Here is a 57671-nt window from a genome sequence, read left to right as displayed (position 1 = left end):
ATTAAATTTGATGTTCTCAACTTTACGGAAACGTTTATCCATTTGTGCATTACGGTTTAATGCTGATTCAGACGGTTTACCTGTTTCATCATGTTCTACACCTGTTACGTGGTGAATTCCACCCTTTACCCCAGGAATTACACGAGGAGAGATACCATCTTCAGTCACTTCGTAACGTTTAAAGTAATCTTTAGAATCTGATTCTGGTAGTTCAGTTACAAGTTTTCCGCGTCGAATTTCTACCTTACTAAAGTCTAAAGGCTCAACTGTTTGCTTTCCTAAAGAAAGTTGAAGGTCAGATAAGACGATAACAGGTACTTGGTACTCTTCAGCAAGGTTAAATGCCTCAGCTGTATCGTAGAACGCTTCTTGTACAGTACTTGGAGCCATTACGATCTTTGGAATTTCTCCGTGAGTACCATAGATCATGGCCATTAAATCAGATTGTTCTTGCTTGGTTGGTAGACCGGTAGACGGACCACCACGCTGTGTATCGACAATTACAATTGGTGTTTCGGTAATTCCTGAAAGACCGATTGCTTCCATCTTCAACGATAATCCCGGACCAGCTGATGCAGTGATCGCACGAACGCCTGCATAGTTTGCACCGATCGCCATTGTACATGCCGCAATTTCATCTTCAGTTTGAATTACTGTTCCACCAAGAGCAGGTAGTTTTTTAATTAGATACTCCATGATTTCAGAAGCAGGAGTAATTGGATAAGCTGCCATAAAGCGACATCCGCCAGCTAAGGCCCCTAGCGCAATCGCATCGTTACCAATCATGAACAACCGTTGTTTTCCATCTGCCTTTGCTAATACCATGGTAGCGGCTTCTTGAGCTTGTTCTTTCATTGCTGTATAACCAGCTTGGATCGCTTCCATGTTCTTATCAACCACAGACTGTCCTTTACGCCCAAAAATCTCTTGAACTACCGTCTCAAAAACGTTAATATCTAAATCTAGTACTGCACAAGTAGCCCCAACTGCCACCATGTTTTTCATTAATGATGTACCTAATTCAGTTGCAATATCTGTAAATGGAACCGCATACAAAGTTGCATTTGTATCCGTAGGTTTCACAGGATTAAACTTCGCATCTGCAATCATCACACCATTGTCATGTAGTTCTTTGTAATTTAAGTCAAGCGTTTCCTGATCAAATGCCACTAAGATGTCTAAGTCGTCTGAAATAGAGCGAACCTGTGACGTGCTTACACGGATTTTGTTATTAGTGTGTCCACCTTTAATACGAGATGAAAAGTGGCGGTACCCATATAAATAGTAACCTAATCGATTCAAAGCAATAGAGAAAATCTCCCCAGTACTTTCAATCCCTTCCCCTTGCTGCCCGCCAACTTTCCAAGAAAGTTGATTGATCATGTCTTACACCCCTTTGGATACGTTAAGAAATATGTAAAAACGTTTATTTTACCAATAGTGTAGCACTTTTCCGATTGTAACACGAAGATTTTGACTCTAATATTCATAGAGTAAAAATGTGAGAAATGGAAGGGTACTAAACGCTTTCAATTCTAGACCTATGTGAAAAAAAAAGCAACCCTTTACGCCCAAATAATGGCGAAAATATGAATATTTTTTTATTTTTGCGAAAATAATAGTTTTATCTGTCTTTTTTCAACCTGTTTAGTCTAAATAAAAATGAAAACGCTTTATTCACTCTTCTTTATTTCGGAAATCTTTTCGCCATATTTTTGTACAAAAACTTCTCAACCTGTATACTGGAATAATATTTTCCTAGTTCATTTACAAGATTGCTATAATTTTCTACCCGCTCAAGCCCTGTAACACAATGTTCGGTTCCATCAAAATCAGAACCAAATCCAACAAAATCCTCACCTCCAAGAGAGCAAATATGGTCAAGATGACGAAGTACGTCAGTAATAGTTGCTGTTGTTTTCCCAGAGAGGAATTGCGTAACAAAGGTTAACCCCATGACTGTTTCTCTTTCTATTAATGCCACAATCTGTTCATCTCGTAAGTTCCTCGGATGTGGACAAAGAGAATACGCATTAGAGTGTGAAGCAAAGGGATAATCTCCAAGCTCCAGCACATCCCAAAACCCGCTTTCTGATAGATGCGATACATCACACCATACCCTCTCCTTATTAAGAGTTGATACGACTCTTTTCCCGAACCTGGATAGACCCGCGCCCCGCTCTTCAAGTGCCCCATCAGAAACTGCATTAGAAAAATTCCACGTTAAACCAACAGATGTAACCCCAAGACGAAGCAGCGTTTTTAACTTCAGCAAATCGGAACCGATACAATCACACCCCTCAAGTGTAAGAATCGCTCCGAATTCACCATCTTTAAGATTAGCTAAATCACTTTGACTTGTAATCAACTTAATTTCTTTATATGGTTTGATAATTTTTTCATAGAAAAGGTCTATCATATGCAAAGCAGCATGGAAGGAAAGATCAGGGTGAATATTCTCTGGTACATAGATGGCAAAGCATTGTACTTTAACGCCACTTTTCTTCATACCCGCGAGCGTAACTTGAAGCTCCTTTGAATCTAAAAAGCTTGAAAGCTTCGGATTCATAAACATTTTGTATAATACATCACAATGCCCATCAAAAATTTTCATGATTTATACCCCTTCCATAGTCGTTGTATATAAAGCATAGACCAAAACTGACAAAAAAAGAACCTGTTTGCAATAAGAATGCAAACAGGAAAAAGATACTCCCTCATCTTGGCTCAATGATTAATTTGATCGCTGTGCGCTCTTCCCCATCAATTAATATGTCTGTGAATGCTGGGATACAAATCAAATCGACTCCGCTAGGTGCTACAAATCCTCGTGCAATGGCTACTGCCTTTACCGCTTGATTTAATGCACCCGCACCTATGGCCTGAATTTCTGCAGCACCTCTTTCGCGCAGAACTCCTGCGAGCGCACCAGCTACAGAATTGGGATTAGATTTTGCTGAAACTTTTAATATTTCCATTCCTAGCTCCTCCTTGTTTAATCCCCCCTGATGTTCTTGTTATTGAACAACTCAGGTATATATGATTCCATTGCTACTATATTCGCAAAAGCTTTAACATATTCCGGCTTGGACAAAAAAGTAAGATTAAAAGAAAAGTGTATATGTTTTCACCTGCAATCAAGCTTACATAAAAAAACACCTGCGTCTATTTTGCAGGTGCTAGTCGGCTATATGGTTTACAATTCTAGGAGAAAAATGGATGATCGTCATTGATGAGAATACGATCGATTTTTTTGGCTTTTCCCGTCTTTTTATCCAGTTCAATATGTACGGCACCAAGCTGTGTTTTATCTGTATCTGGAACTTCAAATCTTGCTGGTAAGTTGGATAGGAATCGTCTAATAACAATTTCTCTGTCCATTCCCAGTATCCCGTCATATGGACCTGTCATTCCAACATCCGAAATATAGGCTGTTCCTTGGGGCAATATTCGATTGTCAGCTGTTTGTACATGTGTATGAGTACCAACTACCGCTGTTACTCTTCCATCTAAATACCAGCCCATAGCGAGCTTCTCACTTGTTGCCTCAGCATGGAAATCAACAAAGATAATAGGTGTTCGTTTCCTTGCTTCTTCGATCAGTTCATCCGCTTTTCGGAAGGGACAATTATTCGGTTGCATAAAGGTACGCCCCTGCAGACTGATGATTGCTATTTCATCTTGATTCATTTTTAAATACACAATTCCCTTACCAGGGTTATCTTCAGGAAAGTTTGCTGGTCTAACCATGTATTTTGCATCATCGATAAATTCAAAAATATCACGGTTATCCCATGTGTGGTTTCCTAATGTAACAGCCTGCGCACCGACCTCTAAAAAACCTCTATAGATTTTTTCTGTAATCCCTTTTCCTCCTGCAGCATTTTCACCATTTATAATGGTAATGTGTGGACGATATTTTTCCTTTAATCTTGGGACGTATTCCTTCACCATATCTCTTCCTGGTGAACCAACGACATCTCCAACAAATAATATGTTCATCAATTAAACCCTTCTTTTTCCGTATTTCTTTTCATTTTATCATATGTAATGAGCAAAAATAAAAGCGGTGCTAAAGCACCGCTTTATTTTGCGTATTCAACTGCTCTCGTTTCCCTAATTACCGTGACCTTTATATGGCCTGGATAATCAAGTTCCTCTTCGATTTTTTTACGAATATCGCGAGCTAAACGATGAGCCTCTAAGTCGTCAATTTGCTCTGGCTTCACTAGGATACGAACTTCACGTCCAGCCTGGATGGCAAATGACTTTTCCACTCCATCATACGATTCTGAGATTTCCTCAAGCTTTTCTAAACGTCGAATATAGTTTTCAAGCGTCTCACGTCTTGCACCAGGTCTTGCTGCGGATAGTGCATCTGCCGCTGCAACAAGAACAGCAATAACGGAAGTAGGCTCGGAATCGCCATGGTGAGAAGCAATCGAGTTAATAACCACCGGATGCTCCTTATATTTAGTAGCCAGTTCGACACCGATTTCTACGTGGCTTCCTTCAACTTCATGGTCAATTGCCTTACCAATATCGTGTAGTAGGCCTGCACGACGAGCAAGTGTTTCATCTTCTCCAAGTTCTGCAGCTAGCAATCCAGCTAATTGAGAAACTTCAGTAGAGTGCTTCAACACATTTTGACCATAGCTAGTTCGGAATTTCAATCGACCGAGAATTTTAATTAAATCTGGGTGCAGTCCATGTACTCCAACCTCAAAAGTTGTTTGCTCACCAATTTCACGAATATGTTCATCCACTTCACGGCGTGCCTTATCAACCATTTCTTCGATTCGAGCAGGATGGATACGACCATCTTGAACAAGCTTTTCAAGCGCTAAGCGGGCTGTTTCTCTTCGAATCGGATCAAACCCAGATAAAATAACTGCTTCTGGAGTATCATCAATAATGAGATCAATTCCAGTAAGAGTTTCAAGTGTACGGATGTTTCGTCCTTCACGACCAATGATTCGACCTTTCATCTCATCATTTGGAAGAGTGACTACCGAAACGGTCGTTTCTGCTACGTGATCAGCCGCACAACGTTGAATAGCTAACGACAAAATTTCCTTTGCTTTTTTGTCTGCTTCCTCTTTTGCTCTATTTTCACTCTCTTTTATCATTAAAGCGATGTCATGGGATAACTCCTGTTCCATACGCTCTAAAATGATGGATTTCGCCTCATCACGAGTTAAGCCCGAGATGCGTTCAAGCTCTGCCTGTTGCATTTTTACGATCTCGTCCACTTTGCTTTCCATCTCTTCAATATGCTGTTGTTTTTTGTTAAGAGAATCGTCCCTCTTCTCTAAAAGTGCTTCACGTTTGTCTAACGATTCGTCTTTTCGATCAAGATTTTCCTCTTTTTGAAGTAAGCGGTTTTCCTGCTTTTGCAGCTCGCTTCTACGATCACGAACTTCACGTTCTGCTTCTGTACGAAGCTTATGAATCTCATCCTTTGCTTCAAGCAGCGACTCCTTTTTTAAAGCTTCTGCTTCACGTTTTGCATCTTCTAGAATTTGCTCTGCAGCACCTCTAGCTCCAGCAATTTTTGCTTCAGAAAAAGATTTACGAACAAAATAGCCAACAACTGCACCGACGGGTAAAGCAAGCAAAATGGAGATGATCATTGTAAAAAGATCCATCATTTCACCTCCTCTTGCTATTAACTTGTGTTACGTTTTCTAAAATGTCGGCATGTACATTGTTTTGTCAATATACAGCACAAAGGCTTTTACACGTCTTCATTCATCATTAAAAAACATAAAATATACATATTAATTGTAAATGTGTGAATTTTTATTGTCAAGGGTTTGTCCGGCTTGGTTGTAATATTTCGTTTATATTGGTAGATAATGGTGAACTTTGTCAAACCCAGTGTTGTTAAAGCATTCATAAATCGAGTTCACTTTTCAAATTTCGAACCGTCAATTTGACTAATAATATAAAAAACAGCAGACCAAATAGTAGTCTGCTGTTTAATCTGTATTAATCTACTAAATCAAATTGTTCTTGATCTTCTTCATGGTCTTCCGGAAGAGTCTTCACTCCATCTAAACCGTAGTGTTCACGAATCTTATTTTGGATCTCTGCTAATAAATCTTTATTTTCCTTCAAGAACAACTTCGCATTCTCACGACCTTGCCCAAGACGCTCATCATTATAAGAATACCAAGATCCACTCTTTTGTACGATATCAAGTTCTGATCCCATATCAAGAGCTTCTCCCTCTTTCGAAATTCCTTCTCCGTACATAATATCTACTTCAGCCGTACGGAATGGAGGAGCTACTTTATTCTTCACGACTTTAATTTTCGTTTTGTTACCAACCATATCATTGCCTTGCTTCAACGTTTCTGCACGGCGAACCTCTAAACGAACAGAAGAATAGAATTTAAGCGCACGTCCACCAGGAGTTGTCTCCGGGTTACCAAACATAACTCCTACCTTCTCACGAATCTGGTTAATAAAGATAGCAATTGTTTTAGACTTATTGATCGCACCAGAAAGTTTACGAAGAGCCTGTGACATTAGACGCGCTTGTAGTCCAACGTGAGAGTCTCCCATTTCTCCTTCGATCTCTGCCTTTGGAACAAGGGCAGCAACTGAGTCGATGACTAGAATATCAACTGCTCCACTTCGTACCAATGCTTCTGCAATTTCAAGGGCTTGTTCACCAGTGTCTGGCTGTGATAACAGCAACTCATCAATGTTCACACCAAGTTTTTGTGCATAATCAGGGTCAAGTGCATGCTCGGCATCAATAAATGCTGCTTGTCCACCTGCTGCTTGTACCTCAGCAATTGCATGAAGGGCAACTGTTGTTTTACCCGAGCTTTCAGGACCATAGATTTCAATGATACGGCCTTTTGGATATCCACCTATTCCTAATGCTGTATCAAGAGCTAAAGATCCACTTTTCGAAGTAGAAATTTGACGATCTGTTTGCTCTCCTAACTTCATGATAGAGCCTTTACCAAATTGTTTTTCTATTTGTTTTAATGCCATTTCAAGGGCTGCTTGACGATCATTTGCCACTACTATTTCCTCCTTATTTAAAACGAATATATCTATCTATCATTCGTTGCATGTTCATTTCACTATCTTTACTATACTCGTTTTATTTCTGTTTGTCGAGCAAAAAATCGAACATTCATTCGATTTTTTTCACTACCAAATATAGTTGTAAAATTCTATTTTCCTCTTAACAAAATAGGTTTTTCGTCGATGTTCATAGCAGAAAAATATTATTTTAAATCAATTTCTAAATTTGGTAAAGAGAAAAAAAACAGAGCAAAATGATATGCTCTGTTAATCTTTCAAGCTATTGATTAGTGAGAAACAGCCGTACTTCACACTTCTCACTCGATTGCCTTCTCTTGTACCAGCAAAAAGAAATTTTTCGACTTTTACTGGAGATCCTTTTTTTGAAATTCCAATATACACCGTTCCTACCGGTTTCTCCTCAACAGCACCAGGCCCTGCTACACCAGTAAAGCTAATTCCAATATCAGCGTTAAGTAATGAAGCCACATTTTCAGCTAATTCCCTTGCACACTCTTCACTTACTGCTCCATATTTTTCCAGAGTTTCCTTTTTAACACCAAGGACCTTTTCCTTAACGTCATTCGTATAGCAAACGACCCCGCCTTTTACTACCGCACTAGAACCTGGAATAGCTGTCAGCTCCTGCTGAAACATCCCTCCAGTTAAGCTCTCTGCACAAGCAATGGTTAAATCGTTCTTTTGTAGCAGGGTAAATAACTCATTCATTAACGAGGTTTCATTATACCCGTAGAAGAACTCACCAACACGTGTACGTATCTTCTCTTCCGTTTCATTAATGAGTTCATTTGCAACGTCGGTTTGTTGGTGTTTAGCAGTAAGCCTCAACGTCACTTCCCCGTCGCTAGCAAGGGGCGCAATCGTAGGATTCGATTGCGCATCAATTAAATCCTCAATCTTTGTTTCTAATGCAGCCTCTCCTATCCCAAAGAAACGCAACACTCGTGAAACAATCGTCTCAGAGACGTCTGGTTCTTTTTGTAATAGTGGGAGTGCATAATGTAAAAACATGGGTTCCATTTCCTTCGGTGGCCCTGGTAAAAGCATATAACGGTGAGTATTAGTAGTTAAAAGCATGCCAGGAGCCATTCCGTTATCATTTGGCAAAACAGTAGAATCAGCAAGAACCAATGCTTGCTTCTTATTATTCTCTGTCATGACACGGTTTGTACGAATAAAGTACTGAGAGATAGAGTCAAGAGCAGCTTGATCAAATTCAAGCTCCTTACCGAGGTGTTTGGCAATTGTTTCCTTTGTCAAATCATCCTTTGTCGGACCTAATCCACCTGTAAAGATAATTAAGTTTGAACGACCTTCTGCCACAGCAATCGCTTGTTGCAAACGGGTCGGATTATCACCAACTACCGTATGATAAAACACATTGGTTCCAATACTAGCTAGTTGTTTGGAAATGAAACGAGCGTTTGTATTAACAATTTGGCCAAGCAACAACTCTGAGCCCACTGCAATGATTTCAGCATTCATGAAAAACAATCACCTAGCCTCTGTTTTATTTAGAATTAATAAATACCTGCTTATTTTTCGCAAAGTAGTCCCAACCAGACCAAATCGTGAAGAACGTTGCAACCCATAAAGCAATGTCAGCAAACGGAAGGGACACAAGTTCAAAAATCGTGTTATGTAATAACAATGCTGAAATGGCAACGATTTGTGTCCAAGTCTTAATTTTACCCAGCATATTTGCGGCAACTACCTCTCCGCCTCCCGCTAGGATGGCTCGTAGACCCGTTACAGCAAACTCTCGGCAAATAATGATGATAACTAACCACGAAGCCGCAAGTCCAAATTCAACTAAAACAATTAATGCTGCTGATACGAGCAACTTATCTGCTAACGGGTCAAGGAACTTCCCAAGATTGGTTACCAAATTATACTTTCTGGCATAATAGCCATCAACCCAGTCGGTAGCAGAAGCAAAAATAAAGATTAAAGCGGCGATAAAGTGAGCAACCGGAAGCTCCGCCCCAATGAACTGCATATCCCCCCAATGAAAAGGATCGTATACAATTACTAAAAATAGTGGAATTAATAAAATTCGTGAGACTGTAATTTTATTAGGCAAATTCAATTTAAAGACCTCCATTTTAACCTATAAAGAAAATTCCTTATTGTTACTTTCTTCTTTTAATAAAACAAGCATACAACAAAATAGAAAAGAAAGCGAAAAAATAGTCACCATACGATGACTATTCGTTCACTGTTGGTACATAACGAATTGTGATATCCTGTCTAACTTGATCATCTGGAGGTGTAGCATATTCTAGCTTTTGATCATTCACATATATTTCAGTGGCTGTAGAATTCCCAATCACTAGAACAGCTTCTTGCTCTTTTGAATAATCAACTACTTTATTATCCTCAGCACCTGTTTTTAAGATCCCTTGCCAAAAAGAATGTCCTTTTCCATTTAGCATATTCACCCAAGTTTCACCGGTAGACACAAGCTTTACTTCAAATTTTTCTGCATTCTTTACTTCATATACGGTTTCTTTCCCTTTTGATTCGGCAACTGTAACCTCTTGTGTAGGGGAAGTTTCTTCTTCAGTCGCTTCTTCCTCTGTTACTTCATTGGCACCAGATGTTTGATTCTCCTCACCCTCAGATGCTTCCGTTTTATTTTCCTCATCCGCTTCCTTCTCAGATAAGTTGTCATTGTACTGTATTTGTTCGCTATCAGTTGTTGCTGGTTCCTCTGCCGATTCACCATCTTCTTTAATATTAACTACTAAAAAGTAGGCTAGGGCCACCGCACCAATAACGAAAACACCAATTAGCAACCTGGGTAAAACGGAAAAAATCTTCGAATTACTTGGTGCAACATCCTTCCTAGTTTGCACCCTTGAAAGCTTTTCTGGAAAGTCATCTCCATGAGTAGATGGGATTTCAGACTTATACTCTGCGAATAGCTCTTCTGGATCGAGCTGTACAGCTTCCGCATATTGCTTAATAAAAGCACGAACATAAAACGGACCAGGTATAATACTATAATTCCCCTCTTCTAACGCTTGCAAATACCGTTTTTGAATTTTGGTTGTTATTTGTAAGTCATCCAAGCTCAAGCCGAGTGAAAGTCGAGCTTCTCTAAGTTTGTTACTTAATTCTGTCAATTTCTAACACCTTCCAATGCTATTAAAGGCGCTTTCGTAAGTTTTATGCATAAACGAAAACGACTTTTTTAAAAATCAAATCCCCCAAAATCAGAATCTGAAAACATCGTATTTCTTACAATATCATACTTGATTTCCTCTTCTGGATCGTTTCTAAGCTCAATAATATAATCAAAATCATCGAGTGTGTACTCTGTATTCTGGACAAATACGTCCGGATGCTCAACAACCTTCACAGCCGGAAGTCGCATAATTTCTCGAACTAATTGCCAATGTCGCTCGTTTGCTCTTCTTGTTGAAACGATGCCGTCAATAATAAAGAGATTGTTCTCGTTATATTCGTCCTCAATGAGTTGATTACGAATGGTTTGCTTTAAGAGTGTAGAGGAAACAAACAGCCATCTTTTGTTCGCACAGACGCTTGAAGCAACAATAGACTCAGTCTTTCCTACACGCGGCATTCCACGGATACCGATGAGCTTATGACCTTCCTGCTTAAATAATTCTGCCATAAAATCTACTAAAAGCCCTAGTTCATCGCGTACAAATCGAAAGGTCTTTTTGTCATCAGCATCTCTTTGTATGTATCTACCATGCCTCACAGCTAATCGGTCTCTTAACTTAGGTTCTCTAAGCTTGATTATCTTAATCGTATCCATTGTCTTTAAAATAGATTCGAGTCGCTCGATTTGTTCATAGTCCTGTGCAAGAATGAGCAATCCTCGTCTTCCTTCATCAACCCCATTAATGGTTACAATATTAATGGAGAGCATTCCTAATAAAGAAGAAATATCCCCTAGCAACCCTGGCCGATTTTTCTGAATTTCATACTCCAAGTACCATTCTGTTTTGTTCATCTTTTCCATAGAATACCTCCAAGGGAAGCGCCATATTTGACCAGTATTGGTGCAAATTAATCATCTTCTATCATATATGATTTTCTATTAAGATGAAAGGAAAAACAAGATCAAGTCGTAATTTGGAGCTTTATTTGTATGATATGAAAAAAAGAGAGGATGATTGCCTCTCTTTTTTATTACCTATTTAATCCATCTTAATGGGATCCATTATTTTTGAACAAGCTTAACCATAATATTCGCAATAGCATGCTGTTCTTCTGGTGTAGCAACAGACCAAAGGTCAGCTAAAATGCGCTCTTGTTCATTTTTCGGATCGACTTGCTTCGCTAAATAGTCTCCGATTTGGAAAGCAAGATCACCAACTACTTGCTTGTTCATACCTTCATTCTGAGCATGTTGTAGGCGATCACCTAAAAAGTCTTTCCACTGCTCCCAATTATCAAGTACAGACATTGTATAACCTCCTTTTTTTTACTACGACCTTATTTTGCTTTGAAAAGGACGGAATTATTCATTTAGGTACCGTGAACGTTTTGTGAATTATGTATACCATCCACCATTAACCGCAAGTGTTTGTCCTGTAATATACCTAGATCCAGAAGAGAGCAGAAAGGAAACTGAATCAGCCACATCCTCACCTGAACCTAGTCTACCAATAGGAATTTCATCCTTAAGCATCTGCAATTCGTCAGCAGAGAAATTTTCTAACATCGGCGTTTGAATGGCACCAGGCGCCACCGCGTTAACGGTAATTCCACTTAATGCAACTTCTTTACTTAACGCTTTAACAAACGCGATCTGAGCACCCTTTGCAGCAGAATATGCGACTTCACACGCAGCACCCGTCTGTCCCCAGATAGAGGAAATAACAACAATTTGGCCATTGTGTTGAGCCATTAATTTCGGAAGCAAACGTTTCGTTATTAAAATCGGTGCCGTAACTTGGAGCTTCATGATTTCCTCAAGGTCATCCTCCTTCAAGTCAACCAATAACCCATAATGACTCTGACCACAATTATGTATGATTGCATTTAATGCAAAAATATTTTCGCAAAGCTTTTTAATCCCATTTTTCTCAGTCAAATCCGCCTGTATTGGAATGTATTCATTTTCAAAAATTGAAAGTTCACGGAGCAAACGTTCCATTCCCTCTATATTCTTATGATAGTGCAAGTATAAAGAAAACCCATCCTTTGCAAGCTTCTTCGCAACGCATGAGCCGATCCCCCCGCTTGCTCCAGTAATTAACGCATATTTTTTCACTAGCTTCTCCTCACTTCAACAAAAAGGCGCCGTTAAACGACGCCTCACTTTAATTAGCTTTTTGGCACTACTTGGCAAATGGCCATTCGATTTTCAGAAATTAAGTTTTTACCTACTTCCTGAATATCCTCAATTTTAATTGCTTCTAATACAGGTACCACATCAAATAAATTCATGTCGTTAAATGCATATCGTGTAAATTGATTTGCAATGTACTCAGGTGAATTAACGGCACGTAGAAACGCACCAATTTTTTTCTTCTTTGTACGCTCTAAGCTCTCTACCGTTATGTTACTTGAGCTTTTTTCTTCCTTTAGGATTCTTTTTATTTCATCCGCTAATTGATCTGGGCTATTGGTATCTCCGCCAATCATCGCAAAACCAAACCCTTTCTCCTGCGTATAATCAAAAGAGAAGGTATCATCGATAAGTCCACTGCTGTACAGCTTATCATAATTTTCGCTACTTCTTCCAAACAATATTTCCAACAACACATTGGTTGTTAGTTCCTGTTTAAGCATTTCCTCGCCTTGTTTTTCCGTGTCAGTAGCTTTTATACTAACCAAGCATTTAGAAGAATGCACATTCATAGGCAGGACTAATTTCTTTTCGGATACATCTTCCTTTTCACTTTCGAATTTACGCTCAATTTCTACTTGTGTAGGAAACGACTTCTTTGCCTGGTTATCTTTAATCTGCTTCATAATTTCCTCTACTTGAACAGGGCCAACGATAAACAAGAGCATATTGCTTGGATGATAAAAGGTATGATAGCACTCATACAACATATCCTTTGTGATTTCAGCTATCGATTCTTTTGTCCCTGCTATATCAATTTTCACTGGGTGGTTTTCAAATAGGTTTTGAATCGCACCAAAATATAAACGCCAGTCTGGATTATCATCATACATATCAATTTCTTGGCCAATTATTCCTTTTTCTTTTTCAACCGTTTTTTCAGAAAAATAAGGATACTGGACAAAATCGATTAATGTTTCTAAATTTTTCTCGACGTCTGATGTACTAGAAAAAAGATATGCGGTTCTTGTAAAAGATGTAAAGGCATTCGCTGATGCTCCTTGGCGACTAAATTGCTGGAACACATCACCATCTTCTTTTTCAAAAAGCTTGTGCTCTAAAAAGTGAGCAATCCCATCCGGAACCTTAACAAGCTCTTTTTTCCCTGCAGGTACAAAATGGTTATCTATGGACCCATATTTGGTTGTAAAAGTCGCATAGGTTTTGTTAAACCCTTTTTTCGGAAGAATGTATACCTCTAAACCATTTTCTAGCTTCTCGTGGTACAGTTCCTCTTGAAGCTGATCAAATGAGATCTTCTCCATTACTTCGTCGCCCCCGTTCCCGTTAAGAAATAAATCGTATCGAGTTGGATTTTATTAGCAACCTGTACGACCTCTTCCTTCGTTACAGCATCGATTCGTTGTAACCATTCATCTAGCTGAATTTGTTGTCCTGCAACTACATTATGATAAAGTATTTCAACGATTCCACGTGCTGTATCAAGCGTTTCAAGCAGTTGATTTTTTATCACTGCCTTCGTTTGAATCAAATCCTCATCTGAAAAGTCTCCATTTTTCATAGCTTGCATTTGTTCCTTAATAATTGAAACTGCTTTTTCAAAATTACTATTATCTATTCCGGACATAACCATCAGCAACCCTTTATGGCTTTCCACCCGACTCGCAGCGTAATAAGCTAGACTTGCTTTCTCGCGTACATTAATAAATAACTTGGAATGTGAAAATCCACCGTACACTCCATTAAATACTTGAAGAGCAAAATAATCAGGATCTCCATACGTAACATTCGTTCGGTACCCAATATTTAATTTTCCCTGCTTTACATCTTGTTCTTCCTTAATAACGTTTTCTTCAACCTGCGCTGGTTGTTTTTTCTCCAAAGCATGAGGAGTTCTAGATGAGAAGGTAAATCTTTCATTCACCATCTGTTCTACTTCTTGTTCTTCTATATCACCGATTATATATAAACTGAGTTCATCTTCAGCTAATGCTTTTTGATAATAATCATAAAGATCTTTACCGTTAATGGAATCCACTTCTGATTCTTTTCCGTGAACGTGTAGGGAGTACGGCTCTTCCTTACACATTTCTTCAATTAACCGATTGTTTGAATACTTCATTTTATCATCATAGATCGATTGTATTCTTTGCTTTAAGCTACGCTTTTCCTTCTCCAGTGTTTCTTTATGAAATTCACCGCCATCGGCATTTGGATTGGTTAACACCTCTACCAGAAAATCAATAGCCGTTTTTAATAGTGGAGTAGGATCAGAAAGGAATCGCTCATTGGCTACTTCCATCGCAAAACTTATTGTATGATACTCACCTTTTTTTCCTAAATCAATATAAAAAGTCGCCCCATACAATTCATCCAAATACCCTCGAAGCTTACCAGTAGTAGGAAATTTTTTCGAATTACTTTGAAGAACATTTGGTAGCAATGCTCGTTTCGTTACAGTCTCTTTTTGTAAAGGTGCCTTCATTTTAAAAATAATGGTGTTTGTCTTGAATTTATCTGTTTTCACCATATGTAGCTTGAAACCGCTCAATTCTTTAATCGTTTCGGAAACCACTGCCATATTTCCATCCTCCTTTACATCATGTGCTCTTAAATAGCTTTCCCATCTTGTGATACGGAATGTATTTAGATATACTATACCCTTTTGGACAAACCGTTATCAACTTTTGGTATTAAAGGAAAACATATGCAAAAAAACCTCCATACTTGGAGGTTTAAATAAGTGAAGAAATTTGGCGAGGAGGATAGGAGTTTCGGTAAACAACTCCCGTATCAAATATCGCTTGGTTCTTTCCTTTTTTCTTCGCTTCATACAAGAGGCAATCTGCAATGGCTAGTAAATCTTCATCCTCTCGATGGTGCTCGGAATAAGCCACACCAAAGCTCATGGTTACATTGCTCATACAGGTATTAAACGTTAATGCATTCATCTTTGCATATAAATCTGTAAAAAATACATTCATTTCATGTTCATCAAGGTTTGGTAGAATAATAGCGAATTCCTCGCCACCATATCGGAAAGCCTCTCCGCAAGCTTGATTCGAACACTCTTTAAAAAGCTTTCCAATTTCCGCTAGAACTTCGTCTCCAGCAATATGGCCATAGCGGTCATTGATTCTTTTAAAATGATCAATATCTGACATAACTAATATAAACGGTTCCTTCTCTTTTTTCTGGTTTTTCATTTCTTCCTGAAAACTACGATGATTATATAAACCCGTTAAGTAATCGGTGATCATAAGCTCATAATAAATTTCTTTTTGCTTCAAGTGTTTTCTTTCACGTAAAACTAGCATGGAACCAAATAAACCAACAATCCAAATAAATGCGACATTAAGAGCAAAAACGGTCAGAATAAGTGGGGTGATGTTTTGTTCCGTTAACAAAATAATCGTATACCCTATAGTAGAACTAGCTGATGAAATAAATGCTCCTTTTGTGTACCAATAGATGGTCGCGTGCATGATAATCAAATAAAATATAGGAAATAAGGGACTTGTTACACCACCAGACAAGACTAGAAGCCAAATCACAGCTATGTAGTCAAAGATAATACCCGCTTTTGTTAATAAATGAAAATAAGGATTCTGAGGTTTAAGTTTCAAAAATGCTATTTGAGTACAAATCATATAGGTAATTCCCACTACCAGTAGGATAGGGAATGTGCGATGTTCGAGCTCTAGTAACTCTGAAAAAAATGGTGAATAAAATAAGATTACAGCTACAACTAAAAAAATCCAACGTAAGTAAGAAAAAACCTTTTCCGTCTCATAATCGTCTAAGTATAATGACAACCTCATATTCAAACCTCTTCTATCGAATGGATTACCCCAATTTTACCATATTCTTGTAGACAGAACATTAAAATTATACAAATGTTCGAAAATTTAACAAAAGTTAGTAGATTAGAGAAAATAAAAAAAATCCCCGTAAAAACGGAGATTTATCTATTTCCTTTAATATATGGTGTTCCAAGTGCCTTTGGTCCTTCTGCTCTTCCAATGAATCCAGTTAATGCTAGGATTGTTAAGATATATGGTGCGATCAACAAGTAGACATTCGGGATATTTTCTAATAATGGTAAGCTAGAACCAATGATACTTAAGCTTTGTGCGAATCCAAAGAATAACGCTGCGCCCATTGCTCCAAGCGGATGCCATTTACCAAAGATTAATGCCGCAAGCGCCATGAAACCTTGTCCCGAAATCGTCGCGTGACTGAAGTCAGAAGAAATGGACTGAGCATAAATTCCCCCACCAATACCTCCTAATGCACCTGAGATGATCACTCCAATATATCTCATTTTTGTCACGTTAATCCCCATGGTATCCGCTGCCATTGGATGCTCACCTACAGCGCGAAGTCGAAGGCCGAACGGTGTTTTAAACATAACAAACCATGCGATAAATGCAACGATAATTGCCACATATGAAGTGTAGTACGTATTGGAAAAGAATAGCTTTCCTAGAACAGGGATATCACTTAAAACAGGGATATCTATTTTACTAAAGCCTTTTTGAATAATGTCTGTTTGACCTTTTCCGTAAAAAAGCTTAACAAGGAAAAGTGCTGCACCAACTGCTAAAAGATTGATTGCCACCCCAGAAACGGTCTGGTCAGCTCGGAATGTGATCGATGCAACGGCATGTAAAACGGATAATAGCGCACCTACAACCATAGCTACTAATAATGAAACCCAAGGAGTCAAGTTACCGAGTGTCTGGTCAAAAGCAAGATTAAACACGATTGCTGAAAATGCACCGATTACCATTAAACCCTCTAGTCCAATGTTAACGATACCTGAACGCTCTGAAAAGTTACCGCCTAACGCAGTGAAAATAAGTGGCGCTGCCCAAAGTAAAGTAGAAGGTATTACGATATATAAAATATCCATGAATCCCACTTACTTCACCCCCTTTTTACTAATACGATCAATGAACAGACGAATCATATAACTTGCTGCTACAAAGAACACGATTAAAGCGATAATTATATCAACAAGCTCATTAGGAACTCCCGCCTCAAGAGGCATATTTAAAGCTCCAACCTTTAATGCTCCGAAAAGTAACGCTGCTAGAATAACACCAATAGGTCCGTTTCCACCGAGAAGTGCAACGGCAATTCCATCAAAACCAACTCCAGTGAAACCACCTTTAATGGATGCATAACCAAATGTCCCTAGTCCCTCCATTGCACCAGCTAGACCAGCAAAAGCACCTGAGATGACCATAGAAAGAATAATATTTTTATCCACATTCATACCAGCGTAGTGAGAAGCATGCTGGTTGAATCCAACTGAACGTAATTCGTATCCACGAGTTGTCTTTTCAAGTAGGAACCACATAATAAATACAGCAATTAATGCAATTACAATTCCCCAATGCAAACGTGAATAGTCGGTTAATCCTTCTAAAAATGATGAACGTAATGTTGCAGTTTCTTTAATCATTTCCGTACGATCGCTTTTTTCAGATAGAACTGAACGGATAATATAGTTTGTCACATGAAGTGCCGTATAATTTAACATGATGGTTACGATAACTTCATGTACACGGAATTTTGCTTTTAATAGACCAGGAATAAATGCCCAAAGAGCACCTGCAACCCCCGCTGCAATAACTGCAACGAGCGTATGTATAACAGCTGGAAGTTCAAACGCAACCCCTACCCAAACAGCTGCCAACCAACCTACGATTAACTGTCCTTCAACTCCAATATTGAAAAGACCTGTACGGAAGGCAAATGCGACGGATAACCCGGCTAATATTAACGGAGTTACCTGTCGGATAACTTCCCCAGTGTAATAAATCTCTCCAAATGCACCGTTCCAAAGTGCGGTAAAGGCAGCTAATGCATCGTAGCCTGTCACAATCATAATAATAGTTCCTACTAGCATCCCTAATATTACAGCCATGATAGGAACAATAATATTTTTCACACGATTAGACATTTGTTTGTTCACCTACTTCCTTCTGTTTGGAACCAGCCATTAATAATCCAAGTTCCTGTTCCGTTGTTTCCTTTGGATTGACAATAGCAACGATTTCCCCTTCGTAGATAACCGCAATTCGGTCACTCACATTAAGAATTTCATCAAGTTCAAAGGAAAGCAATAATACGGCTTTTCCATTGTCTCGCTGTTCAATTAGTCTTTTATGAATAAACTCAATGGCCCCAACATCAAGTCCACGTGTTGGCTGAGCTGCGATGAGCAAATCCGGATTTCGATCTACTTCACGACCGATGATCGCCTTTTGTTGGTTCCCCCCTGATAAAGCTCTTGCAAGAGTAAATTCACTTGGTGTACGAACATCAAACTCTTGAATAAGTGATTTTGCTTTTTGATAGATTTGTTTGAAGTTTAAAACACCAGTTTTTGAAAATGGTGTTTTATAGTATGTTTGCAGCACCATGTTTTCCCCAATAGGAAAATCTAAAACCAGTCCGTGCTTATGACGGTCCTGTGGAATATGCCCTGTACCAGCCTCGGTAATTTTACGAGGAGGAAGATTTCGAATCTCTTTCCCATTCAGCTGGATTGAACCACTTTCTGATTTACGCAATCCAGAAATCGCTTCAATTAACTCTGTTTGCCCATTCCCATCAACACCTGCAATACCCAGGATTTCTCCTGCCTTCACATCAAGATTCAGGCTATTTACTGCTGTTAATCCCCTAGAGTCTTTCACTATCAAACCATTTATCTCTAGAACACTTTGAGCAGGCTTTGCATCTGCCTTTTCTGTTTTAAACGTAACTTCTCGACCAACCATCAAGCTTGCCAGTTCATTTGGATTCGTTTCACTTACATTTACTGTACCAATCCCAACACCCTTACGGATAACAGTACAACGGTCACATACTTCCATAATTTCCTTAAGCTTATGAGTAATTAGAATGATTGACTTACCCTCTTTAATAAGCGTTTTCATAATTTGTATAAGCTCTTTGATTTCCTGTGGAGTCAATACAGCTGTTGGCTCATCAAAAATCAAGATCTCGGCTCCTCTATAGAGCGTTTTCAATATTTCTACTCTTTGTTGCATTCCAACAGAAATATCAGCGATTTTTGCTTGTGGATCAACCGCTAGCCCATAGCGCTCGGAAATTTCTCTTACTTCTTGCTCAGCCTTTTTTAAATCGATTTTCAACCCTGATTTGGTTTCCTTACCAAGAATAATATTTTCTGTTACCGTAAACTTGTCTACTAGCATAAAATGCTGATGAACCATTCCAATTCCTAAATCATTAGCAATATTTGGGTTAGTGATTTTCACCGCTTTGCCTCGAACACGAATTTCCCCTTGTTCCGGCTGATATAAACCAAACAGCACATTCATTAATGTTGATTTTCCTGCCCCGTTTTCACCAAGCAATGCATGAATTTCCCCTTGCTTTAGTTGCAAAGTAATATTATCGTTTGCGACGATTCCTGGGAATTCTTTACGAATACCTAGCATCTCAATAACATATTCCATTTCTTTTCTCACTCCTTGCTCAAAGTTTAAGCAAATTATTCGTAAAAGTAAGAGGTCAGACCTTTAGCAATTTTTAAAAAACTTGGTATCCCAAGCGTGTAGAATGACCTATTATTTTTGGGGTATATTCCCTTTTAATAAAAATGCAAATGAAACGTAGAATCATTTCTACCCTTCAGTTCCATTTCTACTTATTCCTTAAAAAAGGAATAAGAGGTAGGAAAGATCCTCTTATTCCTTTGTCCAAACATTATTGTACAGAGAAAGATTTTAACTCTTCTAAAGTAGAAGGGATCACTAGATCGCCGTTCTTAATTTTTTCAGAGAAATCTGCAACTGCTGTTTCAATGTCAGCTTTAGCTGCAACTTCTTCGTTAATTGGAGCTAGACCAACACCATCTTCAGACAGACCGTAAGTAATTGTTTCTCCACCAGGGAAGTCTCCATCTTTAGCTTTTAAAGAAAGGTCTTTAACAGCGTTGTCAACACGCTTAAGTGCTGAAGTAATGATTACGTTATGCTCTTTGCCATCGATTTCTACTACACCCTCAGCTGTTTGGTCAGAGTCAACACCGATTGCCCAAACTTGTCTTTCAGGCTCTTTCTTCTTAAGGTCACGAGCTTCTTTGAATAAACCGTTACCAGTTCCACCAGCTGCATGGAAAATTACGTCAATACCTTTAGAATACATGCTAGAAGCAATTGTTTGACCAACTTCCGCTTTGTCGAAAGCACCAGCATATTGTACGTCAACCGTAATATCAGGGTTTACAGCAGCAACGCCAGCTTTAAATCCAGTTTCAAAACGCTCGATAACAGGAATTTCCATTCCGCCAAGGAAACCGATTTTATTAGAAGTAGTAGCTTTTGCCGCAGCTACACCAGCTAAGAAAGCTGCTTCTTGTTCTTTAAACATAATGCTTACAACATTTGGCTCTTCAACAAGAGCATCAACGATTCCGAAGTTGCTTTCTTTTTGTTGTGCAGCGATTTCTTTAATTGCACCTTCCATAAGGAAACCAATACCGAATACTAGATCAAAACCTTGACGAGCAAGAGTGTTTAAGTTTGTAGAATAATCAGCATCTGATTGTGATTGTAGGTAGTCAAAACCATCTTTACCTTTTTCAAGGCCCACTTCTTCACCATATGCTTGAAGACCTTCCCATGCAGATTGGTTGAATGACTTGTCATCCACTCCACCTACGTCAGTAACCATTGCTACAGTAAATGCGTCTTCTGTTGTTTCTGTGTTGCCACCTTCAGCTGCATTGTTTTCTTCTTCTGCTTTTCCACATGCGCCTAAAATAGTTCCAGCAGCAAGAACCAATGATAGAGCTAAACCGAATTTACGCTTTTTCATGGTTTTAAACCCCCTATGAATTTTTGTTGGATTTAGCAAGAATGCTTAGCAATCCGATGAAACATTAGCTTCATTCTCTTTTAAGAACATTATATTCTTTTTCGAAGTACATGAAAACTAAATTTATCGGCTCTAAAGTAGTTTACCGAAAAAAGGATTGGTTCATCGATTTCGTCAAAATGCATTTGCTTTAAAACAAGCAAAGCAGTTTCAGGGTCACATTCTAAGATGGGGGAAACTTTTTCATGATAACCGATTGGTTCGATTTGAGCCACAGCATATGTAATATTTCGATTTGCTTCCTCTTCTAGTATGTTGAAGATTGATTCCTCTCCATGTGAAAAGGTCTCAGGCAAAATTTTGTTAGGAACTTTGTCGATACAATATACAACTGGTTCTCCATTGGCTGTTCGAACTCTCTCCATTACCACAATTTCATCATCTGCAGAACATGAGAAACGACGGATGTCCTCTTCGGTAGCTCCTTGAGTTGATGAGCTCAAGAAAATGGTACCTGGTTTCATACCTGCTTGAACAATCATGTTCGTTACACTATTTAGTTGTTCAATTCCCGACGTAAATAGCGGCTTAGCATGGACAAACGTCCCTACCCCATGACGACGAATGATGACGTTTTCCTCTTCAAGAATTCGCAGTGCTTCTCGAAGCGTCGCCCTGCTCACACCGAGCTGCTTAGCAAGGTCAAATTCAGACGGGAGTTTTTCTTTCTCTTTGTATACCCCCGACTCAATATCCTTTTTTAGCCGATCGATGACCTGTAAATACAAATGTCGGTTATCTGACTTAATAGACATGCAAGCATCCTCCAACCATTTCTAAAGACATCAGACCTCTGATGTTCAATCATTCCTACTAATCGAAAATACTATAACACTTTTTTAGGTATAAATAAATAGAGTTTAGAAATTTTGTCGAAAAAACGTGTTAACTTATTTTACACGTTTATCTTAACGTACTCTGCGATAAATTATGCCACACTAAACACGATGTAAACGTTTCCAATATGTTCTAATTAGAAAGGCGATGTGAATCGCCCTTCCTAGTCTATTTTTCCTACTGAGGAATCTTCAGCAGGCTTCGTCATTAACACCGTTCGTGGTTTACTTCCTTCGTATGGTCCTACCACTCCTCTTAGCTCCATTTCATCAATAAGACGTGCTGCACGAGAATAACCAATACGAAATCTTCGTTGTAGCATAGAGACGGAGGCCGTTTGCATTTCAAGAATGAGATCAACAGCGTCATCATATAAATCATCATCCACTTCAGAGGTAGGCTCAGGAATATCATCTGGAATCATTTCCTGTTGATACTGTGCCTTTTGTTGACCAATAACAAAATCGACTATCTCTTCTACTTCTTCGTCCGATAAAAATGCACCCTGTACGCGTATAGGCTTTGACGCACCTACTGGCATAAAGAGCATATCCCCGCGGCCAAGCAGTTTTTCTGCTCCTCCGGAATCCAAGATTGTCCGTGAGTCGATTTGTGAGGAAACGGCAAAAGCAATTCTTGATGGAATATTTGCTTTAATAACACCGGTAATAACATCAACTGATGGACGCTGAGTAGCAATAATTAAATGAATACCCGCTGCACGAGCCATTTGAGCTAATCTTGTAATAGCATCCTCCACATCTGATGAGGCCACCATCATTAAGTCAGCAAGCTCGTCCACAATAACAACAATATACGGAAGAAGTGGTTGCTTTGTATCTTCCTCCAAATTAATTCGGCGAATATAATCATTATATCCTTCAATATTACGAGTTCCTGTATGGGAAAAGAGCTCATACCGTCTTTCCATCTCACTTACTACTTTTTTCAATGCCTGTGATGCCTTCTTTGGATCGGTTACAACAGGGGCTAATAAATGTGGGACCCCATTATAAACATTCAACTCTACCATCTTCGGGTCGATCATCATTAATTTTACTTCATGCGGTTTTGCCCTCATTAAGATACTCGTAATAATTCCATTAATACATACACTCTTACCACTTCCAGTTGCACCAGCAACAAGTAAGTGTGGCATTTTGTTTAATTCAGCTAAAACTGCTTCGCCCGTAATATCACGCCCAAGTCCAATCATAAGCTTTGATTCTGGTCGGTCGTTCTTCTTAGACTCTAAAACTTCACGTAGAGATACCATAGCAACCTCGGAGTTAGGCACTTCTATTCCAATCGCAGATTTGCCTGGGATTGGTGCTTCCATTCGGATATCCTTAGCCGCTAAAGCAAGTGCTAAATCATCACTTAAATTAACAATTTTACTAACCTTCACACCTACATCTGGATGAACTTCATACTTAGTAACAGCAGGACCTAAATGAACTTGTGTTACTTTCGCTTTTACTCCAAAGCTTAAGAACGTTCGTTCAAGCTTTGCTGCATTCGCATGGATAAGCTCATATTCGCCACTTTGATCCGTATGACGAGGTGCTTTTAACAAATGAATCGAAGGAAGCTCATAATCTTTATTCTCCACTTCCGTAAACGTAATTGGCGGAACACTATCGTCTTCCGTTTGTGACTGAGACTTCCCTTTTTTTGTCGTTTGTTCCACAGGTGGTTCCGAATAAGCTCTCTCTGTAAAGCTTGAAATGATTGGTTCAACGACTCTTTCTTCTTCTGGAGGCGTCATTGCACTTGAAATAGGAATGACTCTTTCTTCTTGTTCCTTTTTTTCTATTGCTTTTCGTTTTTCTTCTTTCTTTTTCTTGTTTTTTTCCGAACGCTCATTTCTCCAACCTTTCATATCATCGCCAAAAGCATGAATCTGTTTCTTTAGAAACTGACCAAATGCAATGATGGCTCTTCCTAGCGGTTCACCTAAGGTTCTACCAGTGAGCAAAATGAAGCCAATAATAAAAAATAAAGCAGCTATAATTTTTGTTCCTGCTTCAGCAAACAAATAATAGGACATGGCAAATAAAAGTGCACCAATCATTCCCCCGCCTAAATCGGTGGTACTCGTTTCTCCTCTAACTTCCATCCAATAAAGCTCGAACGTATTTTTTATTACACTTGGGCTTTCTGTTCTCCCATCATTTGCAAGAAGTTCAAACAATGTAACATGGCTCAGAAGTAATAGAGCAGAAACAATAAAATACATTCCTATCCATTTACTCTGGAAAAAGGATGGAATTTCACGTTTCCACATAAAATACGCACCAATGACTGCCAAACTAATTAAATTCACCATATACCATTCGCCCGAAAAGAAGCGAAAGAACATAACAACAGCATGTCCAACCGCACCAAGTCTGGCAATGGAAATAGTCGCTAATGCAATAAGTATAAGTCCAATGAGTTCGAATTTAACCGTTCGCTTAAAACCATCCTTGCTTCTTGTTTGTCGTCTTTTTTTCTTTGCCATTTTATCACCTTACTGTTGAATTATTACTACTATCTTAGTCTTTTGTTTTATGTACTAAACCCTTTAATAAAGACAAGAAAAGCAGCCTCAGTTGGCTGCCTACCTGATACAACTTTATTATAGCATAACTTATCCGTCCTGAAAGACACGCTTTACAAGAAAGATATTTTTGCTCCTGGTGTACATCTTTCATCTAAATAATGAGCCGGGTCACTACTCATAACACGAACCACTCGATAAGCACCTTCTGCGTCAGATTCGACTAATAAGGGAATCCCATCAAGATCATACATTTTCAGTTGAGTAACATCCGAATTGGCATTCGGATAAATCATTTCTGGTGGGGTGAGGGTATAAAGGATCATTGAACCAACCCCTCTGTTCCCTCACTGTTAATCGCAATGAGTTCATTTAATTTCTTCATTGCTTGGCCAATCCCGCCAACCTCATCAATTAAGCCGTATTTTACAGCATCCGTCCCCACTACATTTGTACCGATATCTCTTGTGAGGTTTCCTTTTTCAAACATTAATTCTTTAAACTTCTCTTCTGTAATCTTAGAGTGCTTTGTCACAAAAGTAACCACTCGATCCTGCATCTTATCTAAATACTCAAAAGTTTGAGGCACACCGATAAATAAACCGGTCAAACGGATTGGATGAATCGTCATCGTTGCTGTCTCTGCAATATACGAGTAATCACATGACACCGCGATCGGTACTCCTATGGAGTGGCCACCACCCAACACAATAGACACAGTTGGCTTAGATAAGGAGGCAAGCATCTCAGATATCGCTAACCCCGCTTCCACATCGCCACCTACTGTGTTTAAGACCACAAGTAACCCCTCAATCTTCGGATTTTGCTCAATTGCTACGAGTTGCGGAATGAGATGTTCGTATTTCGTCGTTTTGTTTTGCGGTGGAAGGGTCATATGACCTTCAATCTGACCGACAATCGTTAAGCAATGTATTTTTGAATCCTGCGCTAACTGTGGAACATTCGTTTGTCCTAACTGTTGGATTTTTTCAATTAAACTTGATGATTTTTCTTCCTTTGGGGTTTCTTGTTCGTTCCCCCCTCCATCATCCGGTTTATTATATTTAATTGGGTCCATACCAAATCTCCCTTCAGACATGATACCGTTAGTATGAAACCCTTGATGGTTTTTCATGCGAGAAATGGAAATTTGAAAAAGCTCACGAATTTTTCTAAAGAGTTTGAGTTAAAACTCATTACTTTATAAATAAGATGTTTTGTCCTTAATCGATTACGTAGCAAAAGTGAAATAAGCGGAGAATTTCCGGTTAGATGCAAATGATGCCTCGTTTTGGGGGTAAATAAGTGGAGTTTTTCCGCTTATGCAAAGTAAAACCGCCTATTTTCAAATTTTTTGAGCCAATAGGCGGAATCCCTCCGCCTATTGGAGCCTTTTTTAATAAGAATTACTAATTAAGTGGAATTTCTCCGTCTATTTATCAGCTCCGGGTGCTTAACCTGATCCCCAACCGAAAAGTGCGGATCCTCTTGAACATAGATATGGAAAACAGCAGCTTTTTATCAACACGCTTATAAATAAAGAAAAGAAAAGACGTATTCATACGTCTTTTCTTGTGTATTTTAATTAAGAAAGTACCCGAAAACAGAACCCTTTAAAATGTTTCATGAGCTTTTTCATCTTATATTTCCATAATAATCGGGAGAATCATTGGTCGACGTTTTGTTTTGTCGTACAGAAATTGATTTAATTCATCTCTCATACTTTGCTTCATCGTTCCCCAATCAAATGACTCTCTGGTTGTGTTTCTTTCAACAATACTTCTAACAAGCTGTGTAGATTCTTCCATCAGCTTTTCTGACTCTCTTACATAAACAAAACCACGTGATATGATCTCTGGACCAGCAGTGATTTTCTTTTCTGCTCTGCTTAGTGTGACAACAACGATTAAAATACCATCCTGAGACAATAAACGTCGATCCCTCAGAACGATGTTACCAACATCTCCTACGCCGCTGCCATCGATAAGAACATTTCCAGCAGGTACTTTTCCAGCGGGTTTAAAACGCTCATTTTTAATTTCTAAAACTTCTCCTCTTTCAGGAATGAAAATACGATCCGTTGTAATTCCACATTGGACAGCCACTTTGCTATGAGCCTTAAGCATTCGAAATTCCCCATGAACAGGAATAAACAACTTAGGGTTCATCAAGTTGATCATAAACTTCAGCTCTTCTTGGCTACCATGGCTAGAAGTAGTCACCATTCTTTTTCCGGAGATCACATGAGCTCCTGCGCGGAACAACATATCAATTGTTTTATAAATAAACACTTCACTCCCTCTAAGAGGAGAGGCAGCAATAAGGACCGTGTCACCTTTTTTGATATTTACTTGTCGATGAATTTGTTTTGCCATTTTTTGGAGGGCTTCAATCGGTTCACCTTGTGTTCCTGTTATTAATACTACAATCTCATCGTCTGGATAATTATCAATTTCTTCAATTGGGATGATTAGTTCATCGTGAACTTGCAAGTAATGTAAATCCAATGCAATGTGAAAGATCTTTTCCAAACTTTTTCCAACTACAGCAATCTTTCTTCTGCTTTCATATGCTGCATCAAACACATGCTGAATACGATTAATGTCAGATGCAAATGATGCTGCAATAATTCTTCCTTTCGCATTATAAAATGCATCAGACATTTCCCTTACAACAATTGATTCAGAAGGTGTGTAACCAGGCCTTTCCGCTTCCGTGCTATCAGATAATAAGCAAAGAACCCCGTTTTCCCCAATTTGGGCCATTTTGCCAATTTCAGGTTTATAAAGATCTGTCGCTGCCTGATCAAATTTAAAATCTCCTGTATATACAATTGCCCCTTCAGATGTATGAACACAGATTCCAACAGAGTCTGGGATACTATGATTTGTTTTGAAGAAAGATACTTCACACGTATCAAAATTCACAACAGTATCTGAAGTAACGATGCGGAAATCCGTTTTTCCTCTGTATTCCTGCTCGTCCAATTTTGCTTTTGCAAGTGCAAGCGTTAGCTTCGTTCCATATACAGGAACATGTAACTCTCTTAATGTATAAGATAATGCCCCAATATGATCCTCATGCCCATGTGTTAGAAAAATAGCTTTTACTCGATCTTTATTTTGAGCTAAATATGTAATGTCCGGAATAACAATATCAATTCCTAGCATTTCATTTTCAGGAAACATTAATCCTGCATCTAATACAAATAAATCACCGTCCACGTCAACCACATACATATTTTTCCCGAACTCTCCGACTCCCCCCAGAGCCACAAGCTTAATACTTTCATTCTTTCTCTTATTCAAAGTAGAATCCTCCTATGCTGTCATTTCATCCGACCCAAGATCAGTTATGATTATTATACTTGAATGATGAAATCCTTTACAACCAAAATTAAACTTGTTTGATTAGGAAGTGGATAAATCTGTATTTACATCCTAAACTTCGTCAAATACGGTCAAATTCCCACATAATAAAAGGCCAACCCACACGTGGTTGACCTAATTGGTTTTCATCTTAGCGAAATAACGAGATTATCTGTGCTCTTTCTTCTTCATTCAATGGTACTAAAGGAAGTCTTACAGAGCCCACATCAAGACCTTTAATTTGAAGAGCTGTTTTTACAGGAGCTGGGCTCGGTGCTTTAAACAATCCTTCCATTTTTGGTAGGAGCTGTTGATGCTTCTTTGCTGCCGCTTGAATATCTCCATTTACAAAAGCTGACACCATTTCTTGCATCTCATTTCCGATCACATGTGAGGCTACTGACACAATCCCTACCCCACCAATTGAAAGAACTGGAATTGTTAGCCCATCATCACCACTGTACAACAAGAAGTCATCATCTGTACCAGCAATAATTGCTGTCATGGCATTTAAATTGCCACTAGCCTCTTTAACGGCTACAATATTAGCGATTTTAGATAAGCGAATGATTGTTTCTGGTAAGATATTGACAACTGATCTACCTGGGATATTGTACACCATGACAGGAAGAGATGTTGCCTCAGCAGCTGCCTTAAAATGCTGATACAAGCCTTCTTGATTTGGTTTATTATAATAAGGAGCAACGATCATCACAGCGTCTACGCCAATTTCCTCTGCTTTCTTTGTTAGCTCAATGGTAGCATATGTGTTATTGCTTCCCGTTCCTGCAATAACAGGAATACGCTTATCAACAACCTTCACCACATGTTGAAACAAAGCGATTTTCTCTTCCTTCGATAACGTTGGAGACTCACCAGTTGTCCCAGCAATAACAAGTGAATCTGAACCATTTTCAATCAAGTGATTGATTAATAATGTTGTTTTTGCAAAATCAATATGCCCTTTGCTATCAAAAGGCGTAACCATCGCCGTAGAAACTCGACCAAATAAAACCATATTGCCACTCCTTTAAATCTAATCCTTAGAAAAAATCTTAGTTCTCTTCATCAAGGTTAAAGGCATCATGCAACGAATTAACAGCTGTTACAAGATCATCTTCCTTAACAAGAACCCATATCGTTGTATGACTATCAGCCGATTGAAGAATACGAATTCCATTTTCAGAAAGTGCTGAAACAATCTTTGAAGTTACTCCAGGAACACCTGCTATTCCTGCACCCACAACAGAGACCTTTGCACAATTTTTCTCAAACTCAGGCTCATGACCCAAATCACGAAGAACTGTTAGTGCTTTATCTGTCATTTCACTGGATACCGTGTAAACCACTCCATTAGGTGAAATGTTTATAAAATCAACACTAATCTTCTCATTGGCCATTGACTTAAACACTTCAGCTTGAAGGTTATACTGACCTTTTTTTGCAAGTACCTTTATTTGAGTAACTGGTGACAGATGGGCAATTCCCGTAACCGTCCGTTCTTTTATATCACTTCCACGATGATCATTCGAAATAGAAGTTACAAGCGTCCCTTCACCATCCGAATAGGTAGAGCGAATCCTGATTGGTACCTTCGCTTGCATAGCAATTTCAACCGCTCTTGGGTGAATAACTTTGGCGCCCTGATACGCCATATTACATACTTCTGTATACGTAACAACCGAAAGTGGTCTAGCATTTTCAGCAATTCTAGGGTCTGCTGTCATAATTCCTTCGACATCTGTAAATATGTCGATAACCTCTGCTTTTAAGGCTGCTCCAAGTGCTGCAGCTGACGTGTCACTTCCTCCACGTCCAATCGTTGTAATGTCACCATTTTGAGCGGCACCCTGAAAGCCTGCAACTACTACTACATCATGTTGTTCCAGTTCTTCAATCACACGCTCACACTTCATCTTAATAATCTTTGCATTTGTATGGTCATCAGTAGTTAGAAAACCTGCTTGCGCACCAGTTAACGAAGTCGCGTTAACCCCTGCTTCAAGCAGTAAGTTGGAGAAGACCACACTCGAAATGGCTTCCCCACATGATAGTAATAAGTCTTGTTCACGTTTAGATATTAGACTCTGTGCACCGCCGATTAAGGATAGCAAAGTGTCTGTTGCATATGGATCACCTTTTCGACCCATAGCCGATACCACAACCACTACTTTATACCCTTCAGCTAATGCATTTTTAATATGTCCAATTGCAAGATTTCGACTTTTTTCATCTTTTACTGAAGTGCCACCGAATTTTTGAACAATCATTCTCATTGTTACACCTCTAGTTATACAGCTTTAAATTTCTATTTTACAATACCTAACTTCACTAAACTTTCTGCGATTTGGACTGAGTTCCATGCAGCTCCTTTAAGGAGATTATCTGATACAACCCACATATGGAAGCCTTTTTCATTGTCCAAATCCTTACGAATACGGCCAACAAACACATCATTTTTACCAACACAATTTGCAGGCATTGGATATAATTGGTTTTCTGGGTCATCTTGAAGTACGACTCCTGGTGCATTTTCAAGTAAGTTCTTCACATCCTGAGCCGTTACACCCGCTTGGTCTACTTCAACAAACAATGACTCAGAGTGACCTGTTGCAACTGGGAGACGGACGCAAGTAGCTGCTACTTGGATTTCTGGTAAGTGCATAATTTTCTTTGTTTCATTGATCATTTTCATCTCTTCATACGTAAATCCGTTTTCTTGGAATTTATCAATTTGTGGAATCGCATTAAAAGCAATTTGATAATGTTTCTTATCAGATTTTACTGGTAAGATTTTTGGTTCGTAATTTTCATTAGATACAATTGCTTTTGTTTGCTCGTACAACTCTTCCACTGCTGCCGCACCCGATCCAGAAACGGCTTGATACGTTGAAACGATAATTTTATTTAAACCATATTGCTTACGAAGTGGTTCTAGTGCTACGACCATTTGGATCGTAGAACAATTCGGATTAGCAATAATTCCTTTATGTTCATGTAAATCCATTTCATTGACTTCAGGTACAACAAGAGGAACATTTTCATCCATGCGGAATGCACTTGTGTTATCTACAACAATAGCACCATGCTTAACCGCTTCTGGTGCTAGTTCAAGTGATACGCTTCCACCTGCACTAAATAACGCAATATCGACCCCTTCAAAGCTCTCTGGCTTTGCTACTTGAACCGTATGTTCTGCACCTCTAAAAAGGACTTTACTACCTGCTGAACGTGGTGATGATAATAACGTTAATTTTGAGATTGGGAATTCTCTATTTTCAAGAGTTTGAATCATTTGTTGACCTACTGCTCCTGTTGCTCCCACAACAGCTACATGAAATCCTTTTTCTGATAATGCCATTTCGTTATTCCCCTTCCAGTATCTCTAAAGATCGATATGAATTCTAGTAAAACATTTATCACATTATTAAAAACATCAACATGTAATAAATGTCCTTTTTACCGCCATTCTGTTCCATGGCTATATAATAACATCTATTTTAACATATTCATGCATTAATGAAGTACATTTTTTATTTAAGCCGTGCAAAGGAATCTATTTTTCCTTGTAACACGGCTTTTAGTCTATTGCTAGAATTGGATGAGGGCATATTACCTCTATTGTCTATTGTGCATCTTTATACCTTTCAACGAGTACTGGTTGAATTTGTCGGCCAGAAAGAGCAGCCTCCACTGTATCAGCTAGCATAGTCATACGCGCGACTAATGAATTTGGCTTTTTAATTGGGTCATCTTGACCGTATGGAATAAAATATATATTTTTGGTCGCCATCAATCTCATTAAATTGACGCCATTTAAGCCAAGTGCATCATTTGTGGAAATCCCTAATACAACGGGTTTTCCATTTCTTAACGTCGCTTTTGCAGCCATTAACACTGGAGAATCAGTCATCGCATTAGCAAATTTACTCATTGAATTTCCAGTTAGTGGAGCAATAATCATGCAGTCCAATGGAATCTTTGGTCCTAACGGCTCTGCACCAACAATGGAATCAATGGCTTTATTTCCAGTTAACTTTTCAATTCTTTCAATCCAATCCTCACCTTTTCCAAAGCGAGTAGTTGTATTTTTCACGGTGTTTGTTACCACCGGTAATACTTCTGCACCAGCATTGATAAGATTCTCGATTTCTGGATACACAGCATCATACGTACAGTGAGAACCCGTTAAACCGAAGCCGATTTTTTTCCCTTGTAAGCTCATGTTACTTCCCCTTTCTTGATTGCATATCATCTAACAGCAGTTGAGAAAGAACGTTTGCTAAAATTTGACCTGCCGTTTTTGGAGCAACGATGCCTGGAAGTCCTGGGGCCAAAAGCGCTTTTATTCCCCTTTTTTCAGCATATCGAAAGTCGGTTCCACCAGGCTTTGAAGCTAAATCAATGATCAGTGTATGAGTAGGCATTCTTGAGATAACGGAAGCCGTTACGACTAGATCAGGAATCGTATTGATACAAATATCAACATCCTTCACCTCTTGCGTTAGTTCGTCAAGGTGAAATGGTGTTAAAGCCATTTCAGTGATTCGAGCAATATGCTCTCCTTTTCTCGCTCCCACTTTCACTTTTGCCCCTAAAGCAGAGAATGTGCGTGCCACACTCATTCCTACTCTTCCTAAGCCAAGCACCATAATCGTTGATCCATGTATAGTAAAGTCGGTGTGCTGAATCGCCATCATAATCGTACCTTCAACTGTCGGTATCGAATTATAGATAGCTACATCGTCCCGTTCGAACAATTTCACGAGTCTTCGATTGGAATCATCCGTGATTTTATTCAAGTATGCATTGGAAATTCCAGAATAAATCGTACAATGTTCTGGTGTTTGCTCCAAGTGTTCTGTAGTTAAAACTACTTTTTCATTCGAGAAGATCGTTTCTACTTGACCTTCCATATTCGTTCCAGCTACCGGCAAAATGATCGCATCTATATCTGAAAATACTACTTCATCCAATTTCTCCTTTACTGCACCAGTAAAGGCATGGTCGAGTTGCTCAAAGCCAATCAAAGAGAGCTTCGCATCGAGCTCTGTTAGCTTTCGGACGATTTCGAGCTGTCTTGCGTCTCCGCCTATGACTGCTATTTGAATCCCTGTTAGCATGAAACACTCACCTTCTTTTTAAATGATCCAAATCCTAATCTTACTGCATTACTCCAACATACTATGTATTCACCCCGAAATCGGTGAGTTTTCCTAGAAAAAAAGCCTAATGAAAACAAAAAAAAGAACTGATGCCAACGCACAGTTCTTTACTCTTCTTGAATATCAATAATAATCATATCCGTCCCAATTGTTTTTATATGCTTCCACGGTACCCTTACCTCTCCACCTTGCCTTTTAAAACCAAACCATTTAACTGAGGGAATTAAAAGAGCCTGTATTTGTCCGTTGCTTTCATTAATCTCTAAATCTGTCTGACCAAGTATCCCAAGTCTTTCTGCTTTTTTGACATCGACAATTTCCTTCCCACTCAATTCACTAAGTCTCATTTTCAACTCTCCCCCTTTTGTCCTCTCTATATCCTAGTATTAGATTGATAAATATATACGTAGGAAAAATAAGAAATAGCAAAAAAGCCTGAGCAGAAAAACTCAGGCTTAAAAAACTAAATATTCTTTGGAAGAACTCCGTCAGGACTAATTAGGGACACTGAATACTTGTCATTGAAGATTTTATTAGCCATAGCATCTACACCATCTTTTGAAACGGCATCAATTTGCTCAACAATTTCATCAAGCGTACGATGTCTTCCTAACAGAAGCTCGTTCTTTCCGTTACGGCTCATCCGACTATTGGTACTTTCAAGGCTAAGCATTAGACTACCTTTTAGCTGTTCCTTACTATTTCGAAGCTCCTTATCTGTAATACCTTCAGCCTTTAGCTTTGATAACGTTTCTTGAATCGTATCAAACAATACATCTAACTGCTTCGCACCTGTTCCACCATAGAGCGTGATCACTCCGGAATCCTGGAACGATGAATGATAAGAGTACACAGAATAAGCAAGACCGCGCTGTTCACGAACTTCTTGGAACAATCTACTACTCATACTTCCACCTAGTATATTGTTTAGAGTGATCAAGTTATAGATTTCTTCATCTCCAACCTGTAATCCTTCATATCCAATACATAAATGGGCTTGTTCCGTTTCTTTCTTTCTAGAAAGTCGGTTTGTATGAAACTGTGGCTTTTCAAATTGATTATTCGATTTTCCAGCCTCATATGACCCAAACAACTTTTCCACTTCTTGAATAAAGACTTCAGAAATATTTCCTGCAACCGAAATAACCACATTTTCCGGTGTATATGTATCATGCATATATTGCTTTAACGTATCACCTGTAAAAGTTGCTAACGTATCTTCCGTTCCGAGTATCGGAAACCCAAGAGAATGGTTTTCATAAATCGCTTTACTTAACAGATCATGAACGATGTCATCTGGTGTGTCATCATACATTTTAATTTCTTCATATACCACATTCTTTTCTTTATCTAATTCTTCCGCAACAAATGTCGAGTGGAAAAACATATCAGATAAGACATCAAGAGCAAAGCTAGCATGGGTATCAAGAACCTTCGCATAATAGCAAGTATATTCCTTGGATGTAAAGGCGTTCACTTGTCCACCAATGCTATCGAAGCTTTCAGCAATCTCCCTAGCAGTTCTTGTTTTTGTTCCTTTAAAGAACATATGCTCAAGAAAATGCGAAATTCCGTTATTTTCAGGTGTTTCATTTCGAGAGCCTGTTCCGATCCAAACACCGATTGCAACGGAACGAACCGTAGGGATATTTTCTAAAACAATTCTAACCCCATTTTGGCATGTATATCTCTTTATCACGTGAACTCCTCCTGTTCTACAGCGTAATGCTACGATCATTATACGTCTTTTGGTGTGACTATCAATTATTCTTGCTCATTTATTACCGATTTCTTCATAATTCGATCTTCACTCAATAACTCAGACACTGTATTAATTTCATATTTCTCAAGCTTAATTCGTTTAATAAGCTCATCTAGAGCTTTTGCCGTTGAATCGGTTGGATGCATAAGAATCATGGCCCCTTTATGCACTTTCCCCATCACACGATTGATAAGTTGCTGTGGTGTTGGCTTTTGCCAGTCAATCGTATCAACACTCCACATGAGTGTTCCAAGCTTATACTCTGCTGCAATTTTTACTACTTCATCACGGTAGCTTCCGCTTGGTGGAGCGAGCCATTCAACTTCCTCTCCCGTTGTAGCATTAATTACTTCGTTTGTTTTTACAATTTCTTCTCGAATTTTTGCTGAAGATATTTCCTTCATATTGGGATGAGTGTAAGAATGGTTACCTACTTCATGACCGGCCTCTACAATCATTTTTGCAAGCTCTGGATTTTCTTTTACCCATCTTCCTTCAAGAAAGAAGCTTGCATGAACATTATTCTTTTTTAACGTTTCCAAAATTGGTCCAAGGTACTCATTTCCCCAGGCGACATTTATAATAAACGAAACCATTGGCTTATCAGGGTGGCCTTTATAAATGGCGGTCGGGGGCAGATCCTTTAAATGAACTGCTGGTGATGTCTGTATGTATACGAGTTTGTCTGGATCGAATTTCCCGTCCTTTTTCATCTTAGCATAACTTGCAGAAATGTCGACTTTTAAACCATTATATCCAGGGATGGCCTTCCAAACAGGATCAACCTTTGCATCTTGAGCTGGTTTTTCATATTCTTTTGCCTTCTCTTCAATCTCCATATACAAAGTACTTTTTTGACCTGAAGCAGGAATGTTTAGCACCTTTAATCCATGGACGTATTGATCCGTAAGTGGATTGTTTACTAACATAATTGAGAGCATCCCAATCATAGAAATAGTCATTAGTTTCTTCATTCTTATTCTCCTCCTTCACTTGTACATTATGTAAAGAAAGGACAAGGTAGAACAATCAAGGGACATTTCTTTCTATGCACTAAAAACCCGCTGTTTGTAAGCGTTATCATTATGTTGTATGGGAAAAGCCAGGGTAAAGCCCTGGCTTTTCGTTGTGTTCTTTATTTTTGGGCTTGTTCTTTTTGTTCACGTTGTTCTTTAAGAACGACTTTACGTGACAAGTTTACACGGCCCTGCTTATCGATTTCCATAACTCTTACTAAGATTTCATCGCCAATAGCAACTACATCTTCTACTTTGCCCACTCTTTCTTCAGCCAGTTCAGAAATGTGAACTAACCCATCTTTACCGCTAAATAGCTCAACAAATGCTCCGAATTTTTCAATTCGTTTAACTTTACCTAAATACATTTGTCCAACTTCTACTTCACGAACGATATCTTCAATAATCTTCTTTGCTTTCTGGTTCATTTCTTCATCCGTAGATGAGATGAAAACTGTACCATCTTGTTCGATATCAATTTTCACGCCAGTTTCTTCAATAATCTTATTGATTTGCTTTCCGCTTGGTCCGATAACATCACGAATTTTATCAGGGTTGATATAAATAGTAATAATCTTTGGTGCATACTTAGACAGCTGTTCTTTCGGAGTTGAAATCGTTGCAAGCATAGAATCAAGGATTTGCATACGACCTTTCTTCGCTTGTTGCAATGCTTCCTCAAGAATTTGTCTTGATAAGCCTTCGATTTTAATATCCATTTGTAATGCTGTTACACCTTTTGACGTACCAGCTACTTTAAAGTCCATATCGCCCAGATGGTCTTCCATGCCTTGAATATCTGTAAGGATTGTATAATGCTCACCGGATTTTACAAGGCCCATAGCAATACCTGCTACAGGAGCTTTAATTGGAACCCCAGCGTCCATCATAGCTAAAGTACTCGCACAAATACTTGCTTGAGAGGTAGAACCATTTGACTCTAATACTTCTGATACAAGACGGATCGTGTATGGGAAGTCTTTTTCAGAAGGAATAATTGGCTCTAGAGCACGTTCACCTAACGCACCATGACCAATTTCACGACGCCCAGGCCCACGCATCGGACCCGTTTCTCCAACTGAGAAATTCGGAAAGTTATAATGGTGCATGAAACGTTTTTCTTCTTCAATTCCTAATCCATCTAAGATTTGTACATCTCCTAAGGCCCCAAGTGTACAAATACTCAATGCTTGAGTTTGTCCACGTGTGAACAGACCTGAACCATGTGTACGTGGAAGCAAATCTACCTCTGATGATAGCGGGCGAATCTCTTCTGGATTACGTCCATCAGGTCTTACCTTTTCTTCTGTAATCAAACGGCGAACTTCACCTTTAACCATCTTATCTAAAATCTGTTTCACTTGTTTTAAGTCATCGTCTGCTGCTTCTTCTTCCTCGTATTTTGCAATAACCGTATCCTTTACAGCACGGATAGCATCTTCACGAGCGTGCTTTTCTTGAACTTGAATAGCTTTAATCATATCCGCTTCACACATTCCACGAATTTCCGCTTCAAGATCAGCATCAAGTTGATATAAAACAACCTCTGTCTTTTCTTTTCCGATTTCAGCTGCAATTTCTTCTTGGAATGCGATTAATCTTTTGATTTCTTCATGTCCAAACATTATCGCTTCAAGCATCGTTTCTTCTGGTACTTCTTCTGCACCAGCTTCAACCATGTTAATGGCATCTTTTGTTCCAGCTACAACTAAGTGCATATCGCTCTTTTCTGTTTCTGCAACAGAAGGATTGATAATAAATTGACCATTGATGCGGCCAACTGTAACACCTGCAATTGGACCTTCAAAAGGAATATCTGAAACAGAAAGTGCAAGAGATGAACCAAACATAGCTGCCATTTCAGATGAGCAGTCTTGATCCACACTCATTACCATACTAACTACTTGAACTTCATTACGAAATCCATCAGCAAACAATGGACGGATCGGTCTGTCAATTAAGCGACTAGCTAGTATTGCCTTCTCACTCGGACGTCCTTCACGTTTAATAAATCCACCAGGAATTTTTCCAACCGCGTATAGACGCTCCTCATAGTTTACTGTTAATGGAAAGAAATCGAGTTTCTTCGGTTCCTTCGATGCTGTAGCCGTACTAAGTACTGCTGTATCGCCATAGCGAACGAGCACAGCGCCGTTTGCTTGTTTAGCAAGCTGTCCAATTTCCACGGAAAGCTTACGACCAGCCCAATCTATTGAATAGATTTTCTTGTCTTGTCCCATTTTTTACCCCTCTCTACCAATTCTCTTTGGTATGTTAACGTGTAATTACATGTATATAAATTGTTCTAACCCGTAATGGAGAACAAATATAAGAATATAGGCGAATATTCTATAGTATGTACATAATTATGAATACTTAAAAAGCTTATTGATAGAAATTTATTGCTAACAAAAAAGCGGGAAAGAATCCCGCTTTAAAGATTAGCGACGTAAGCCAAGCTTCGTGATTAATTCACGGTAACGAGTAACATCCTTGTTACGAAGGTATGTTAATAAGTTACGACGTCTACCTACCATTTTTAAAAGACCGCGACGTGAGTGGTGGTCCTTCTTATGAGTACGTAAGTGTTCATTTAAGTTGTTGATTTCCTCAGTAAGGACAGCGATTTGAACTTCTGGAGATCCAGTGTCGCTTTCATGAGTTTTGTACTCATTAATAAGTTCATTTTTACGTTCTTTAGTGATTGCCATCCGTTTCACCTCCTATTATTTCAAATCCCCTGTTACTGAGCCAGCGTCGGTGACTCGACTAGCCAAGCAAAGGTTCATTTCGTACGTTTCTTAGAATACACTTTTTTATGACAAATTGCAAGGCTTAGTCTTTGAATTTTCAAAGTAGAGCAGTGAATTTTGTTTATCTCGCTCGATTTGTGCCACAAGTTCATCAATTCCTGTGAATTTCTGTTCTGAACGAAGGTATTTATGCCATTCAATCGTTACATACTCTCCATATATTTGATCATTAAAGTCAAAAATATGGACTTCTACACTCGGCTTATTCGATTTTTCCTTATTAAAAGTTGGTTTAAACCCGATATTACAAACACCTTCTTGCCATTTCCCATTTACAAGCATTCTTACAGCGTGAACACCAAGTGGTGGCAGGATATATTCCTCATTTAAGTCAATATTTGCTGTAGGGAACCCAATCGTTCTTCCTCTTTTGTCACCGTGTACAACTATTCCTGTTGTCGTATAGTAACGGCCGAGTAATTCCGGAAGTGTGTCAAGTTGACCTTCTTTTATATGGTTTCTGATTAAAGTTGAACTAATTTTTTCATCGTGACTTTCAAGCTTAGGCACAACCGTAAAGGTGAATGCTTGTCTTGAATGAAACGGTAGAGTTTCCATCGTACCCTTACCAAGCTTTCCGTAAGAATAATCAAACCCAGCGACAACGTGAACAGCACCTAGATCTATCAAGTATTGGTCGACAAACTCCTGTGGCAGAAGATTGGCAAATTCACTAGTAAAATTCACAACAAACAGGTAATCAACCTGTTGTTCAGAAATAATTTTGATCTTTTCTTCTAACGGGGTAATATATTCAACCTTTTCCACCTTTTTGAGTACAACGGATGGATGTGGAGTAAATGTCATTACCGCACTTTTTATTCCCTTTTCCTTGGCTATTTTTGCAGCCGTATCGATCACTCTTTTATGGCCTAAATGAACCCCATCAAAATAACCAAGAGCAACGACCATTGGTTGAAACATATCCTTTGAGAATTGATGAGGATGTGTAATATTTAAAACTTCCACAAGCTTTCTCCCTTTCTTTACCAACCTAATTCTCTATATGTAGTACCTTTGTTGGCTTCATTAGATTAGGCTTATGAGGATGGTGCATGTATATAGCCAGCGCTTTATGATCCATCGTTTCAAGAACGACGGGTTGTTTAATATCTTGAAGTATTTCAGGAGTTTCAAGAACTGCACCATTTTTCACTTTCTCAACTAATTTATCACTTATTTGATATTTCGGCAAATGAATAAGTGCTCTTTCAATAGGATATAAAGCGTTTAATATCGTTCCGTTATTTACCATTTCCTCTACTTCCGATAGCGTCTTACAGTCATCAAGAGAAAATGACGCTGACTCGGTGCGTCTTAAGTCAGACATATGAGCAGGGTAACCTAATCGTTCTCCAATCATAACAGCTAATGTCCTAATATATGTTCCCTTGCTACAAGCAACACGAAATTTAAAGGAAATGGTTTCTCCTTCAAACACTTCACGGTCATCTAAAAGCTCAATCGAATAGATCGTCACTTGTCTCGTAGGGCGTTCCACTTCAATGCCTTTTCTTGCATACTCATACAAACGTTTTCCATTCACCTTGACTGCTGAGTACATAGGTGGAGTCTGAGAAATCTCACCTGTTAGTTCCGATAACACAGCTTTCACTTGCTCGCGAGTAATCAGTGTTTCAATGTCTTTCCTTTCAATCACCTCACCCGTCGCATCCTCGGTTGTTGTAGCAAAGCCAATTGTTACTTCACCCTCGTATACTTTTCCTGCATCTGTTATGTATTCAGCCACCTTGGTTGCTCGTCCAAGGCAAATCGGTAACACTCCATCTACTTCAGGATCAAGCGTACCTGTATGTCCGATCCGCTTCATTCGCAGTATTTTTCTAAGCTTAAAGACACAATCGTGAGATGTCATTCCTTTAGGCTTAAATAATGGCAAAATCCCTTCCATTTCTGTTCCTCCTGGTCTTTCAATTAGAAAAAAGGATAGACATGATGTCTATCCTCTTTGATCAATCTTCTCGTTCGGTCTGTTCTTCCTTCGTCTCTTCCTTAATTTGATACAGAAGATTTTCGATTCGATTTCCATAGTCAATCGATTCATCGAATTCAAATGTAATTTCAGGAGTCTTTCTAAGACGAATTCTCTGCCCAATTTCCGAACGAATAAATCCTTTTGCTTTAGCTAAACCCTTCAGTGTATTCTCTCTTTGAAGGTCATCACCTAACACAGAAATAAACACCTTTGCTTGTTGAAGATCACCTGTTACTTGTACATCTGTAACAGTCACAAAGCCGATACGTGGGTCCTTTATTTTTCGTCCAATAATTTCCCCAAGTTCTTTCTTCATCTGTTCTCCAACTCGATTAGATCTAAGGCTCATGGTAGTCACCTCTTTGTCATCCTTTGAAAACAATGCTTTTAAAATAGCACTGTTTTTAGGGAACGATTTATCTATTTGTTTTACGCATGATACACATGCATATAGAGAGGAGAGAATCTCCCCTCGTTTATGTTATTATATCCATTCCAAGTCCGTTATTGTGCGTTCGATTTCTGGAAATGAATCAATTAACTTTAATGAATGCTGCAGTTCTCTTTCAACGGCTACTTTTGAGGATGCAACTGACACAATAGCGATTTTGGTACGTTGCCATGTATCTTGATAATCAACCTCTGCAACAGACAAATTGTATCGTTGTCTGAGCCTTGTGATAATCCGTTGAAGGACAGCTCTTTTGTCTTTTAAAGAATGGGCATCATAAATGAGGCATTCACAGGCGGCTAAGCCAATGATCATTTACGGTCCACTTCTTGCATAACGAAGGCTTCGATTACGTCCCCTTCTTTTACATCGTTGTAGTTTTTGATGGTAATTCCGCACTCATACCCTTGAGATACTTCCTTAGCATCATCCTTGAAACGCTTAAGGGCGTCGATTTCACCTTCAAATACCACGATTCCATCACGAATGACACGGATTCCACTGCCACGAGCGATTTTTCCATCCGTAACATAAGATCCTGCAATCGTACCAACCTTCGATACTTTGAATGTTTGACGAACTTCAGCTTGCCCGGTGATCTTCTCTTCGAATTCAGGATCAAGCATCCCTTTCATCGCTGCTTCAATTTCTTCAATTACTTTATAAATGATACGGTGCAAGCGAACATCTACTTCTTCCGCTTCTGCCGCGCGCTTTGCATTATTATCTGGACGAACGTTAAATCCAATAACAATCGCATTTGATGCCGCTGCTAAAGTAATATCTGATTCATTGATCGCACCAACACCAGTGTGGATGATTTTTACATTTATACCCTCAACTTCAATCTTTTGAAGTGCAGCAGCAAGTGCTTCAACCGAACCTTGAACGTCAGCTTTCACAATAAGGTTAATATCCTTCATTTCGCCTTGCTTCATATGTTCAAATAAGTTATCAAGACTTACACGTGTCTTTTCAGAACGAGATGCTTGGATAGCAAGCTGTGAACGTGCTTCACCCACTTGACGAGCTGTCTTTTCATCTTCAAACACTACAAAGCGATCTCCTGCATGCGGAACATCATTTAAACCTGTAATTTCCACAGGAGTAGATGGACCAGCTTCTTTCACACGACGACCAAGGTCATTAACCATTGCACGAACACGTCCAAAAGTTGTACCTACAACGATTGGATCTCCAATTCGTAATGTACCGTTTTGAACTAGAAGTGTAGCAACCGAACCTCTACCTTTATCTAGCTGAGCTTCAATAACTGTACCGATTGCCTTACGATTTGGATTCGCTTTATATTCCTCTACTTCTCCAACAAGAAGGATCATTTCTAATAAATTGTCGATTCCTTCTCCTTTTAAGGCTGATAGTGGAACGAAAATTGTGTCTCCACCCCATGCTTCAGGAACTAAACCATATTCTGTTAACTCCTGCATAACACGATCAGGGTTTGCACTTTCTTTATCCATTTTGTTCACAGCAACAATAATCGGAACCTCAGCGGCTTTTGCGTGATTAATCGCTTCAATCGTTTGTGGCATAACCCCGTCATCTGCTGCAACTACTAAAATCGTAATATCCGTAATTTTTGCCCCACGCGCACGCATCGTTGTGAAAGCAGCGTGACCTGGTGTATCAAGGAATGTAATTTTCTTACCATTTTCTTCTACTTGGTAAGCACCGATATGCTGAGTGATACCGCCTGCTTCTCCAGCAGTAACCTTTGTGTTACGGATTGAATCAAGCAAAGTTGTTTTTCCGTGGTCAACGTGACCCATAATGGTTACAACAGAAGGTCTTTCCACTAACTCCGCTTCGTTATCTTCTGTGAAGTATACTTCAAGATCAGTAACATCAATCTTGATTTCTTCTTCCACTTCCACACCATATTCAGCTGCAATTAGTTCAATTGCATCCTTATCAAGTGATTGGTTAATGGTAGCCATTACACCTAGTAAGAACAATTTCTTAATGAGTTCAGATGGTTCACGGTGAAGCTTTTTAGCTAATTCAGCCACTGTAAGTGATTCTGTAAAGGTGATTTTTGCAGGTAATTCTTTCTTTTTTGGAGGCTGTGGTGGCTGTGACTGGTGTTGTACACGACCTCTTTGTTGGTTTTTACCCTTTTTACCATTAAAAGCTTTTGTTTCTTTTGATTGGTTTTCTTGGGTACCTTTTTTCCCTTGAACTGCCTTTGGAGCTGTTTTTACTTTTACTTTCGAAGGAGCCACATTACGGTCGTCGTCCTCATCAAAAGCACTAGCCTTTGCTTTTGATTGTACTTGAGCTGCAACAGGCTTTTGTTGTTGTGCTTGAGTCTGCTCTGGAGCTTCCTTCTTTTCTTCTTTACTACCCTTAGCATATTGTTCATCTAGCTTTTTAACAGTATCATCTTCAATCATTGTCATATGGTTAGAAACCTCGATATTCATATCTTTTAATTTTGTAATGAGTTCCTTACTCGAAACATTATGTTTTTTTGCATATTCATACACTCGCATTTTACTCATGTTTACACCCCCGCTAGAATTAATCGAGCAACGTCTTTAGCTTCTTGGCAAATCCTTCATCTAGAACGGCCACGACTACACGGGCTTCTTTTCCGATCGCTTGACCGAGTAAAAAGCGGTTCTCAACTATTTTACAAGGAATGTTATAGGATTTGCATTTATCTGTCACTTTTTTCTGTGTGTTTTGGGATGCATCTGCTGAAAGCAAAACTAACTTCGCTTTATTGCTACGAACTTCCTTAATAGAAAGTTCCTCCCCAGAAATCACTTTACGCGCTCGATTGGCTAAGCCAAGCAATGACATCCACTGATTTTGCTTCATTCGGATTGTCAATTCTCCTTCTCAACAAGCTTCAATAATTCTTCGTACACAGAATCGTTTACTTGAACTTGCAATTGATTCGATAATATATTCTTTTTCTTCGCTAAAAGAATAGCTTCTTTTTCTTTCGTAAGGTAGGCACCTCGACCCGACTTTTTACCGGTTAAGTCGATGGAGACCTCGCCTTCCTTCGAGCGAACGATGCGAACAAGTTCTTTCTTCGGTCGCATTTCTCCGGTAGCAACACATTTTCTTAATGGAACCTTCCTATTTCTGTTCAACCATCATCCACCCCTTTCTTACTCCTGCTCTTCTACGTACTCTAAATGTAAATCGGTATCTGCGTGTGCATCTTCCTCTTCATCATCAAACGAAAGAATTCCTTCTTCACGAGGGAAAATACCAGCTTCTCTTGCATCTGTTTCTGATTTAATATCAATTTTCCAACCGGTCAACTTAGCCGCTAAACGCGCATTTTGGCCTCTTTTACCAATTGCGAGTGACAGTTGATAATCGGGAACAACTACTGTTGTTGCCTTTTCATCTTCATTGACGATTACGTCAAGAACTTTAGATGGGCTGAGAGCATTTGCTACAAATACAAAAGGATCATCCGACCATTTCACAATATCGATTTTTTCTCCCTTTAACTCGTTGACAATTGCTTGAACACGAGCACCTTTTGGACCCACGCATGCTCCTACTGGATCAACTTCTGGATTATCAGAATGAACAGAGATTTTTGAGCGGTCACCTGCTTCACGAGAAACTGATTTGATTTCAACTGTTCCATCATAGATTTCTGGAACTTCAATCTCAAATAGTCTCTTTAAAAGACCTGGATGTGTTCTTGAAACAAAAATTTGTGGGCCTTTGGTAGTTTTTTCTACTTTTGTAATAAACACCTTAATACGATCATGAGGCTTGTAACGCTCATTAGGCATTTGTTCGTTTGCTGGTAAAATTGCTTCAATTTTCCCTAAGCTCACATAGATAAACTTGGAGTCCAAACGTTGGACAATACCTGTCATAATATCTTCTTCACGGTCGATAAATTCAGAGTAAATAATTCCTCTTTCTGCTTCACGAACTCGTTGCGTAACCACTTGCTTTGCTGTTTGTGCAGCAATGCGTCCAAAATCCTTAGGTGTTACCTCAAGCTCTACCACATCTTCAATCATGTAATTTGGATTGATTCGTCTAGCTTCCTCTAAAGAAATTTCAAGTCTTGGGTCGAATACTTCATCTACGACTTCTTTACGAGCAAAAACACGCATCGTTCCAACACCTAAATTTAAATCGATTCGAACGTTTTGCGCTTGATTGAAATTTCTACGATAAGCAGAGATAAGCGCTGCTTCAATTGCCTCAATTATCACATCTCGTGAAATTCCTTTTTCCTTTTCAAGCAAAATAAGAGCATCTAATAATTCACTGCTCATGAAAATGGTCCCCCTTTAACACTCTAAATGTCTCTCATGTGAATTTGTTATATGAATTATGAGAAAGTCACCGCTAGGCGAGCACTTGCAACCTTTTCAAAAGGTATTTCAATCGTTTTCTTTCTCGTCTTAATCTTCACTTCAACTGTTACGGTGTCTCCCGTAAAGTTCGTTAGCACGCCTTCAAATACTTTTTCACCATCGATAGGCTCGTACGTTTTAATATGTACATTTTTCCCAACCGCTTTTTCATAGTCCTTCTGTTTCTTCAATGGACGCTCTGCACCAGGAGAAGAAACTTCAAGGAAATAGTTATAAGGAATAGGATCAAGCTCATCAAGCTTTTCGCTTAATTTTTCACTTACCATTCCACACTCTTCAATGTCAATGCCTTGCTCTTTATCTATAAACACGCGAAGAAACCAGCTTTTTCCTTCCTTCACATATTCAATATCAACTAATTCAAGGTTGAGGTCATTAACAATTGGTTCTACGATTTGTTCAACTACTTCAATTACCTTGCTCATTTTATTCCTCCTAACCAACCTAAAGTAGTTAATCTCCTAAAATAGAGTCCATACAACACGAAAGAGCGGGGAAGGCCCCACTCTTGTAAACGAGAGTTATTCTTAGTATTTCCAATAAAACTATACCATAACCATACCGTTTATGCAAATGCAATACCGGTTTTCACTAGGGAGACACCAACTTTCATACCATTTCTAAAACAATGAAAGTTGGTTTTGATCAGGTAAGGATTCCAGACATCCGTGGTTATCGAGATACTCAATAATTGTCTTTGAAACCTTTCCTCTTTGCTGAAGATCTTCTTTAGATAAGAATTCTCCATCTTCACGAGCCTTTACGATGTTAAGTGCCGCATTCGTACCTAGACCAGGAATGGCATTAAATGGAGGAATTAGCTTATTTCCTTCAATAATGAATTCCGTGGCACTCGAACGGTACAAATCTACCTTTGCAAAAGAGAAGCCTCGTTCATTCATCTCTAATGCCAATTCAAGGACGGTTAAGGTGTTTTTTTCCTTGGTTGACGCATCTAATCCTTTTGAATTAATTTCTTCAATTACTGCTCGGATCGCTGAAGAACCTTTTACCATCGCATCAATATCAAAATCCTCAGCTCTAACAGTAAAATAGGCTGCGTAATAAAGGATTGGATGGTGCACTTTGAAGTAAGCAATCCTTACGGCCATTAGAACGTAAGCTGCTGCGTGGGCCTTCGGGAACATGTATTTGATCTTTTTACAAGAATCAATATACCATTCCGGCACTTCGTTCTTTCGCATCTCTTCTTCCATCTCATCACTTAAGCCTTTTCCTTTACGAACGGACTCCATAATCTTAAAAGCAAATGATGGCTCTAATCCTTGATAGATTAGATAAACCATGATGTCGTCACGACAGCCGATAACTTCACTCAGGTTACAGATACTGTTGTGGATTAGCTCTTGCGCATTTCCTAACCATACATCCGTTCCGTGAGAAAGTCCCGAAATCTGGACCAACTCTGAGAAAGTAGTCGGCTTTGTATCTTCGAGCATTTGTCTTACGAAACGTGTTCCGAACTCGGGAATACCAAGCGTTCCAGTTTTACACATGATTTGTTCTTCCGTTACTCCTAGCGCTTCCGTTCCACTGAATATTTTCATTACTTCAGGATCATCGGTTGGAATGGTCTTTGGATCAATTCCACTCAAGTCCTGAAGCATACGAATTACGGTCGGATCATCGTGCCCTAGAATATCGAGTTTTAATAAGTTATCGTGAATCGAGTGGAAGTCAAAGTGGGTGGTTTTCCATTCAGACGTTTTATCATCTGCAGGGAATTGGATTGGGCTAAAATCGTATATGTCCATATAATCTGGTACAACGATAATACCCCCTGGATGCTGACCCGTTGTTCTTTTTACACCCGTACAACCCATGGCTAATCTTTCCACCTCAGCCCCACGTATTTGCAAATTATTATCTTGCTGGTAAGCCTTCACGTATCCGAAAGCAGTTTTATCAGCAACCGTACCGATTGTCCCGGCACGATATACATAATCTTCACCGAACAGCACCTTCGTATAGTTATGCGCACGTGGTTGATACTCTCCGGAGAAGTTCAAATCGATATCGGGAACTTTATCACCTTTGAAACCTAAGAAGGTCTCAAACGGAATATCGTGTCCATCTTTTTTGTATTTGCTTCCGCAATTTGGACAGTCCTTATCCGGCAAGTCAAAACCAGAACCAACTGAACCGTCATTGAAGAACTCCGAATGCTTGCATGTTGGACAAACATAATGTGGTGGTAATGGATTCACTTCCGTTATCTCTGTCATCGTAGCAACAAGAGAAGAACCAACCGATCCACGCGAACCTACTAGGTACCCATCATCAAGTGATTTTTTCACGAGCTTATGCGAAATCAAATAGATAACAGCAAACCCGTGACCAATAATACTCTTCAGTTCTTTCTCCAGTCTTGCCTCCACTATTTCTGGAAGTTCATCACCATAAATTCTTCTTGCCATATCGTAACTCATTTGACGCATTTCTTCGTCTGCACCCTTAATTTTCGGTGTATACAAGTCGTCTTTAATCGGCTTAATCGTATCTATCATATCAGCAATTTTATTTGTATTCGTAATAACTATCTCACGTGCTTTTTCTTTTCCTAAAAACGAAAATGCATCTAGCATCTCATTAGTTGTACGGAAATGAACATCAGGTAGATTATGTCGATTAAGCGGATTTGCTCCACCTTGAGAGTTTACTAAGATTTTTCGATAAATTTTATCATTCGGGTTAAGGTAATGTACATTTCCAGTTGCGACAACAGGAATCTCTAGCTTTTCACCAAGTTTCACAATATTTGCTATAATATCCTCTAATGATTTTTCATCATTAACTAGCTCTAACTCTAATAAATGAGCATATACCGCTTTTGGATGTACCTCGATGTAATCGTAGAAACGTGCTGGCTCTTCTACTTCTTCTGGAGCCTTTTGCATCATACCCTCGAATACTTCACCCTTGTCACAGCCAGAACCAATCAAAATTCCTTCACGATGCTTCTGTAATACAGAGCGCGGGATCCTCGGAACTCGATAAAAATAATTTAGATGAGAAATAGAAATGAGCTTAAATAAGTTCTTTAACCCCACATCATTTTGTGCTAAAAGCGTACAGTGATATGGTCTTGCCCGTTGATAGGCATTACCTTGACCCATATTGTCATTCAGTTGATTATGATACTGAATTCCTTTTTCCATTACATCCTTAAGCATCGTTAAGAGCAGATAACCAGTAGCTTCTGTGTCGTATATCGCACGGTGATGCTGTGTTAATTCGATATTAAATTTCTTTGCTAACGTATTCAAACGGTGATTCTTCATGTCAGGGTATAAGAAACGTGCAAGCTCTAACGTATCGATGACTGGGTTCTCAGCTCGTCCGAGACCGTACTTCTTGTAACCAACATTCAAAAATCCCATATCGAAAGATGCGTTGTGAGCAACAAGTATGTCATCGCCTGTCCACTCTTTAAATTTCCCAAGAACCTCTTCTACCTCTGGAGCTTCCTTTAGCATATCATCGGTAATTCCCGTTAAATTCATTATTGTTGCAGATAATGGATGATGCGGGTTAGCGAACGATTCAAATCGGTCAATGATTTCTCCATTTTTAATCTTCACCGCAGCAAGTTCGATAATGGTATTATAAACGGCTGATAAACCCGTTGTCTCAACGTCAAATACGACATACGTCTCTTCTGCTAACAGTCTCTCCGCTTCGTTATAAGCAATCGGTACACCATCATTTACGAGATTCACTTCCACCCCGTAAAGAATTTTAATATCGTTCTTTTTCCCGGCTCCAAATGCTTCCGGAAAGGATTGCCCTACCGCATGGTCTGTAATGGCAATTGCTTTATGTCCCCATTTTTTTGCTTGAGACACTAATGCACTAACTGGTGACACAGCATCCATTTGGCTCATTGGTGTGTGGAGATGAAGCTCTACACGCTTTTCAGAAGAAGTGTCCTGTCGTTCAATTGGCTTAATTTCATTAATATCGTTTCCAATCATAACTAGATCACGTACGAATGTATCGTTTTGGATACTTCCTCTTACTTTCACCCACATGCCCTTTTTCACGTTTTGGAAATTAGCGGCATCCTCTTTATCACGAGAGAACATTTTCACCATGATCGAGCTTGTATAATCAGTAACTTTAAAGGTTAATAGAGTTCTCCCACTCCGAAGCTCTCTTGTTTCAGCAGCAAAAATATACCCTTCGACAACGACTCTGCGTTCTTCATCAACAATTTCTTCGATTTTTCTAAAATCAGAATCATCTTTAATCGTTAATCCAATGGTTAATGGACCGGTGTATTCACCCGTACCTCCGGCAGCCTCTTTCTCTGCTTCCTGCTTGTCCATCTCGATCGCTGCCTGCATACCTCTTTCTTTGTCTTCCCTCATTTTCGCCTCAATAAATTGCTCATATTGTTCCGTAGAGGCTTCAGTGTTGATCTCAGTATCAATCACCACTTGGGGAAATCCGAAAAAGCCGTAGGCATCGGAAATAAAGCTTGCATATTTCCTTTTTATGGCTAAGCCTTCGAGTTCATTGCCAACAAAGATGGTGATTTTTGAGCCTTGGACTTTTGGCTTTTGTTCATTTAGTAGCTTAATTAATGGAGGTGAAATACCATCAATTTGCTGGATGCAACTGTTCCAATATTCAAGTATTAAATCCTCAGTCACCTGCTGATCCCTTACCTGTATGTTGTAAGAAATTGAGGCAATATGTGAGAAGGTTGTTTGTAATTTATTTGTAAACGTTTGATAGACGTTAATAGGTAAAATCTTCTCAAAAGAAAAATAAAAACTCCATTGTTTTTTAGATTTTTCAATTAATACTTTGTCAATTATAGCATCTTGAAAATACGGCATGATCCTGTCATCCGTTAGTTGTAGCTGCTGGAGCAATAGTTGGAATCGTTCCTTACCAGATGATCCGTTCATCAACTCTCTCCTCTCCATTTCATCTCTAGTCAAACTAGTAGTTATTATAACATAAAGAAATTATTGAAAGCCTTTTTAACATATAACCAATCAATGGGAAAAAAATCGGATCCGTGGTTAGCGGATCCGATACCTAATTATTTATTTTAATAACCCTGCAACTGTTTGTAGAAGGTCGTCTTTGTGAACTTCTAGCATTTCACCCGTTTTGCGGACTTTAAGTTCTACAATTCCTTCAGCAGCTTTTTTACCAACGGTAACACGTACAGGTAGACCTATAAGATCGGAATCAGCAAACTTAACTCCTGGTCTTTCAGCACGGTCGTCCATAAGAACTTCTAACGCCTGAGCTTTTAATTGTTCATATAACTCTGATGCTAGTTTCGCCTGAGCTTCATCTTTTAAGTTGATTGGAATCAAATGTACTTCAAAAGGTGCAATTTGTGCTGGCCATACGAGTCCATTTTCATCATTGAATTGCTCGGCCACAGCAGCTAATGTTCTAGATACACCAATACCATAACAACCCATAATCATTGGCTGTGATTTTCCGTTCTCGTCTAAATAGGTAGCATTCATCGCTTCACTATAACGAGTTCCAAGTTTAAATACATGCCCTACTTCTATTCCCTTGGCGAAAACAATTTTGCCTTGACCATCTGGAGATAGATCTCCTTCTTGAATAAAACGAATATCCGCGTACTTTGTTACCGAAAAATCTTTATCTGCATTCACGTTGATGAAGTGATGGTGTTCTTCGTTTGCTCCGCATACTCCGTTAACAATTGCTTGAACGGCTGAATCTGCAACAATCTCCACTTTATTTACGCCAACTGGCCCTAGTGAACCAATTGAACAACCAAGGATTTCCTTCGTCTCTTCTGGAGTGGCTAGTTCAACGATGCTCGCTGCATATAAGTTCTTTAACTTAATATCATTCACTTCGTGGTCGCCACGAACAAGCACCAGTACATGTTGATCATCCACTTTAAACAGTAAAGATTTAATGCACTTTGATGCGTCAATATTTAAAAATGATACTACTTCTTCAATTGATTTCTTATTTTCAGTCAGAACCTTTTCCATCTCTTTTTGTGGCTCATCGGATTTTTCGTATGTGTTGACTACCGGAGCCATTTCGATATTAGCGGCATAGTTTGACGTATCTGAATAGGCAATCGTATCTTCTCCTACATCAGATAACGCCATAAACTCGTGCGTATCTTTTCCACCCATGGCTCCAGAATCCGCTATAACAGCCCGGAAGTCCAAACCGCAACGGCTAAAAATATTTGAGTAGGCAGAAAATAAACGATCATATACTTGGTCAAGACTTTCTTGAGAAGAGTGGAAAGAGTAAGCATCCTTCATGATAAACTCTCTCCCACGAAGTAAACCAAAACGTGGTCTTTTCTCATCTCTAAACTTTGTTTGAATTTGGTAAAGCGCTAACGGCAGTCGCTTATAAGATTTTACTTCGTCTCTTACTAAACTAGTGATGACTTCCTCATGAGTTGCCCCAAGAGCAAACTCTCTATCATGGCGGTCATTCAATCTCATCAATTCAGGTCCATAGGTGTACCAACGACCTGATTCTTGCCAAAGTTCTGCTTGTTGCATCGCAGGCATAAGCAGTTCCACAGCTCCTGCGTTATCCATCTCTTCACGAACAATTGTCTCAATCTTTTTTAGTACTCGCTGGGCCATTGGTAAATAACTATATATCCCACTAGCATTTTGTCTAACAAAACCAGCTCTTAATAGTAGCTGATGACTTTTAATTTCGGCATCTGCTGGAACTTCCCTTAAAGTTGGGATTAGCGTCATACTCTGTTTCATCTACTAGCACCTCTTCGACCAATTCATTTTATTAAATTAATATTTTAAGGCTGCCCCTTGAAGTGTCTGACACCTCTTTATGGGACAGCCTCATGTCAGATTAAAGGAATATCCTTTGTATATCATTCCAAGTAACTACTAGCATTAGGAGCATCAAAAGAGCAAATCCAATAAAGTGTACCATGCCTTCTTTTTGGCGATCAATCGGCTTTCCTCTCAATGCTTCTACTGCAAAGAACATCAATCTTCCACCGTCTAAAGCAGGAATTGGAAGCAAGTTCATAATCCCAAGATTAATGCTCAAAATACCAGCCCACTTCATTAGATACATAACTCCAGATTTAGCAACGGTAGCAGTTGACTCATAAATTCCAACCGGACCAGATAGTGCATCAATTGAAAATTGCCCAACGATTAATTTTCCAAGCATAGAGAAAATTTCAACTGTCCAATAGTATACTTCTTTAAACCCGTACGTAACGGACTTAATAGGTGACTTTTCCATTGGATTATACACACCTATGATTCCGATTTCTGTACCATCCACATCTTGTGCTTTTGGTGTAACTGGAATTTCAAGCTCCTCCCCGTTTCTAGAAACCAAAAACTCTAATTCATTTTCAGGGTTTTGACGAATAATTTCAACTACATCTTCCCATGTAGAGATTTCACCGCCTTCAATACTTTGAACCTTATCGCCTTCTTGTAAACCCGATTGCATAGCCATTCCATCAGGAGTTAACTTCCCTAAGATGGGCTCATTTGTCGGTACTCCTTGCCATAAAGCAATAACAACAAAAATTAAAAAGGCTAAGACAAAATTCATCATTGGTCCAGCGAATATGGCCATTGTTCTTTGACCTAATGTTTTAGAAACAAATTGACGATCGTAGGGAGCAATCAGTGTTTCTGTACCGTTCTCCACTAAATAGGCATTTCGACTAATAGAGAAGGTTTTTAAAATATCTTCTTCTCCCTCTTCATAGCCTTTTATTTGTAATTTTTGTTCAATATCGGCATATTCCACTTCAATGATCCTAGCATCCGGATACTTTTCTTTGTTGTTTAGTATGATCTTTTCAATCACTTCGTTCTTGTCCAGTATTAGTCCAACCCTGTAGCCTGGTTTAATTTCAGCCATCTCGGGATCTTCTCCAGCCATGCGAACATATCCGCCAATCGGCAATAAACGAATCGTGTAGAGTGTCTCTCCTTTTTGATAAGAAAAGACTTTCGGACCCATTCCAATTGCGAATTCACGACAAAGTATACCTGCTCGTTTTGCAAAGATGAAATGTCCTAATTCATGGAAAAATACGAGTGCCCCAAAAATAATGATAAAGGCTATGACTGTGTTCAAATTATAACCACCCTTTTTTATAGAAGTGAATTTACATACTTGCGTGTCTCATCGTCAACCGCTTTAATTTCTGCTAAACTTGGCTCCATTATTGATTGATGGTTCGTTAACGCATTTTCGATTAAATCTTCAATTTGCAAAAAGGTGATCTTTCCTTTTAGAAATGCCTCAACCGCTATTTCATTTGCAGCATTAAGAACGGTCGGAAGCGTGCCTCCAGCAATTCCTGCATCATAAGCAAATTTTAGGCAGCGAAATCTTTCGAAGTCCATTTCTGCAAAATGGAGTTGACCGACTTTCGCTAAGTTTAATGTTTGAGCTGTTTTTAATGGTAACCGATCAGGATAAGTTAATGCATATTGGATCGGAACTCTCATATCCGGAGTCCCTAATTGTGCCATGACACTACTATCATGAAATTCAATCATAGAGTGAATGATACTCTCCTTATGTAAAACAACATCAATCTTTTCATAGGGAATATCAAATAGCCAATGTGCTTCAATGACTTCTAATCCTTTGTTCATCATAGTAGCAGAGTCAATCGTGATTTTTGCTCCCATAGACCAATTTGGGTGATTGAGGGCATCTTGTACCGTTACATTCTCCAACTCCCGCCGTTTACGGTCTCGGAAGCTTCCACCCGATGCGGTTAAAATTAACTTCCCTATATTTTTTTCAAATTCTCCTTGAAGCGCTTGAAAAATAGCAGAATGCTCACTATCTACTGGCAATAAAGGGACCTGATTTCGACGAACAGCATTCATTACGATATGACCCGCTGTAACTAGAGTCTCCTTATTGGCTAAGGCAATCGCTTTTCCAGCTTCAATCGCATGCAATGTAGGTTCTAGACCCACACTACCCATTACTGCATTTACCAAAATAGTAGATTTCTTATATACAGCTACTTCACTCAACCCTTCGAACCCATAGGTAAACTTAATTTTCGGAAATTCGAGCCTTAAAGAATCAGCATCTTCTTTATTTAACACACAAACTAATTCAGGATGAAATTCTGCTATAAGCTTTCTAGCTAAATCAATATTTCTCCCTACTGACATTGCTGCCAATACGAATTCTGTAGGGTGCTCTTTTATTATATCAAGAGTTTGTGTTCCGATAGAACCAGTTGCACCTAATAAACTTATGTACTTCATTTTTCCAACTCCGATTCAAAAGCGAGAACCTACTAGAAGATTCCCGTATATGTTGTTACGGTAACAAAATAAAATATAAGACCGGCCAAACGAACAGCAAGCTATCAAATCGATCTAGGATCCCACCATGTCCAGGCATTATATTGCCTGAATCTTTTACATTATAGTGTCGTTTCAATGCGGATTCGACGAGATCGCCAACCTGTCCAAAAATAGATAAAAAAACTGTTACTATAACAAGTCTTATTGTAGATACCGTTTCAAGCGAGAATAAGGCAAAAAAGATAGCTACTATTACCGCACATACGATGCCGCCGATAAATCCTTCAACTGTTTTATTTGGGCTTATGTCAGGCCAGAGTTTATTTTTCCCCATTGCTCGACCGATAAAATACGCCCCGGAATCTGTTGCCCACACGATAAATAAGGAATAAAAAATAAACATCAGTCCTGCCGTTTCTCTAATTTCAATAAAATAGAAAAATCCCATTCCTATATATAGAGTGGCCATTATCGAAAAGGAAACATCATCGAAAGTAAAACGATTTTTTGTTACAACTGTGTAAGTTAAGAGCAGCAAAACTGCTAAGAGGGCAAATTCAACCTTGGTATAGTGCATAGGTCCAAAAATATTTTGCAACTGCTTCGGTATTAAAAAGATCCAAAGGACAAGCATTGATATAATCCCCGGAATGGAGACTAATTGGATGCTTCTCATTTTTAACAATTCATACAGTGCAACAGTTGCTAGAACATACACTAATAAAACAAAGGGTAATTTACCCAAAATTACTAGAGGTATAAATATCGCCCCAAATATAATTGCCGAAATAATTCTTTGTTTCATCTTATTGTGTCAACACCTTTATTATACTCCCCCAAACCGCCTTTGACGGTTTTGGAATACTTCGATTGCTTCGACTAAGTGTTCTTCTGAGAAGTCTGGCCAGAGCACGTCTGTAAACCAAAACTCCGTATAAGCTAATTGCCAGAGCATAAAGTTACTTAACCGTATTTCACCACTTGTACGAATGAGTAAATCCGGATCACTTAATTCACTCGTCATTAAGTAGTTTGAAAATACTTCTTCATTTATATTATTCTCTGTCAGTATACCACTTTTGTGGTCTTTTAAGACGTTCTTTACTGCTTCTAAAATTTCTGCTCTGCTTCCATAGTTAAGAGCAAAATTTAATATTAAACCATCATTGTCCTTCGTGTCTTCAATCGCTCGATTAATTGCATTAAGCGTATGAGCAGGTAGACTTTCCTTATATCCAATCATACGTACTTGGACATTTTCCTCGATTAATTCAGGGAGAAAAGTTCCTAAAAACTCCTCAGGTAACTTCATCAAGTAATCAACTTCCATTTTTGGTCGTTTCCAGTTTTCTGTTGAAAATGCATATAAAGTTAACGTGGACACTCCCAATGCATTTGCAAGCTTCGTTATCTTACGGACAACCTTCATCCCTTCATGATGCCCCGCGATTCTAGGCAACGCCCGTTTTTTCGCCCAACGGCCATTTCCATCCATAATAATAGCAATATGAGCAGGAACGGATTGATTTTTTATTGTTGTTATCCGACGCTCGAGTTCAGAAGAAGGTTTATTCTTCCAAAGCTTTATTTTCTCTAACATAAGACGGCTCCTCCAAAATGTAATCATGTGGCTAAAAGACTACATTTAGTTGTAATAATGCTTCTTCTCTAGTCACAATGTATTTATTTTTTTAATGATTGTACACTGTAGCGCTAGAAAAGAGCGTAATGAAAAAAGCAGGTACCTAATTTTGCCTGCTTTTATCATACCAAAAAAGAGAAGAGATATCTCTAAAAAACTAAAGCACTACTTGGAAAAGAAATCAAATTCATTAGAACAGAAAAACCCCCTATAAATAGAGGGTATTCTCTCGGTTCATTAAACCTCTAAAATTTCCTTCTCTTTGTCTTTTGTTAGCTGGTCAACCTTTGTAATATACTCATCTGTTAATTTTTGAATGTCATCAGAATAACCACGTTGGTCATCTTCAGTGATTTCACCATTCTTTTCAAGCTTTTTCAACTCGTCATTCGCATCACGACGGATATTTCTGACAGCAACTTTTGCCTCTTCTGATTCCTTCTTGACTACTTTCACCAATTCCTTACGTCTTTCTTCTGTTAGTTGAGGAATCGCAAGACGAATGATGCTCCCATCATTTGAAGGAGTAATACCGATATCTGATTTTAAAATTGCTTTTTCAATATCGCCTAAAATAGATTTATCGTACGGTTGAATCACAAGCATACGTGCTTCTGGAACGGAAACACCTGCAAGTTGGTTAATCGGAGTTGGCGCTCCGTAATAGTCGACCGTAATTCGATCGAGCATAGATGCATTCGCACGTCCTGCACGAATTCCAGCAAGCTCACGAGTGTAAGCACCGATAGCTTTATTCATACGTTCTTTTGCATTTGCAACGATTTGTTTCGGCATTATTTTTTCCCCCTCACAATAGTCCCAATGGATTCGCCCATTACGGCACGTTTGATATTTCCTTGCTCCATAATAGAGAAAACAAGAAGTGGTATATCATTATCCATACATAAAGAAGAAGCAGTTGAATCCATAACAGCTAATCCTTCCTTAAGTACATCTAAATAAGAAAGCTCATCATATTTCTTTGCTGTTTTATCAATACGTGGGTCAGCAGAGTATACTCCATCTACATTATTCTTCGCCATTAAAATGACTTCTGCTTCGATTTCTGCAGC

At 38.9% G+C, this 57671-nt stretch carries 51 protein-coding genes (2 of these 51 cut by a window edge); all 51 read right to left on the bottom strand.

Going from position 1 to position 57671, the window contains the following annotated elements:
• Positions 1-1383 carry the 5' portion of a 2-oxoacid:acceptor oxidoreductase subunit alpha gene (locus MKX65_RS08635; protein ID WP_340903255.1) on the bottom strand. The gene continues 348 nt to the left of window position 1, outside the view, so only the first 1383 of its 1731 coding nucleotides appear in the window; the start codon lies at positions 1381-1383; the stop codon falls past the left edge of the window.
• Between the two features lie 304 nt (positions 1384-1687).
• Positions 1688-2614, bottom strand: coding sequence for a dipeptidase (locus MKX65_RS08630; protein ID WP_160545536.1), 927 nt, complete (start codon positions 2612-2614; stop codon positions 1688-1690).
• A gap of 103 nt (positions 2615-2717) precedes the next feature.
• A complete protein-coding gene (gene spoVS / locus MKX65_RS08625) occupies positions 2718-2978 on the bottom strand; it encodes a stage V sporulation protein SpoVS (protein ID WP_029281188.1) in 261 nt (86 codons plus the stop codon).
• A gap of 226 nt (positions 2979-3204) precedes the next feature.
• Complete coding sequence (locus tag MKX65_RS08620; RefSeq protein ID WP_340903254.1) at positions 3205-4002, bottom strand: TIGR00282 family metallophosphoesterase; 798 nt, start codon at positions 4000-4002, stop codon at positions 3205-3207.
• Positions 4003-4085: 83 nt separating this feature from the next.
• On the bottom strand, positions 4086-5648 hold the full coding sequence (rny, locus tag MKX65_RS08615; RefSeq protein ID WP_119707609.1) for a ribonuclease Y: 1563 nt from the start codon (positions 5646-5648) through the stop codon (positions 4086-4088).
• A gap of 343 nt (positions 5649-5991) precedes the next feature.
• Positions 5992-7041, bottom strand: coding sequence for a recombinase RecA (recA, locus tag MKX65_RS08610; protein ID WP_340903253.1), 1050 nt, complete (start codon positions 7039-7041; stop codon positions 5992-5994).
• A gap of 273 nt (positions 7042-7314) precedes the next feature.
• The gene (locus MKX65_RS08605; RefSeq protein WP_340903252.1) at positions 7315-8553 is read right to left on the bottom strand and encodes a competence/damage-inducible protein A; all 1239 of its coding nucleotides are present in this window, start codon (positions 8551-8553) and stop codon (positions 7315-7317) included.
• A 25-nt stretch (positions 8554-8578) separates the two neighbouring features.
• Positions 8579-9157 carry a CDP-diacylglycerol--glycerol-3-phosphate 3-phosphatidyltransferase gene (pgsA, locus tag MKX65_RS08600; protein ID WP_160545539.1) on the bottom strand — a complete coding sequence of 193 codons (579 nt, stop codon included), beginning with the start codon at positions 9155-9157 and terminating at the stop codon, positions 8579-8581.
• 118 nt (positions 9158-9275) lie between these two features.
• Entirely contained in the window at positions 9276-10196 is a 921-nt protein-coding gene (locus MKX65_RS08595; RefSeq protein WP_340903250.1) for a RodZ domain-containing protein, read from the bottom strand.
• Between the two features lie 68 nt (positions 10197-10264).
• Positions 10265-11053 carry a DUF3388 domain-containing protein gene (locus tag MKX65_RS08590; protein ID WP_119710531.1) on the bottom strand — a complete coding sequence of 263 codons (789 nt, stop codon included), beginning with the start codon at positions 11051-11053 and terminating at the stop codon, positions 10265-10267.
• A 210-nt stretch (positions 11054-11263) separates the two neighbouring features.
• The gene (locus tag MKX65_RS08585) at positions 11264-11509 is read right to left on the bottom strand and encodes a DUF3243 domain-containing protein (RefSeq protein WP_160545541.1); all 246 of its coding nucleotides are present in this window, start codon (positions 11507-11509) and stop codon (positions 11264-11266) included.
• A gap of 87 nt (positions 11510-11596) precedes the next feature.
• Positions 11597-12319, bottom strand: a complete 723-nt coding sequence (ymfI, locus tag MKX65_RS08580) for an elongation factor P 5-aminopentanone reductase (RefSeq protein WP_340903248.1) — start codon at positions 12317-12319, stop codon at positions 11597-11599.
• Positions 12320-12372: 53 nt separating this feature from the next.
• The gene (gene yfmH, locus MKX65_RS08575) at positions 12373-13662 is read right to left on the bottom strand and encodes an EF-P 5-aminopentanol modification-associated protein YfmH (RefSeq protein WP_340903246.1); all 1290 of its coding nucleotides are present in this window, start codon (positions 13660-13662) and stop codon (positions 12373-12375) included.
• Positions 13662-14939: an EF-P 5-aminopentanol modification-associated protein YfmF gene (gene yfmF / locus MKX65_RS08570; RefSeq protein ID WP_160545543.1), complete on the bottom strand. Its 1278-nt coding sequence runs from the start codon at positions 14937-14939 to the stop codon at positions 13662-13664. The genes yfmH and yfmF overlap by 1 nt, the downstream gene beginning before the upstream one ends.
• Positions 14940-15093: 154 nt before the next feature.
• Positions 15094-16179, bottom strand: a complete 1086-nt coding sequence (locus tag MKX65_RS08565; RefSeq protein WP_160545544.1) for a diguanylate cyclase — start codon at positions 16177-16179, stop codon at positions 15094-15096.
• A gap of 143 nt (positions 16180-16322) precedes the next feature.
• Positions 16323-17282 carry an ABC transporter permease gene (locus tag MKX65_RS08560; RefSeq protein WP_340903245.1) on the bottom strand — a complete coding sequence of 320 codons (960 nt, stop codon included), beginning with the start codon at positions 17280-17282 and terminating at the stop codon, positions 16323-16325.
• Positions 17283-18329, bottom strand: coding sequence for an ABC transporter permease (locus MKX65_RS08555; RefSeq protein ID WP_340906195.1), 1047 nt, complete (start codon positions 18327-18329; stop codon positions 17283-17285).
• Positions 18322-19857, bottom strand: a complete 1536-nt coding sequence (locus tag MKX65_RS08550; protein WP_160545545.1) for an ATP-binding cassette domain-containing protein — start codon at positions 19855-19857, stop codon at positions 18322-18324. Before MKX65_RS08550 ends, MKX65_RS08555 begins: the two co-directional genes overlap by 8 nt.
• Before the next feature lie 250 nt (positions 19858-20107).
• Positions 20108-21220, bottom strand: a complete 1113-nt coding sequence (locus tag MKX65_RS08545) for a BMP family lipoprotein (RefSeq protein ID WP_340903243.1) — start codon at positions 21218-21220, stop codon at positions 20108-20110.
• A gap of 89 nt (positions 21221-21309) precedes the next feature.
• Entirely contained in the window at positions 21310-22035 is a 726-nt protein-coding gene (locus tag MKX65_RS08540; RefSeq protein WP_340903242.1) for a GntR family transcriptional regulator, read from the bottom strand.
• A gap of 245 nt (positions 22036-22280) precedes the next feature.
• On the bottom strand, positions 22281-24620 hold the full coding sequence (locus MKX65_RS08535; protein ID WP_340903241.1) for a DNA translocase FtsK: 2340 nt from the start codon (positions 24618-24620) through the stop codon (positions 22281-22283).
• A 152-nt stretch (positions 24621-24772) separates the two neighbouring features.
• Positions 24773-24985, bottom strand: a complete 213-nt coding sequence (locus MKX65_RS08530; RefSeq protein WP_340903240.1) for a YlzJ-like family protein — start codon at positions 24983-24985, stop codon at positions 24773-24775.
• Entirely contained in the window at positions 24982-25737 is a 756-nt protein-coding gene (locus tag MKX65_RS08525) for a ClpP family protease (RefSeq protein WP_160545550.1), read from the bottom strand. Before MKX65_RS08525 ends, MKX65_RS08530 begins: the two co-directional genes overlap by 4 nt.
• A gap of 562 nt (positions 25738-26299) precedes the next feature.
• On the bottom strand, positions 26300-27967 hold the full coding sequence (locus MKX65_RS08520) for an RNase J family beta-CASP ribonuclease (RefSeq protein ID WP_160545551.1): 1668 nt from the start codon (positions 27965-27967) through the stop codon (positions 26300-26302).
• 211 nt (positions 27968-28178) lie between these two features.
• On the bottom strand, positions 28179-29045 hold the full coding sequence (gene dapA / locus MKX65_RS08515) for a 4-hydroxy-tetrahydrodipicolinate synthase (RefSeq protein WP_160545552.1): 867 nt from the start codon (positions 29043-29045) through the stop codon (positions 28179-28181).
• A gap of 37 nt (positions 29046-29082) precedes the next feature.
• Positions 29083-30303, bottom strand: coding sequence for an aspartate kinase (dapG, locus tag MKX65_RS08510; protein WP_340903239.1), 1221 nt, complete (start codon positions 30301-30303; stop codon positions 29083-29085).
• Between the two features lie 32 nt (positions 30304-30335).
• Positions 30336-31388: an aspartate-semialdehyde dehydrogenase gene (asd, locus tag MKX65_RS08505; RefSeq protein WP_160545554.1), complete on the bottom strand. Its 1053-nt coding sequence runs from the start codon at positions 31386-31388 to the stop codon at positions 30336-30338.
• 264 nt (positions 31389-31652) lie between these two features.
• A complete protein-coding gene (gene dpaB, locus MKX65_RS08500) occupies positions 31653-32252 on the bottom strand; it encodes a dipicolinate synthase subunit B (protein WP_160545555.1) in 600 nt (199 codons plus the stop codon).
• Position 32253: 1 nt separating this feature from the next.
• Complete coding sequence (gene dpaA, locus MKX65_RS08495; RefSeq protein ID WP_340903238.1) at positions 32254-33150, bottom strand: dipicolinic acid synthetase subunit A; 897 nt, start codon at positions 33148-33150, stop codon at positions 32254-32256.
• Between the two features lie 149 nt (positions 33151-33299).
• Positions 33300-33539: a YlmC/YmxH family sporulation protein gene (locus tag MKX65_RS08490; protein ID WP_066053414.1), complete on the bottom strand. Its 240-nt coding sequence runs from the start codon at positions 33537-33539 to the stop codon at positions 33300-33302.
• A gap of 116 nt (positions 33540-33655) precedes the next feature.
• Positions 33656-34891 (bottom strand): M16 family metallopeptidase, encoded by a 1236-nt coding sequence (locus tag MKX65_RS08485; protein ID WP_340903236.1) that lies wholly within the window; start codon positions 34889-34891, stop codon positions 33656-33658.
• Between the two features lie 65 nt (positions 34892-34956).
• Positions 34957-35928: a polysaccharide deacetylase family protein gene (locus MKX65_RS08480; protein WP_340903234.1), complete on the bottom strand. Its 972-nt coding sequence runs from the start codon at positions 35926-35928 to the stop codon at positions 34957-34959.
• Positions 35929-36089: 161 nt separating this feature from the next.
• Positions 36090-38210, bottom strand: coding sequence for a polyribonucleotide nucleotidyltransferase (gene pnp / locus MKX65_RS08475; protein WP_340903232.1), 2121 nt, complete (start codon positions 38208-38210; stop codon positions 36090-36092).
• A gap of 201 nt (positions 38211-38411) precedes the next feature.
• Positions 38412-38681: a 30S ribosomal protein S15 gene (gene rpsO / locus MKX65_RS08470; protein WP_119707582.1), complete on the bottom strand. Its 270-nt coding sequence runs from the start codon at positions 38679-38681 to the stop codon at positions 38412-38414.
• A 105-nt stretch (positions 38682-38786) separates the two neighbouring features.
• The gene (gene ribF, locus MKX65_RS08465) at positions 38787-39752 is read right to left on the bottom strand and encodes a bifunctional riboflavin kinase/FAD synthetase (protein WP_340903231.1); all 966 of its coding nucleotides are present in this window, start codon (positions 39750-39752) and stop codon (positions 38787-38789) included.
• A gap of 25 nt (positions 39753-39777) precedes the next feature.
• Positions 39778-40695, bottom strand: a complete 918-nt coding sequence (gene truB, locus MKX65_RS08460) for a tRNA pseudouridine(55) synthase TruB (RefSeq protein ID WP_340903230.1) — start codon at positions 40693-40695, stop codon at positions 39778-39780.
• 61 nt (positions 40696-40756) lie between these two features.
• Complete coding sequence (gene rbfA / locus MKX65_RS08455) at positions 40757-41128, bottom strand: 30S ribosome-binding factor RbfA (protein WP_066053396.1); 372 nt, start codon at positions 41126-41128, stop codon at positions 40757-40759.
• A 135-nt stretch (positions 41129-41263) separates the two neighbouring features.
• Complete coding sequence (locus MKX65_RS08450; protein WP_340903229.1) at positions 41264-41545, bottom strand: DUF503 domain-containing protein; 282 nt, start codon at positions 41543-41545, stop codon at positions 41264-41266.
• Positions 41542-43752: a translation initiation factor IF-2 gene (gene infB, locus MKX65_RS08445; protein WP_340903228.1), complete on the bottom strand. Its 2211-nt coding sequence runs from the start codon at positions 43750-43752 to the stop codon at positions 41542-41544. The genes MKX65_RS08450 and infB overlap by 4 nt, the downstream gene beginning before the upstream one ends.
• Before the next feature lie 19 nt (positions 43753-43771).
• Positions 43772-44074 carry a YlxQ family RNA-binding protein gene (locus tag MKX65_RS08440; protein WP_119707577.1) on the bottom strand — a complete coding sequence of 101 codons (303 nt, stop codon included), beginning with the start codon at positions 44072-44074 and terminating at the stop codon, positions 43772-43774.
• Positions 44075-44082: 8 nt separating this feature from the next.
• Entirely contained in the window at positions 44083-44355 is a 273-nt protein-coding gene (gene rnpM / locus MKX65_RS08435; RefSeq protein WP_340903226.1) for an RNase P modulator RnpM, read from the bottom strand.
• 18 nt (positions 44356-44373) lie between these two features.
• Positions 44374-45516: a transcription termination factor NusA gene (nusA, locus tag MKX65_RS08430; RefSeq protein ID WP_160545564.1), complete on the bottom strand. Its 1143-nt coding sequence runs from the start codon at positions 45514-45516 to the stop codon at positions 44374-44376.
• Positions 45517-45572: 56 nt separating this feature from the next.
• Positions 45573-46043, bottom strand: a complete 471-nt coding sequence (gene rimP / locus MKX65_RS08425) for a ribosome maturation factor RimP (RefSeq protein WP_340903225.1) — start codon at positions 46041-46043, stop codon at positions 45573-45575.
• Between the two features lie 195 nt (positions 46044-46238).
• Positions 46239-50555: a PolC-type DNA polymerase III gene (locus tag MKX65_RS08420; protein WP_340906194.1), complete on the bottom strand. Its 4317-nt coding sequence runs from the start codon at positions 50553-50555 to the stop codon at positions 46239-46241.
• A gap of 141 nt (positions 50556-50696) precedes the next feature.
• A complete protein-coding gene (locus tag MKX65_RS08415) occupies positions 50697-52394 on the bottom strand; it encodes a proline--tRNA ligase (protein WP_340903224.1) in 1698 nt (565 codons plus the stop codon).
• Positions 52395-52494: 100 nt separating this feature from the next.
• Positions 52495-53754 carry an RIP metalloprotease RseP gene (rseP, locus tag MKX65_RS08410; RefSeq protein WP_340903222.1) on the bottom strand — a complete coding sequence of 420 codons (1260 nt, stop codon included), beginning with the start codon at positions 53752-53754 and terminating at the stop codon, positions 52495-52497.
• Positions 53755-53771: 17 nt separating this feature from the next.
• Positions 53772-54914 carry a 1-deoxy-D-xylulose-5-phosphate reductoisomerase gene (locus MKX65_RS08405; protein ID WP_340903221.1) on the bottom strand — a complete coding sequence of 381 codons (1143 nt, stop codon included), beginning with the start codon at positions 54912-54914 and terminating at the stop codon, positions 53772-53774.
• Positions 54915-54969: 55 nt separating this feature from the next.
• Positions 54970-55761, bottom strand: a complete 792-nt coding sequence (locus tag MKX65_RS08400; protein WP_340903220.1) for a phosphatidate cytidylyltransferase — start codon at positions 55759-55761, stop codon at positions 54970-54972.
• Positions 55762-55782: 21 nt separating this feature from the next.
• A complete protein-coding gene (locus MKX65_RS08395) occupies positions 55783-56556 on the bottom strand; it encodes an isoprenyl transferase (RefSeq protein WP_340903219.1) in 774 nt (257 codons plus the stop codon).
• A gap of 279 nt (positions 56557-56835) precedes the next feature.
• The gene (gene frr, locus MKX65_RS08390) at positions 56836-57393 is read right to left on the bottom strand and encodes a ribosome recycling factor (protein WP_160545572.1); all 558 of its coding nucleotides are present in this window, start codon (positions 57391-57393) and stop codon (positions 56836-56838) included.
• Positions 57393-57671, bottom strand: the 3' portion of a protein-coding gene (gene pyrH, locus MKX65_RS08385; RefSeq protein ID WP_340903218.1) for a UMP kinase. Its footprint extends 447 nt past the window's final position; only the last 279 of its 726 coding nucleotides appear in the window; its start codon lies beyond the right edge, outside the window; its stop codon occupies positions 57393-57395. The genes frr and pyrH overlap by 1 nt, the downstream gene beginning before the upstream one ends.

The sequence above is a fragment of the Robertmurraya sp. FSL R5-0851 genome (assembly GCF_038002965.1).
GTDB classification, from domain to species: Bacteria; Bacillota; Bacilli; order Bacillales; family Cytobacillaceae; genus Robertmurraya_A; species Robertmurraya_A beringensis.
Note: the sequence above shows the minus strand (reverse complement) of the source record. Positions and strands in the feature narration are given on the sequence as shown.

Bases quoted from the DNA above. Each gene is read 5' to 3' on its own strand.
- MKX65_RS08630 (WP_160545536.1), bottom strand. From the start codon at position 2,614: ATGAAAATTTTTGATGGGCATTGTGATGTATTATACAAAATGTTTATG.
- spoVS (WP_029281188.1), bottom strand. From the start codon at position 2,978: ATGGAAATATTAAAAGTTTCAGCAAAATCTAATCCCAATTCTGTAGCT.
- MKX65_RS08620 (WP_340903254.1), bottom strand. From the start codon at position 4,002: ATGAACATATTATTTGTTGGAGATGTCGTTGGTTCACCAGGAAGAGAT.
- rny (WP_119707609.1), bottom strand. From the start codon at position 5,648: ATGGATCTTTTTACAATGATCATCTCCATTTTGCTTGCTTTACCCGTC.
- MKX65_RS08605 (WP_340903252.1), bottom strand. From the start codon at position 8,553: ATGAATGCTGAAATCATTGCAGTGGGCTCAGAGTTGTTGCTTGGCCAA.
- MKX65_RS08590 (WP_119710531.1), bottom strand. From the start codon at position 11,053: ATGAACAAAACAGAATGGTACTTGGAGTATGAAATTCAGAAAAATCGG.
- MKX65_RS08585 (WP_160545541.1), bottom strand. From the start codon at position 11,509: ATGTCTGTACTTGATAATTGGGAGCAGTGGAAAGACTTTTTAGGTGAT.
- yfmH (WP_340903246.1), bottom strand. From the start codon at position 13,662: ATGGAGAAGATCTCATTTGATCAGCTTCAAGAGGAACTGTACCACGAG.
- yfmF (WP_160545543.1), bottom strand. From the start codon at position 14,939: ATGGCAGTGGTTTCCGAAACGATTAAAGAATTGAGCGGTTTCAAGCTA.
- MKX65_RS08565 (WP_160545544.1), bottom strand. From the start codon at position 16,179: ATGAGGTTGTCATTATACTTAGACGATTATGAGACGGAAAAGGTTTTT.
- MKX65_RS08555 (WP_340906195.1), bottom strand. From the start codon at position 18,329: ATGTCTAATCGTGTGAAAAATATTATTGTTCCTATCATGGCTGTAATA.
- MKX65_RS08550 (WP_160545545.1), bottom strand. From the start codon at position 19,857: ATGGAATATGTTATTGAGATGCTAGGTATTCGTAAAGAATTCCCAGGA.
- MKX65_RS08545 (WP_340903243.1), bottom strand. From the start codon at position 21,220: ATGAAAAAGCGTAAATTCGGTTTAGCTCTATCATTGGTTCTTGCTGCT.
- MKX65_RS08540 (WP_340903242.1), bottom strand. From the start codon at position 22,035: ATGTCTATTAAGTCAGATAACCGACATTTGTATTTACAGGTCATCGAT.
- MKX65_RS08535 (WP_340903241.1), bottom strand. From the start codon at position 24,620: ATGGCAAAGAAAAAAAGACGACAAACAAGAAGCAAGGATGGTTTTAAG.
- MKX65_RS08530 (WP_340903240.1), bottom strand. From the start codon at position 24,985: ATGATCCTTTATACCCTCACCCCACCAGAAATGATTTATCCGAATGCC.
- MKX65_RS08525 (WP_160545550.1), bottom strand. From the start codon at position 25,737: ATGGACCCAATTAAATATAATAAACCGGATGATGGAGGGGGGAACGAA.
- dapA (WP_160545552.1), bottom strand. From the start codon at position 29,045: ATGGTTTTATTTGGTCGAGTTTCTACGGCGATGGTTACGCCTTTTGAT.
- dapG (WP_340903239.1), bottom strand. From the start codon at position 30,303: ATGAGAATGATTGTTCAAAAATTCGGTGGCACTTCAGTAAAAGATGAA.
- asd (WP_160545554.1), bottom strand. From the start codon at position 31,388: ATGGCATTATCAGAAAAAGGATTTCATGTAGCTGTTGTGGGAGCAACA.
- dpaB (WP_160545555.1), bottom strand. From the start codon at position 32,252: ATGAGCTTACAAGGGAAAAAAATCGGCTTCGGTTTAACGGGTTCTCAC.
- dpaA (WP_340903238.1), bottom strand. From the start codon at position 33,150: ATGCTAACAGGGATTCAAATAGCAGTCATAGGCGGAGACGCAAGACAG.
- MKX65_RS08490 (WP_066053414.1), bottom strand. From the start codon at position 33,539: ATGAGACTTAGTGAATTGAGTGGGAAGGAAATTGTCGATGTCAAAAAA.
- MKX65_RS08480 (WP_340903234.1), bottom strand. From the start codon at position 35,928: ATGAAGAAACTAATGACTATTTCTATGATTGGGATGCTCTCAATTATG.
- pnp (WP_340903232.1), bottom strand. From the start codon at position 38,210: ATGGGACAAGACAAGAAAATCTATTCAATAGATTGGGCTGGTCGTAAG.
- rpsO (WP_119707582.1), bottom strand. From the start codon at position 38,681: ATGGCAATCACTAAAGAACGTAAAAATGAACTTATTAATGAGTACAAA.
- truB (WP_340903230.1), bottom strand. From the start codon at position 40,695: ATGGAAGGGATTTTGCCATTATTTAAGCCTAAAGGAATGACATCTCAC.
- rbfA (WP_066053396.1), bottom strand. From the start codon at position 41,128: ATGAGCCTTAGATCTAATCGAGTTGGAGAACAGATGAAGAAAGAACTT.
- MKX65_RS08450 (WP_340903229.1), bottom strand. From the start codon at position 41,545: ATGATCATTGGCTTAGCCGCCTGTGAATGCCTCATTTATGATGCCCAT.
- infB (WP_340903228.1), bottom strand. From the start codon at position 43,752: ATGAGTAAAATGCGAGTGTATGAATATGCAAAAAAACATAATGTTTCG.
- MKX65_RS08440 (WP_119707577.1), bottom strand. From the start codon at position 44,074: ATGAAGCAAAATCAGTGGATGTCATTGCTTGGCTTAGCCAATCGAGCG.
- nusA (WP_160545564.1), bottom strand. From the start codon at position 45,516: ATGAGCAGTGAATTATTAGATGCTCTTATTTTGCTTGAAAAGGAAAAA.
- rimP (WP_340903225.1), bottom strand. From the start codon at position 46,043: ATGAGCAAGGTAATTGAAGTAGTTGAACAAATCGTAGAACCAATTGTT.
- MKX65_RS08420 (WP_340906194.1), bottom strand. From the start codon at position 50,555: ATGAACGGATCATCTGGTAAGGAACGATTCCAACTATTGCTCCAGCAG.
- MKX65_RS08415 (WP_340903224.1), bottom strand. From the start codon at position 52,394: ATGAAACAGAGTATGACGCTAATCCCAACTTTAAGGGAAGTTCCAGCA.
- MKX65_RS08405 (WP_340903221.1), bottom strand. From the start codon at position 54,914: ATGAAGTACATAAGTTTATTAGGTGCAACTGGTTCTATCGGAACACAA.
- MKX65_RS08400 (WP_340903220.1), bottom strand. From the start codon at position 55,761: ATGAAACAAAGAATTATTTCGGCAATTATATTTGGGGCGATATTTATA.
- MKX65_RS08395 (WP_340903219.1), bottom strand. From the start codon at position 56,556: ATGTTAGAGAAAATAAAGCTTTGGAAGAATAAACCTTCTTCTGAACTC.
- frr (WP_160545572.1), bottom strand. From the start codon at position 57,393: ATGCCGAAACAAATCGTTGCAAATGCAAAAGAACGTATGAATAAAGCT.